Source organism: Aquimarina algiphila (assembly GCF_007489275.1).
GTDB classification, from domain to species: domain Bacteria; phylum Bacteroidota; class Bacteroidia; order Flavobacteriales; family Flavobacteriaceae; genus Aquimarina; species Aquimarina algiphila.
The window spans coordinates 1-57,671 of sequence record NZ_VLNR01000043.1 but is presented as its reverse complement, the minus strand read 5'-3'; the positions used below and the strand labels follow the sequence as shown (position 1 = coordinate 57,671).

At 32.5% G+C, this 57,671-nt stretch carries 52 protein-coding genes and 1 pseudogene (1 of these 53 running past the window's edge); 26 read left to right on the top strand and 27 right to left on the bottom strand.

Going from position 1 to position 57,671, the window contains the following annotated elements; translation table 11 throughout:
- The 6 genes from paaZ to FOF46_RS18785 form a co-directional block, all read left to right on the top strand.
- A protein-coding gene (gene paaZ / locus FOF46_RS18810) for a phenylacetic acid degradation bifunctional protein PaaZ (RefSeq protein ID WP_143917531.1) crosses the window boundary here: on the top strand, positions 1-1,068 show its 3' portion. 1,431 nt of this gene lie to the left of the window's left edge; the window shows 1,068 of its 2,499 coding nt (coding positions 1,432-2,499); the start codon falls outside the window, past its left edge; its stop codon occupies positions 1,066-1,068.
- A gap of 145 nt (positions 1,069-1,213) precedes the next feature.
- A complete protein-coding gene (locus FOF46_RS18805; RefSeq protein WP_143917530.1) occupies positions 1,214-1,966 on the top strand; it encodes an enoyl-CoA hydratase/isomerase family protein in 753 nt (250 codons plus the stop codon).
- A gap of 209 nt (positions 1,967-2,175) precedes the next feature.
- Entirely contained in the window at positions 2,176-2,772 is a 597-nt protein-coding gene (locus FOF46_RS18800; RefSeq protein WP_109433865.1) for an acyltransferase, read from the top strand.
- A 178-nt stretch (positions 2,773-2,950) separates the two neighbouring features.
- On the top strand, positions 2,951-4,225 hold the full coding sequence (locus FOF46_RS18795; RefSeq protein WP_244299665.1) for a dihydrolipoamide acetyltransferase family protein: 1,275 nt from the start codon (positions 2,951-2,953) through the stop codon (positions 4,223-4,225).
- An 84-nt stretch (positions 4,226-4,309) separates the two neighbouring features.
- On the top strand, positions 4,310-5,383 hold the full coding sequence (locus FOF46_RS18790) for a branched-chain amino acid aminotransferase (RefSeq protein ID WP_143917528.1): 1,074 nt from the start codon (positions 4,310-4,312) through the stop codon (positions 5,381-5,383).
- Between the two features lie 49 nt (positions 5,384-5,432).
- Entirely contained in the window at positions 5,433-7,520 is a 2,088-nt protein-coding gene (locus FOF46_RS18785; RefSeq protein ID WP_143917527.1) for an alpha-ketoacid dehydrogenase subunit alpha/beta, read from the top strand.
- A 4-nt stretch (positions 7,521-7,524) separates the two neighbouring features.
- On the opposite strand, the gene FOF46_RS18780 is transcribed toward FOF46_RS18785, so the two are convergent.
- The 6 genes from FOF46_RS18780 to FOF46_RS18755 form a co-directional block, all read right to left on the bottom strand.
- Positions 7,525-8,130 carry a methyltransferase domain-containing protein gene (locus FOF46_RS18780; RefSeq protein ID WP_143917526.1) on the bottom strand — a complete coding sequence of 202 codons (606 nt, stop codon included), beginning with the start codon at positions 8,128-8,130 and terminating at the stop codon, positions 7,525-7,527.
- A 32-nt stretch (positions 8,131-8,162) separates the two neighbouring features.
- Positions 8,163-8,657, bottom strand: a complete 495-nt coding sequence (locus tag FOF46_RS33095) for a GtrA family protein (RefSeq protein WP_143917525.1) — start codon at positions 8,655-8,657, stop codon at positions 8,163-8,165.
- A gap of 293 nt (positions 8,658-8,950) precedes the next feature.
- A complete protein-coding gene (gene lacZ, locus FOF46_RS18770; RefSeq protein WP_143917524.1) occupies positions 8,951-12,034 on the bottom strand; it encodes a beta-galactosidase, LacZ type in 3,084 nt (1,027 codons plus the stop codon).
- A 1-nt stretch (position 12,035) separates the two neighbouring features.
- Positions 12,036-13,853, bottom strand: coding sequence for a glycoside hydrolase family 36 protein (locus FOF46_RS18765; protein ID WP_109433858.1), 1,818 nt, complete (start codon positions 13,851-13,853; stop codon positions 12,036-12,038).
- A 33-nt stretch (positions 13,854-13,886) separates the two neighbouring features.
- Positions 13,887-15,479 (bottom strand): solute:sodium symporter family transporter, encoded by a 1,593-nt coding sequence (locus tag FOF46_RS18760; protein WP_109433857.1) that lies wholly within the window; start codon positions 15,477-15,479, stop codon positions 13,887-13,889.
- Positions 15,480-15,647: 168 nt separating this feature from the next.
- Positions 15,648-16,382 (bottom strand): glycoside hydrolase family 25 protein, encoded by a 735-nt coding sequence (locus FOF46_RS18755; protein WP_143917523.1) that lies wholly within the window; start codon positions 16,380-16,382, stop codon positions 15,648-15,650.
- 237 nt (positions 16,383-16,619) lie between these two features.
- Here FOF46_RS18755 and FOF46_RS18750 point away from each other — a divergent pair, with 237 nt between their 5' ends.
- Positions 16,620-17,492, top strand: coding sequence for a bile acid:sodium symporter family protein (locus tag FOF46_RS18750; protein WP_143917522.1), 873 nt, complete (start codon positions 16,620-16,622; stop codon positions 17,490-17,492).
- A gap of 81 nt (positions 17,493-17,573) precedes the next feature.
- Here the strand turns inward: FOF46_RS18750 and FOF46_RS18745 are convergent, their stop codons facing one another.
- Complete coding sequence (locus FOF46_RS18745) at positions 17,574-20,996, bottom strand: amidohydrolase family protein (RefSeq protein WP_143917521.1); 3,423 nt, start codon at positions 20,994-20,996, stop codon at positions 17,574-17,576.
- A 207-nt stretch (positions 20,997-21,203) separates the two neighbouring features.
- On the opposite strand from FOF46_RS18745, the gene FOF46_RS18740 reads away from it, so the two are divergent.
- From FOF46_RS18740 to FOF46_RS18730, 3 genes are all read left to right on the top strand, one after another.
- Positions 21,204-21,695 carry a YybH family protein gene (locus FOF46_RS18740; protein ID WP_167571886.1) on the top strand — a complete coding sequence of 164 codons (492 nt, stop codon included), beginning with the start codon at positions 21,204-21,206 and terminating at the stop codon, positions 21,693-21,695.
- 71 nt (positions 21,696-21,766) lie between these two features.
- Positions 21,767-22,633 carry an RNA polymerase sigma factor gene (locus tag FOF46_RS18735; protein ID WP_143917519.1) on the top strand — a complete coding sequence of 289 codons (867 nt, stop codon included), beginning with the start codon at positions 21,767-21,769 and terminating at the stop codon, positions 22,631-22,633.
- Between the two features lie 71 nt (positions 22,634-22,704).
- A complete protein-coding gene (locus FOF46_RS18730; RefSeq protein ID WP_143917518.1) occupies positions 22,705-23,973 on the top strand; it encodes a S41 family peptidase in 1,269 nt (422 codons plus the stop codon).
- A 162-nt stretch (positions 23,974-24,135) separates the two neighbouring features.
- On the opposite strand, the gene FOF46_RS18725 is transcribed toward FOF46_RS18730, so the two are convergent.
- Positions 24,136-25,047: a hypothetical protein gene (locus FOF46_RS18725; RefSeq protein WP_143917517.1), complete on the bottom strand. Its 912-nt coding sequence runs from the start codon at positions 25,045-25,047 to the stop codon at positions 24,136-24,138.
- A gap of 425 nt (positions 25,048-25,472) precedes the next feature.
- On the opposite strand from FOF46_RS18725, the gene FOF46_RS18720 reads away from it, so the two are divergent.
- Complete coding sequence (locus tag FOF46_RS18720; protein ID WP_109433849.1) at positions 25,473-26,159, top strand: Crp/Fnr family transcriptional regulator; 687 nt, start codon at positions 25,473-25,475, stop codon at positions 26,157-26,159.
- Positions 26,160-26,326: 167 nt separating this feature from the next.
- On the opposite strand, the gene FOF46_RS32965 is transcribed toward FOF46_RS18720, so the two are convergent.
- From FOF46_RS32965 to FOF46_RS18685, 8 genes are all read right to left on the bottom strand, one after another.
- Entirely contained in the window at positions 26,327-26,578 is a 252-nt protein-coding gene (locus FOF46_RS32965; RefSeq protein ID WP_262713261.1) for a phospholipase D-like domain-containing protein, read from the bottom strand.
- A gap of 29 nt (positions 26,579-26,607) precedes the next feature.
- Positions 26,608-28,344: a polyphosphate kinase 1 gene (ppk1, locus tag FOF46_RS18715; RefSeq protein WP_262713260.1), complete on the bottom strand. Its 1,737-nt coding sequence runs from the start codon at positions 28,342-28,344 to the stop codon at positions 26,608-26,610.
- 147 nt (positions 28,345-28,491) lie between these two features.
- The gene (locus FOF46_RS18710; protein ID WP_143917516.1) at positions 28,492-29,733 is read right to left on the bottom strand and encodes a cation:proton antiporter; all 1,242 of its coding nucleotides are present in this window, start codon (positions 29,731-29,733) and stop codon (positions 28,492-28,494) included.
- Between the two features lie 184 nt (positions 29,734-29,917).
- On the bottom strand, positions 29,918-30,667 hold the full coding sequence (locus FOF46_RS18705; RefSeq protein WP_143917515.1) for a hypothetical protein: 750 nt from the start codon (positions 30,665-30,667) through the stop codon (positions 29,918-29,920).
- Positions 30,668-30,708: 41 nt separating this feature from the next.
- Positions 30,709-32,319: a glutamate synthase-related protein gene (locus tag FOF46_RS18700; protein WP_109433845.1), complete on the bottom strand. Its 1,611-nt coding sequence runs from the start codon at positions 32,317-32,319 to the stop codon at positions 30,709-30,711.
- 30 nt (positions 32,320-32,349) lie between these two features.
- Entirely contained in the window at positions 32,350-35,880 is a 3,531-nt protein-coding gene (locus tag FOF46_RS18695) for a bifunctional metallophosphoesterase/BamA family protein (RefSeq protein ID WP_143917514.1), read from the bottom strand.
- Positions 35,881-36,258: 378 nt separating this feature from the next.
- Positions 36,259-36,924 carry a Crp/Fnr family transcriptional regulator gene (locus FOF46_RS18690; protein ID WP_143917513.1) on the bottom strand — a complete coding sequence of 222 codons (666 nt, stop codon included), beginning with the start codon at positions 36,922-36,924 and terminating at the stop codon, positions 36,259-36,261.
- Positions 36,925-37,184: 260 nt separating this feature from the next.
- Positions 37,185-37,517 (bottom strand): single-stranded DNA-binding protein, encoded by a 333-nt coding sequence (locus FOF46_RS18685; RefSeq protein ID WP_109433842.1) that lies wholly within the window; start codon positions 37,515-37,517, stop codon positions 37,185-37,187.
- A gap of 1,214 nt (positions 37,518-38,731) precedes the next feature.
- Here FOF46_RS18685 and FOF46_RS31670 point away from each other — a divergent pair.
- The 8 genes from FOF46_RS31670 (at position 38,732) to FOF46_RS18645 (ending at position 43,651) form a co-directional block, all read left to right on the top strand.
- Positions 38,732-39,058, top strand: a complete 327-nt coding sequence (locus FOF46_RS31670; protein ID WP_167571885.1) for a helix-turn-helix domain-containing protein — start codon at positions 38,732-38,734, stop codon at positions 39,056-39,058.
- 159 nt (positions 39,059-39,217) lie between these two features.
- A complete protein-coding gene (locus FOF46_RS18675; RefSeq protein ID WP_167571884.1) occupies positions 39,218-39,655 on the top strand; it encodes a nuclear transport factor 2 family protein in 438 nt (145 codons plus the stop codon).
- Positions 39,656-40,251: 596 nt separating this feature from the next.
- Positions 40,252-40,713, top strand: a complete 462-nt coding sequence (locus tag FOF46_RS18670; protein WP_143917510.1) for an mRNA-capping enzyme subunit alpha — start codon at positions 40,252-40,254, stop codon at positions 40,711-40,713.
- 18 nt (positions 40,714-40,731) lie between these two features.
- Positions 40,732-41,370: a CPBP family intramembrane glutamic endopeptidase gene (locus FOF46_RS18665; RefSeq protein ID WP_143917509.1), complete on the top strand. Its 639-nt coding sequence runs from the start codon at positions 40,732-40,734 to the stop codon at positions 41,368-41,370.
- Between the two features lie 123 nt (positions 41,371-41,493).
- Complete coding sequence (locus FOF46_RS18660; RefSeq protein WP_109433837.1) at positions 41,494-41,928, top strand: VOC family protein; 435 nt, start codon at positions 41,494-41,496, stop codon at positions 41,926-41,928.
- Between the two features lie 27 nt (positions 41,929-41,955).
- Positions 41,956-42,474 (top strand): GNAT family N-acetyltransferase, encoded by a 519-nt coding sequence (locus FOF46_RS18655; protein WP_109433836.1) that lies wholly within the window; start codon positions 41,956-41,958, stop codon positions 42,472-42,474.
- Between the two features lie 77 nt (positions 42,475-42,551).
- On the top strand, positions 42,552-43,070 hold the full coding sequence (locus FOF46_RS18650; protein ID WP_143917508.1) for a GNAT family N-acetyltransferase: 519 nt from the start codon (positions 42,552-42,554) through the stop codon (positions 43,068-43,070).
- Positions 43,071-43,120: 50 nt separating this feature from the next.
- Complete coding sequence (locus FOF46_RS18645; protein WP_143917507.1) at positions 43,121-43,651, top strand: dihydrofolate reductase family protein; 531 nt, start codon at positions 43,121-43,123, stop codon at positions 43,649-43,651.
- A gap of 453 nt (positions 43,652-44,104) precedes the next feature.
- Here the strand turns inward: FOF46_RS18645 and FOF46_RS18640 are convergent, their stop codons facing one another.
- The 3 genes from FOF46_RS18640 to FOF46_RS31665 all read right to left on the bottom strand — a co-directional run bounded on the left by FOF46_RS18640 (position 44,105) and on the right by FOF46_RS31665 (position 45,601).
- Positions 44,105-44,719 (bottom strand): DUF4230 domain-containing protein, encoded by a 615-nt coding sequence (locus tag FOF46_RS18640; protein ID WP_143917506.1) that lies wholly within the window; start codon positions 44,717-44,719, stop codon positions 44,105-44,107.
- A 92-nt stretch (positions 44,720-44,811) separates the two neighbouring features.
- Positions 44,812-45,342 carry a DUF4136 domain-containing protein gene (locus FOF46_RS18635; RefSeq protein WP_109433832.1) on the bottom strand — a complete coding sequence of 177 codons (531 nt, stop codon included), beginning with the start codon at positions 45,340-45,342 and terminating at the stop codon, positions 44,812-44,814.
- 82 nt (positions 45,343-45,424) lie between these two features.
- Entirely contained in the window at positions 45,425-45,601 is a 177-nt protein-coding gene (locus FOF46_RS31665; RefSeq protein WP_160113992.1) for a C1orf53 family protein, read from the bottom strand.
- A 29-nt stretch (positions 45,602-45,630) separates the two neighbouring features.
- Between FOF46_RS31665 and FOF46_RS18630 the strand changes: the two genes are divergently transcribed.
- Genes FOF46_RS18630 through hemL form a run of 4 tightly spaced genes read left to right on the top strand, consistent with a single transcriptional unit; the run spans position 45,631 to position 49,092 of the window.
- Positions 45,631-45,957 (top strand): hypothetical protein, encoded by a 327-nt coding sequence (locus tag FOF46_RS18630; protein WP_109433831.1) that lies wholly within the window; start codon positions 45,631-45,633, stop codon positions 45,955-45,957.
- The gene (locus FOF46_RS18625; RefSeq protein WP_109433830.1) at positions 45,958-46,905 is read left to right on the top strand and encodes a 1-aminocyclopropane-1-carboxylate deaminase/D-cysteine desulfhydrase; all 948 of its coding nucleotides are present in this window, start codon (positions 45,958-45,960) and stop codon (positions 46,903-46,905) included.
- Position 46,906: 1 nt separating this feature from the next.
- Positions 46,907-47,803, top strand: coding sequence for a glucosaminidase domain-containing protein (locus FOF46_RS18620; protein WP_143917505.1), 897 nt, complete (start codon positions 46,907-46,909; stop codon positions 47,801-47,803).
- A gap of 2 nt (positions 47,804-47,805) precedes the next feature.
- A complete protein-coding gene (gene hemL, locus FOF46_RS18615; RefSeq protein ID WP_143917504.1) occupies positions 47,806-49,092 on the top strand; it encodes a glutamate-1-semialdehyde 2,1-aminomutase in 1,287 nt (428 codons plus the stop codon).
- Between the two features lie 60 nt (positions 49,093-49,152).
- Here hemL and FOF46_RS18610 read toward each other — a convergent pair whose 3' ends face one another.
- From FOF46_RS18610 to FOF46_RS18595, 4 genes are all read right to left on the bottom strand, one after another.
- Positions 49,153-50,481, bottom strand: a complete 1,329-nt coding sequence (locus tag FOF46_RS18610; protein ID WP_244299663.1) for a COG3014 family protein — start codon at positions 50,479-50,481, stop codon at positions 49,153-49,155.
- Positions 50,482-50,637: 156 nt separating this feature from the next.
- Positions 50,638-51,222 carry a penicillin-binding protein activator LpoB gene (locus FOF46_RS18605; RefSeq protein WP_143917502.1) on the bottom strand — a complete coding sequence of 195 codons (585 nt, stop codon included), beginning with the start codon at positions 51,220-51,222 and terminating at the stop codon, positions 50,638-50,640.
- Positions 51,223-51,270: 48 nt separating this feature from the next.
- On the bottom strand, positions 51,271-51,651 hold the full coding sequence (locus tag FOF46_RS18600; protein ID WP_143917501.1) for a hypothetical protein: 381 nt from the start codon (positions 51,649-51,651) through the stop codon (positions 51,271-51,273).
- Between the two features lie 307 nt (positions 51,652-51,958).
- Positions 51,959-52,516 carry a TIR domain-containing protein gene (locus FOF46_RS18595; protein WP_143917500.1) on the bottom strand — a complete coding sequence of 186 codons (558 nt, stop codon included), beginning with the start codon at positions 52,514-52,516 and terminating at the stop codon, positions 51,959-51,961.
- 213 nt (positions 52,517-52,729) lie between these two features.
- On the opposite strand from FOF46_RS18595, the gene FOF46_RS18590 reads away from it, so the two are divergent.
- Positions 52,730-53,134 (top strand): hypothetical protein, encoded by a 405-nt coding sequence (locus FOF46_RS18590; RefSeq protein ID WP_109433823.1) that lies wholly within the window; start codon positions 52,730-52,732, stop codon positions 53,132-53,134.
- Positions 53,135-53,151: 17 nt separating this feature from the next.
- Here the strand turns inward: FOF46_RS18590 and FOF46_RS18585 are convergent, their stop codons facing one another.
- From FOF46_RS18585 to FOF46_RS18575, 3 genes are all read right to left on the bottom strand, one after another.
- Entirely contained in the window at positions 53,152-53,991 is an 840-nt protein-coding gene (locus tag FOF46_RS18585) for a family 16 glycosylhydrolase (RefSeq protein WP_143917499.1), read from the bottom strand.
- Positions 53,992-54,063: 72 nt separating this feature from the next.
- A complete protein-coding gene (locus FOF46_RS18580; protein WP_143917498.1) occupies positions 54,064-54,624 on the bottom strand; it encodes a hypothetical protein in 561 nt (186 codons plus the stop codon).
- Positions 54,625-54,794: 170 nt separating this feature from the next.
- Positions 54,795-55,499 carry a sterol desaturase family protein gene (locus FOF46_RS18575; protein WP_167571882.1) on the bottom strand — a complete coding sequence of 235 codons (705 nt, stop codon included), beginning with the start codon at positions 55,497-55,499 and terminating at the stop codon, positions 54,795-54,797.
- Positions 55,500-55,806: 307 nt separating this feature from the next.
- On the opposite strand from FOF46_RS18575, the gene FOF46_RS18570 reads away from it, so the two are divergent.
- Together FOF46_RS18570 and FOF46_RS18565 are read left to right on the top strand one after the other, a co-directional pair.
- Positions 55,807-56,280: an NTF2 fold immunity protein gene (locus tag FOF46_RS18570; RefSeq protein WP_109433819.1), complete on the top strand. Its 474-nt coding sequence runs from the start codon at positions 55,807-55,809 to the stop codon at positions 56,278-56,280.
- Positions 56,281-56,384: 104 nt separating this feature from the next.
- Positions 56,385-57,566, top strand: a complete 1,182-nt coding sequence (locus FOF46_RS18565) for an SH3 domain-containing protein (protein ID WP_143917496.1) — start codon at positions 56,385-56,387, stop codon at positions 57,564-57,566.
- Here FOF46_RS18565 and FOF46_RS32595 read toward each other — a convergent pair.
- A pseudogene (locus FOF46_RS32595) lies at positions 57,559-57,671 on the bottom strand (IS982 family transposase); the annotation flags it as partial. The gene FOF46_RS18565 and the pseudogene FOF46_RS32595 sit on opposite strands and share 8 nt — an antisense overlap.

The following is a 57,671-nucleotide window of genomic DNA, read 5'->3' as shown; positions in this document are numbered from 1 at the left end:
GGTCCGGGAAGAGCCGGAGGAGGAGAAGAAATGGGAGGAATGCGTGGTATCAAGCATTTTATGCAACGATGTGCTATACAAGGTACACCAACAACACTAACAGAAGTAACAGGCATTTACCAGGCAAATTCTAAATATAAAGTGTCTGAAAAACATCCATTTTCATATCATTGGGAAGATATAGAGCCAGGAATGTCTATCAAAACTCATAAACGTACAGTAACCGATACTGATATTATTAATTTTGGAAACCTTACATGGGATCACTTCTATGCACATACCGATATTACATCCTTAGAAGGAAGTATCTTTGAAAAACGAACTGCTCATGGATATTTTATCCTTGCCGCTGCAGCTGGTTTATTTGTGTATCCTAATAAAGGCCCGGTAGCTGCGAACTATGGACTAGAAGAATGCAGGTTTCTAAGACCTATTTATCATAATGATACTGTTTACGTAAGATTAACATGTAAACAAAAGGTAGATCGGGATCATAGAGGCAAAGAACTCCCTAGCGGAATTGTAAAATGGTTTGTAGAAGTATTTGATCAGGAAGATGAATTAGCAGCAATAGCTACTATTCTAACGATGGTACAAAAGAAATCTCCATTTATACAAGTTGACAGATCAAATATCGAAGGATATTTAGCAAAATTAGCAGAAGATACTAAACCTAAGTGGGGCATATTATCACCACAGCACATGGTTGAACATATCGAGAAGACGATTAGAATTGGATCTGGCGAAATTCAGGATTTTGAGATTGCTACGCCAGAGAAATATCTCGAGAAAGTACAGGAGATGGTATATAATCATAAACCAATGCCAAAAGGACATCAACATCCTTTGATGAAAGAAGGTGAATTGGAAGAGTTAATGCATCCAGATTTGACCGCTGCAAAGTTAAAGCTGATAGAGGCTCTTAATGAGTTTGAAGTGTATTTTAAAGAAAACCCAAATGCTATAACCAAAAATGCAGTATTTGGAGAGATGAATAAATTTGAATGGGACTTATTAAACGTAAAACATTTGAATCATCACTTTGAACAATTTGGACTTTTTGATTAAATAAAAATAAATGTCATCCTGAGTCTGTCGAAGGAAATGTGATATATAAAGAATGTAAAACCGAAAAATGTAAAATGTTAAATAAAAAAGTAACATATCATTACTTAAGACTTTACACTTTTACATTTAAAATTTGATATTTAAATTGACACAACCATACGTAAATATAAATATAGAAAATCAAGTTGGGATTATAGAATTTTTTCATCCTGCTCATAATTCGTTACCCGGAGATATTCTGGCAAAACTAGCACAAACTATTACAGAAGCTGGAACTAATGATGAGATCAAAGTAATAGTATTAAAAAGTGGCAGAGATAGAACCTTTTGTGCCGGAGCGAGTTTTAAAGAATTGATCAATATTAATGATGCCGAAACTGGAAAAGTATTTTTCTCTGGTTTTGCTAATGTGATTAACGCTATGCGAAAATGCCCAAAATTCATTATTGGACGGGTACAGGGTAAAACTGTAGGTGGGGGAGTAGGACTTGCTTCAGCAACCGATTACTGTATGGCGACAAAATATGCATCAATAAAGCTAAGCGAACTTAATGTTGGGATAGGACCATTTGTTGTAGGGCCAGCTGTAGAACGTAAAATAGGGTTATCTGCAATGACACAGATTGCAATTGATGCAAATTCATTTTATGATGCAGAATGGGCCAAAGATAAAGGATTGTTCACCAAGGTTTTTGAAGATATAGAAACTTTGGATGCAGAAGTGAAAGTTTTTGCAGAACATTTATGTACGTATAACCCAGAAGCAATGGCAGATATGAAAAAAGCATTCTGGACAGGAACAGAAGATTGGGATACACTATTGGCTGATAGAGCTGTAATTAGTGGACGATTAGTACTAAGCGATTTTACCAAAGAAACTTTAAAAAGGTTTAAATAGGGTTGAAAGTGTAAATTATAAAATGGGATGAATCAAAAATATGATTTACAAGAAAGGCTTATGAAATTTTCGGCAAGTATTATTCTTAATGTAAGAGATTTTAAAATATAAAACCGAAAAATGTAAAATACTAAATGCAAAAGTTATTAAATATGATTACTGCTTACTTTAGATTTTTAGATTTCACATTTATAATTTGATGTTTAACAATGATTTATAGCTTCAAAGGATATATACCTGTAGTACACGAAAGTAGTTTTGTACATCCATTAGCTGCAGTAACTGGAAATGTAATTATAGGAAAAAATTGCTATATCGGTCCTGGAGCTGCAATACGTGGTGATTGGGGTGAAATTATCCTTGAAGATGGAGTTAATGTACAAGAAAACTGTACTGTACATATGTTTCCGGGGAAATCAATTGTACTCAAAGAAAGTGCACATATTGGACACGGAGCAGTGATTCACGGTGCAAATTTAGGCAGAAATTGTTTGATAGGAATGAATACGGTAATTATGGACGATGCAGAGATAGGAGATGAATGTATCGTGGGAGCAATGTCTTTTGTAAAAGCAAATACAATATTTCCAAAACGAAGTTTAATTATAGGAAATCCAGCCAAAGTGATCAAGGAGGTAAGTGATGATATGATCGCTTGGAAAACAAAAGGAACACGATTGTATCAGGAGTTACCTGGAGATTGTTTTGAATCATTACAGGAGGTCGAACCTTTGCGGGAAGTGCCAAAGGATCGACCAATGCAAGATGCGTTTTATAAAACATTAGAAGAATTTAAGAATAAATAGACCATAAAATTTGTCATCCCAGACTTGATCTGGGATCTATAATAACAGAAAATGAAGTGATGGATTCCAGCCTATGCTGGAATGACAAAAAAGTTAATGATAAATAACATAGTATAAATATTAAACTAACAAACATTAGTTAACCAAAATGGCAATAATTGAATTAAAAATGCCCAAAATGGGCGAAAGTATATCAGAAGCTACCATTCTTAATTGGTTAAAGAATGTAGGCGATACAGTAGAAGAAGATGAAACCATTTTAGAAGTAGCTACAGATAAGGTAGATTCTGAAGTTCCTTCTCCTTGTGCAGGAGTAATTACAGAAATATTGTTTCAATCTAACGAAGTAGTCGAAATAGGAAAAGTGATTGCTATTATTAATGAAGATACTATTCAAGGAACTAAGAAGACAATAACCAAAGAAAATGTTTCTGTTACTAAAGAGACTCTTTCGATAAAAAATAAAGAAATATCTGCCTCAAACCCAAAAAGAGAATATACAACTCAAAAACTGGTGTCTAATCCAGATGCATTTTTATCTCCATTAGTACTTAGTATAGCCCAAAAAGAAAACTTAACATTAGAAGAAGTACAAAGCATTCAGGGAACAGGAACAGAGGGTCGAATTCGCAAAAGCGATGTGATGCACTATATAAAAAACAGAAAGTATCCTTTGCCAAGCAGACCGCAGTTAGAAGCTCCCAAATCGAGCTATAATGCTCCACCTGTTGCATTTGTAGAGGGTAAAGACCGTATTGTAGAAATGGATCGTATGCGTAAAATGATCGCAGATCATATGGTGTACTCTAAACATACATCTCCTCATGTGACGAGTTATATCGAAGTTGATGTAACCAATATTGTGAATTGGAGAAATAAAGTGAAAATAGCATTTCAGGAAAAACATGGAGAGAAACTAACGTTTACACCAATTTTTGTAGAAGCAGTTGCAAAAGCAATTCAAGAGTATCCAATGATTAATGTTTCTGTGGATGATAAAAATATTGTAGTCCATAGTGATATTAACATTGGTATGGCAACAGCATTACCCAATGGAAACCTCATTGTTCCTGTAGTGAAAAACGCAGACGAGAAGAATCTCCTTGGATTAGCTAAGAGAGTGAATCATCTGGCAAATAATGCAAGGAATAATGATTTAAAACCAGATGAGGTTAAAGGAAGTACGTTTACAATTTCTAATGTAGGAACATTTGGTAGCCTAATGGGAACACCAATTATAAACCAACCAGAAGTGGCAATTCTAGCTTTAGGAATCATAAAGAAAAGGCCTGAAGTAATTACCACAGAAAAAGGAGATGAAATTGCAATACGAAGTATGATGTATTTATCCTTATCCTTTGACCATAGAGTAGTAGATGGATTTCTAGGAGGGTCATTTCTACGTAAAGTTGGTGATGAATTAGAAGCTTTTGATAGTAATAGAGAGATTTAAAAAATTAGAGTTAACAAAATTCCCTTTTAGGAAGGGATAGAGGATTGTTGGTATATACCCGAAGTCATTAAAAATATAAAAAAAATGGAAGAACAAATCAAAATTAGAAGGACCTCAAATTCGAAATTAAAGGATATTGATTTTGATAATATTCCTTTGGGAAGAACTTTTACTGATCATATGTTTGTATGTGAATATGAAGACGGAGCTTGGAAAAACCCTCGAATAGAGCCTCTGGAATTGATTCCAACACACCCGGCTGCGATGGCTTTACACTATGGTCAAGCAATTTTTGAAGGCATGAAAGCTACCGTTGGTAACAACAATACACCATTGTTGTTTAGGCCTGAAGAGAACGCAAAACGATTTAATCACAGTGCTGCCAGAATGGGAATGCCTGCTGTTCCTGAAACCCTTTTTGTAGAAGCTGTGAAACAAATTGTCGGTGTTGAGCAAAATTGGATTCCACCACAAGAAGGTAGTGCATTGTATTTACGTCCGTTTATGTATGCAGATGAACCTTTTATAGGAATGCGTGCAGCGACAAGCTATAAATTCATTGTAATCTGTTCTCCTGCGGGACCATTTTTTACAAAAAAAATAAGACTATATGCAGAAACAGAATATATAAGAGCAGCTGATGGGGGAACAGGAGAAGCAAAAGCTGCAGGAAACTATGCTGCAGCCATCTTACCAACCGAAAAAGCAAAAGCAAAAGGATACGATCAAGTGTTATGGTTAGATGCCAATGAGCATAAATATATTCAGGAAGTGGGAACAATGAATATCTTTTTTAAAGTCGATGGTCGATTTATTACTCCAAGTACAAATGGATCCATTCTAAAAGGAATTACCAGAGATAGTGTAATTACTTTGTTAAATGATAAAGGTTTCGAAGTAGAGGAACGCCCGATTACTATAGATGAAGTGATTGCATTTTCAAAAGAAGGAAAACTAGAGGAAGCTTTTGGTACTGGTACAGCAGTTGCTATAGCAATGGTAGAAGCAATAGGATATATTGATGAAGTAATTACATTGCCAGAAAATAACCCAGTAAGTCAGGATATGAAAAATACTCTTGATGAAATAAAGATGCAGAAGAGAGAAGATAAACATGGCTGGATTATACCAGTAAATGCAGAAGAAAAAGTAGGATAAATGTTTAGATGCTTGAAAAAGCAATCTGTATTTCAAAAATTTGAAAATTATGTTAGCCCAAAAAACAATAGCAAAAGAAGTATTACAAAAAGCATTTTCTACGTTATGCACCGCAAAAAGTATGACCGAGCTCTATGAAGAGAATTTTAAAACGGTTTCTAAATATGTACATGCTACGTCCAGAGGACATGAAGCTATTCAGATTGCTACTGCGATGCAACTATTGCCTCAGGATTATGCGTTTCCATATTATAGAGATGATTCGATGTTGTTAGGTATCGGAATGCGCCCATACGACCTGATGCTACAATTATTGGCTAAAAAAGATGATCCTTTTTCTGGAGGAAGAACTTATTATTCACACCCAAGTTTAAGGGATGATGATAAACCTAAAATACCACATCAATCCTCGGCGACAGGGATGCAGGCAATTCCAGCAACGGGAGTGGCTATGGGGATGCAGTATAAAGAATTAGTAGGTATTGATCATAGTACAGAAAACGAGTCAGGTACGAGTGAGATATCCAAGAGACCTCTGGTCGTGTGTTCTTTGGGAGATGCTTCGGTCACTGAAGGAGAAATTGCAGAAGCATTTCAGATGGCTGCCCTAAAGCAATTACCGATTTTATATTTAGTGCAGGATAATGGGTGGGATATTTCGGCTAATGAAGCCGAAACCCGAGCGCAAAACGCTTTTGAATATGCAGCAGGATTTAATGGCCTTGAAGCCATTTCTATTGATGGAGCAAATTTTACAGAAAGCTATCTGGCGATACAAGAGGCGATTAAAACAATACGGGAAGAACGTAGACCAATACTTGTACATGCAAAAGTACCATTATTAAACCACCATACATCTGGAGTAAGAATGGAGTGGTATCGAGATGACTTAGAGGAGGCTCGTTCTCGTGATCCATATCCCGTATTGAGGAATCAATTGCTTGAGAATGGATTTACAGAAAAAGAAGTAGATACAATCGAAGCTGATGCAAAAGTTACTGTATCTAAGGATTTACAGGAAGCTATGAAAGCTGAAGATCCCAAACCAGAGGATCTGTTTACTCACGATTTTGCGCCAACACCTATTACAGAAGAAAAGGGAGAACGATCTCCTTCAGATAAGGAAGAAGTGGTGATGGTAGACTGTGCTTTATTTGCGGTTGAAGAATTAATGAAGGAACACAAAGAATGTTTATTGTATGGACAAGATGTAGGGGGACGATTAGGAGGAGTTTTTAGAGAAGCAGCAACATTAGCTCAAAAATTTGGAGACGAACGTGTATTTAACACACCAATCCAGGAGGCCTTTATCGTTGGATCAACAGTGGGGATGTCTGCCGCAGGTTTAAAACCGATTGTAGAGGTACAATTTGCAGATTATATATGGCCAGGATTAAATCAGTTGTTTACAGAGGTGAGTAGATCTTGTTACTTATCTAACGGAAAATGGCCTGTATCTATGATTTTAAGAGTGCCTATTGGAGCATATGGTAGTGGAGGACCCTATCATTCTTCTTCTGTAGAATCAGTGGTTACTAATATTCGTGGAATCAAGATTGCATATCCAAGTAATGGTGCTGATCTAAAAGGACTTATGAAAGCTGCATATTATGACCCTAATCCAGTAGTGATTTTAGAGCATAAAGGATTGTATTGGTCTAAAGTTAAAGGAACGGAAGCAGCAAGAACTATAGAACCGTCAGAAGAGTATGTGTTGCCCTTTGGGAAAGCTAATATTGTACAACGTATTTGGCCACAGGATGAAAAAGAAACATTGACTGTGGTTACTTATGGTATGGGAGTTCATTGGGCATTGAATGCTACAAAAAGTATAAAAGACACTGTTGAAATTATTGATTTACGAACACTGTTTCCGTTGGACGAAGAAACGATTATAGAATCGGTTAAAAAGACTAAAAAATGTCTTGTGGTTACTGAAGAGCCAAGTAATAATTCGTTTGCCAGAGCTTTGGCAGGAAAAATTCAGGAAGAATGTTTTAAATCCTTAGATGCACCGGTTATGACTATAGGGTCAGAAAATATGCCTGCTATTCCATTGAATAGTACATTAGAACAAACAATGATTCCTTCTACAGCGAAAGTAAAAGCTAAAATTGATGAATTGTTGAAATATTAAGGCTTTATTTTTTCCTAAAAATACCAAAAAGCTCATTTCCTTGTCGTTCGGGAATAGAGTTATAGCATTTTTCGAAAATAATGGTTTCAAAATGTGTTTCCAGGTATGATAAATACTCTTTTTTATCTCCACCAAAAGGGCGCTTTTCCATATCGTCTGTAAGCGGAATATCAAACCATAGGCCTACTAATTTCCCGTCGGGATTAAGAAGGTTTGACATTTGTAGAACATATGTTGATCGGTTTTCTGGAGTGGGAATAAAGGAGCAAAAAAAGGTTTGTTCAATAATGAGATCATAACTCCCTTTTAAAGTAAAAAAATCACCTAATATCAACTGCGATTTGGGGAAATCAGGAACCCGTTGGGCAAATGTATCAAGAGGAGTTTGAGAAATATCTAAGACATACACATTATGAAACCCATTTTGAAATAAATACTCTGCTTCATAGGCGTTCCCGGCTCCAGGAATAAGGATGTTAATAGTTTTATCGGTTAATTGATCAATATAATTTTTTAGAGGAGTCGCAACATATCCAATATCCCAACCTGTACGATTTTCGGTATATCGTTGTGTCCAATATGCATTTTCTTGGGATTGATTTTGATTCATAGTAAAGTGCTATTTTCAGAATTAAAGATAGTCTATTTTAAAAATAAGTTATCGTTTTTTTCAACTCTAAAACTAAACTTATTTTGTAGAATATAACTATAAACAACAGTTAAGATTATGGTTATAAATCTGGAAGGAGTTGGATAGAATTTCAAGAAATCAATTAAAAACTTCATAGCACAATAACTAATTAAAATAGCGCCTATTCCAACAATAAGATATCTAAAAAATTGAACTCTACATGGTAAATTTGAATTTTGAAAAGTAATATATCTACTGAGCATGAAACCTGTTAAAAATGTAATGGGGAAAACAAAGAATAAAGATGCTATATGGGGGCTAAAAACAAAAACAACCATGTCTACATTTTGTTTTGAGAAAACAAAGTTGTAAAAAACAAAATATAAAATAGTGTCAAAAACTAAATTACTTCCTCCACAAAAGGCATATCTATATGTTTTCAAAGGGATTAATCTCTGAAATAAAAAATAGAAAGTGTCAATAAATCTAATTATAACTTTTCTCATAGTTAAAAGATGAAGTTACAAAAGAGAAGTAGATACGTTCTCTATGCAATACTTAATAATATGAATTTCTACATTACAATAATAGGGATTTGCAGAGTTACAATACACATCTATAGTACAACAATGAGTGTCTACAATATTGCAGTAGGTATCTACATTATAAAAATGAACATCACAGTACTGCAATATGTGTCTGCATTATAAAAATGAGTATCTACAGTACAATGAGTCATATCTGCAGTACAGTAATATAAACCTGCATTGCAACAATACGTATCTACAATACAACAATTTTAATTATATAGCCCTCTTAAACGAAACGTAAAACTATAATCATCAGTCTGGTAACGATATTTGTCCAAAGGATATGCTCTCCATGAATTAATACCACCAACACCCATTTGTAAATGATCCAGACAAATAGAAATGTCATCTTCTTTTTTTAGATCATATTGATGCATACTTCCTCGTTGTTTCTGTGTTAGTGCTTCAGGACTATAAGGTAAAACACTAAAGCTAAAAGAAGATTCTCCCAAGATTTGTAGCTGAACTTTGTTGATATTTTGTAATATTAATCTCTTTGTATCTTCTCTATTTCCAGTTTCTTGCGGACTGATATATTGATGTGCCATATCTGTTATTTTTTTCTCATATAGCCCGATATGAGCAGCATATTTACGATCTACATAATTTTCAAAAGGACCTCGACCATACCACTGTACATGATCAAAAGCCTGTGGTGCTTTAAAATACAACCCAAGTCGTGGCAATTCTGGTAATTTGAGATCCCTTGTTTTAAAATCACAATGTATTTGAATAGTACCTTCAGAATCTATAGTATATGTCATTTCAAAATTACATTGTACATCTTGTAGGTAGAGCTCAGTTTTAATACATATTTGTGTTGATGATTGATGCAGGATTTCAAGGTGTTTTAATATTGTGTGTATTCCTGCATATCTCCATATTTTAGTTCGTTCTGGCATCTGATTCCCAAAATCATTATCATTAGGAGCTCTCCAGAAATTAGGTCGTATTGCTTCAGTAATACATTCGGTTCCCTTGTAGTTATAAGAGTTTATGAGCCCCGTAAGAGTGTGTATAGAGGTCTTGAAATTATCTCCTGTGATTACATATTCTTGTTTGTTTTTTAGAACAGAAAGACCACCATAATTTGGTTTTTCCGGATGTTCTATTTTAGGATCATCAAATAATAAAAATTGCTCTTTTGCAATTTCGTGCCCTATGGAGATAGAGCTGTCATTACCATAGTACAATGCTGCTAAGTTTAGAAAACAGGTTGAATTTGTAGAGGCATTAATTGTATTGTACTCTACATGAAATTGTTTTGACTTTCCGGGGGGTATATCTAACTTTTCAAAAACACCAGATTTTAATATTTTGTCCTGAGTCCAAACCTCCCATCGAATTTTAATATCAGAAAGTGAAATAAAATCAAAATCATTACTGATTTGGATATTACCTTTTTCAAGATCAATAGCTTTAAAATTAATGGGTTGGTAACATTTTTTTACTTCCCAAATAGCAGGATGAGGTTGACGATCAGGAAATAGTAACCCATTAATACAAAAATTACCGTCACTCGGTGTATTAGAAGGCCCAAAATCACCGCCAAATTTCCAATATTTTTGGCCATCATCAGTATACCCTTCAATTCCTTGATCTACCCAATCCCAGATGAAACCACCTTGTAGGGCTTTATATTTATTGATTAAATCCCAATACTCCTTTAGGTTGCCTACGCTATTTCCCATAGCATGAGCATATTCGCACATGATATATGGTCTTTTTGGTTTTTTTTGAGCATATGTTTCGACCTGCTTAATAGATGGATACATCGGACAAACAATATCAGTATTTTCTTCTTCACCAGCCTGTTCGAATTGTGTTGGTCTGGAATCATCCTTTGATTTAAGCCATTGATATGCTGCTTTAAAATTTGAACCATTTCCAGCTTCATTACCCAAAGACCATATAATAATCGAGGGATGGTTTTTGGTACGTTCAAACATTCGACGTACTCTATCCATGTGTGCTGCTTTCCATTCTGGTAAATTGCAAGGATGTATGGATTCGTCATAAGGGGTAGAATAATTAGAACCCATACCATGAGTTTCTATATTAGCTTCATCTACAACATATAGTCCATATTCATCACATAATTCATACCATCGAGCATCATTGGGATAATGACTATTACGCACAGCATTGATGTTATATTGTTTCATTAGTTTGATATCCTGTATCATACTTTCTTCAGAAACGATACGACCAGTTACTTCATCATGTTCATGGCGATTAACTCCTCGTACTGTAATTGCTTTTCCGTTAATGAGTAGTTGTGCATTTTTAATTTCTATTTTTCGAAATCCTACTTTGCATCCTACAATCTCCAGTATTTCATTATCTTGATCTAGCAGGGTCAATGACAATTGATATAGATTAGGAGTTTCTGCAGTCCATTTTTTTGGACAATGAAGAAATTCCTGAATGGTAAAAGATGCGTTTTCTGATACCGAAGTACATGAAATATTTTTGGAAAGTACGATTTCTCTATTTTCAGAATATAACTCACATTGTATGGTTCCATTCCAAAGGTGTTGTGTCAAATTCTGAAGTGAAATCTTAAGATCCAAAACTCCATCATTATAATCTGAAGTAAGGTTTCCGATGGCAAAAAAATCCTGGATATAAACCTGATCTCTTGAAAACAGATATACGTCTCGCTGAATACCACTTAAACGCCAAAAGTCCTGACACTCCAGATATGAGCCATCACACCAACGATATACTTCTACAGCAATGTTATTTTCTCCTGTTTTAAGGTGCTTGGTGATATTAAATTCAATCGGAGTCATAGAATCCTGATTATATCCTAACCATTCTCCATTAATCCAAAAGTGAGCTGCTGATTTTACAGACCCAAAATGAATAAATACTTGTCTATCTTTCCATTCATCAGGTATTATAAACGTCTTTTTATAAGAACCTACAGGATTATTATTATGAGGAATATGAGGAGGGTTTTTAGGAAATGGATAGCGATCGTTAACATAAATAGGAACCCCATATCCTTCTAATTCCCAATTTGCAGGCACTTTAATCTCTGCCCATGCAGAGGTGTCATATGTTTCTTCATAAAAACCTATTGGACGATTATCGGGAGTATCCACATATTTAAATTTCCACGCTCCATTGAGAGATAAATAGCATAAGGATTGTTCTTTTATATTTTGAAATAAAAATTTTGGATCATGATAAGGTATAAAGTTGGTATGAGGTGTTTCCTGACCAATATTAAAAACTTCAGGGTTTTCCCAGAAATGGCTACTATCAAAATTAATTCCTATTTTCATTTTATATTGCAGATAAGGTTATCATTCCAGAAATGGGAACTTTTATTGATGCCATACCTTTTTTAAAAGTATTTGTAGCATTTCCAATAAGGTTTCCTAGACAATCAAAAATTTTAGCATCATATGTGATGTGATCATGAATATGTTGTAGTATAATATCTTCTGAGGTTTTCGCATTAATAATGTCAATCATATTATGTTCACCTGATATTTCTATGATCAAATTGGCATGTACAGTAATAATTTGTTTTTCTTTTGAAGAAGCTTTAATCAATGGATAATTCTCTGAAGGCCCATTTGCTGTGAGATAACTGTCCAGCAATGTATCTCTATTTTTGATCCAATACTCGGTGTAAAAGTTGACCATTTGTTGATGAGTTGCTGAAATTTCATTTAATCTAACAGATATTTGCGGAACTGAAAATAATATATTCAGAAATTGTAAGGCAGCCAGTTCTACAGATTCTTCATAGTTCCACATAAACATATCTGAATGTACGGCTGTATTACCTGATAATAATCGTAAATCAATGACTCGTCGTCTGTTGGTTACGGCATCATTAGGGCAATCATGTGCTCTAAACATGTTACCACATTTTCGTAATACCGGACCAATATAATGTTGTCTGTACTCTATTAAAATATCGGGTTTTATAGCTGTTAAGGCTTTCATTACATCTGTCATCAATCGGTCAACAGCTGGACCAATAGCTGCATAATCTCTTCCGTTTTCGGTAGTTAAAACAGTATCTTTATAGGGAATAAAATGGTCAATAAAGTCTAATTTAAAGCCGTCCAAATCCCAATTTTTAAGTGCTTGTGCATAAGTATTCACCAGATAGTCTCTAATTTCGGGATACCTGGGGTCAAGAATAGCAGCTTGAAATTCTTCAGAGAAATGAAGAAATTTACCTTTAAACTGCTGAAAAGCTGTGGAATGTTTACCGAAAAAAGGTACCGAATACCAAAGCATTATTTTCATATTCAAATCATGAACTTCCTTCACAAAATTGGACATATCGGGAAAACGTTCTGGTAACCAGTCCCCCGTAAATGCGTAACCACGATTACTATCATTAGTTTGCCATCCATCATCTACAATAATTGTTTTATATCCTAATAAAGATGCTGTCCTGCACTCTTCTAATAAACTTTTGGTTGTAATATCCTGATGATAAGAATACCAAGTAGAGTACATAGGTAATTTGGCAATATCTGGCACAAACATGGGGGTGTACTCGGTCATGGAAGCCCACCACGAGCTGACTTTTCTTAGTGAATTTTCATAACGTTGTTTTCTATAATCAAGTAAAATACTTAGTTCGTATATGTTGAAATCAGGAACGGGATCTTTGAATAGAATCACATTACAATATATCCAACCATCTTCTTCTCGAAGTCCAGCACCTAACGATAATGTATGTATAGCATCTGAACAGGCAAACGTGTGTAGGTTTTCGTCATTATGCCCAAAAAGAGAAATAACGGGAGCCTCATATGCTGTGCGAGAAACGAGCATACGCTCGGCATCAAATTCAGCATATATACGTCTGTCACTTTCATAATTAGATAGCCATGTTCCTTTTAAATTAATGGCAGGAATTTTCCAGACTAGTTTTACTGGTTTTGTATTTTTAAGAGTTGAAGCTTGTAATTTTATTGTGACTTTAAATAACCCCTTTTCTAATTTCTGAACTTGATTTGATAATTCAAAAACAAAGGGTGTTGTTTTGGTGTATATAGATATACCATTATATGGAAGTTGATCTTTACCAATGTCCTGGAGAAAATCCCATCCTTTTGTTGTTAAGTTAGCCATATAGGATTGTTATTATAAGTTTATGTATTGAGATTAAGAAGCAACACCTAAAGGGGAAAAGAAAATATACGCTGCGATTACAATCAATACCAAAATAAAAGAAACAATATGTCTGTATTTCCAAGGTCTGATGTCTACTAATTTTTTGTCAATAGGTTGGTATGGTACTTTCATAGGATAGAATTTCCCAAAGAGCAACATAATTATAGTGCTGGTTACAAAGAGAATTGCCATGATATGCAAGAAATGTAAACCAGTATCAAATATTAATTGAGTAAGGGCATAACAGGTAATAAAAAATATCAAAGCTACTTTTGCTCCGATAGGAGGTACTTTTTTAGTTATAAATCCTACAAAAAGAATAGTGAAAATAGGTACACTAAAAAAACCTGCAACTTTCTGGATATAATCGAAAAAACCACCATCAACAAAAGCAATAAAAGGAGCGATAAACATAGCTGTCATTGCTAAAAATACTTGTAAATATTTACTTTTTTTTATTAAACTGACATCGGCAATCTCTTTGTTTTTATGCTTTAAATAAGGTTTGTATATATTAAGCATAAATAATGTACTTGAACTATTAAGTCCAGAATTAAAAGTGGTTAATGCTGCCCCAAAAATAATAGCTGCCATAAATCCGGTTAAATATTCTGGCATAACATCGCCAATTAATCTGGGATATATTTCTGCGGTATTTTCTATGTTAAAATAGATATGTAGAGCGATTAATCCAGGGATATTAAGCAAAATAGGGGAGATTACTTTTAGTACACTGGCTAAGGCAATACCTTTTTGACCTGCAGCGAGGTTTTTTGCTCCCAAGACACGTTGCATGATATATTGTTCGGTACCCCAATAATTAAGGTTTACTAATAGCATTCCTGTAAATAATGTGCTAAAAGGAACAGGAGAATCTGGTTTTCCTATGGCATTAAGATGTTCTGTGTTTTGTGTTAAAATCATATCAAGCCCTACAGAAAAACTACCATCTCCAATATATAGTAAACCAAAAAAAGGTACGAGTAACCCCCCAATTACTAATCCTATTCCATTAATGGCATCTGAGACTGCAATTGCCTTCAATCCCCCAAAAATTGCATAAATACTTCCTACAATCCCAATAGACCATACCAAAATCCATATGGTAGCCCAATTGCTTAAACCAAAAACCCCGGATAGATCAAACATACCATTAAAAGCAACTGCTCCTGCATATAATACAGGAGGCATCATATTTATAACATATCCTACAAGAAATATAATGGATATCCATTTTTTTATACTTGGGTCAAATCGATCTTCTAAAAAATCTGGAGTGGTTACAGACCCATTACGAAGATAAATAGGTAAAATGAATTCAGAAACAATAATAAGTGATAGGATAGAAGTCATTCCCCATGCCATTACTGCTACACTATCAATATATACCTGCTCATTTTCACCAATAAAATTATTGGCACTCATGTTAGTTAGAAAAAGAGACCCCCCAATTACAAACCATCCTAGACTCCTCCCTCCCAGAAAGTATCCATCTGAGGTATTGAGTGCTTCACCTTTTGTTTTTCGATAAGAAACATAAGCAACGAGTAGTGTAAAAAGTATAAAGGTAGTAACAGCGAGCATGAAGATGAACTTATAAATTAGTTAGAATGATCAAAAAGATAATATCTACTTAAAACAAAAATAGAGTAGAATAGCATAGACTATCAAATTTAACTAAAAAAACTATTAATGTGAAATATACATGTGGTGATTTTTATATGTATTTGACTTTTAGAGAATTGCTTTGGTCTATTTTTTTAACAATTTTCTGAACTCATCGGCCTTTCCTTGAAAAATATCGTAATCTACACTGCCTTTAATACCTTCTATTTTTTCACTATCCGTTCTTTGCCAAAAAGTCCATCCTTTATTTTTCCATGTTTCAGGAACCTTCGGGGATTTTTTAGTGTATTCTGCTACCCACAATTTATATTTGGCAAAATCAGGATGATTAAGATATGCATCTCCAAAAGAAGGGTCACAATATATAATAGGAATAACGCCTAATTTCTCTTCTACAATTGTTAACCATTTTAACGTGTTTTTTTGATACGTTTCTTTGGTTACCAAAGTTTTAATACCACCTTGCTCAAGATCTAAGACAGGAGGTAAGTCACCAGAAACTAGTTTATCGACAGCTGCTATGAAATTTTGAGCTTGCTGCTCTGGGTTAGTGCCAGTTTCATAAAAATGATATGCACCTCGATAGATACAGTTGTTAATTGCAGCAGCGTGATTTTTCTTAAATTTTGGATCTTTAAAGTGTGCGCCTTCAGAAGCTTTAATATACACAAAATTAACTCCATCTTCTTTAATGTCATCCCAATCTATATCATTTTGAAAATGAGAAATATCCATACCCAAAATAGATGGATCTTTTTCAAGCCTTTCATTTTCAGAGTTACAAGGGGTATTTTTATTGGTAGTCGTATAGGAAAAAAAGAATAGTATTAAGATACTGTTTATGATAGAGAGAGTTTTCATATGTGTTAGGTTAAGAGTGGTTTGTATTAAAAGCTATAAGGCAGAGCATCTTTGGTTAAAGTCCATGGTAAGGCTTTAGTAAAGTTGTTATTTTTTTGTGATTTTAAATTTATAAATTTTTTAAAAGAATGCCTATAAGTATCTCCACGTAATTGATACGCACTATAAAGTAATATCAACTCATCTTAATATCAGTATAAATTTTTATATTGGTTACTCAATAAGAACCGATACATTATGGATAGTATATCAACAATTGTTTTAGCATCATCACTGATTATTATAATGCTTGGAATGGGTTTATCTCTAGTGGTTGATGATTTTAAAAGAATTTTTACCTATCCTAAAGCTATTGCAGTAGGGCTAACGAATCAAATTATTCTTCTTCCTATCTTGGGGTTTGCTTTGGCATCTTTATTTCCTTTACAGCCAGAGGTTGCTATAGGAATTATGATTTTGGCAGCTTGTCCTGGCGGTCCTACATCAAATTTAATATCTCACTTAGCCAAAGGAGATATTGCATTATCAGTTACATTAACGGCAATAAGTAGTTTTGTTACTATTTTAACGATACCTTTTATTATAAATTTTGCATTACTACATTTTCTGGATGAAGGACAAATGATTAAACTGGATATTATTAATACTATCATTCAGATTTTGGTCATAACCATTATTCCGGTTAGTATTGGTATGATTATTAGAAAATACAATGAAGGGTTTGCTTTAAGGATGGCAAAACCTGTACGGATTGCTTCTGGCGTTGTATTAGCATTGGTTATTGTTGGAATTACTATTAAAGAAAAAGATAATTTCGTTTCTTATTTTGATCAAGCAGGTACTGTGGCATTATGTTTAAATGTTTTAACCATGGTAGTTGGGTATTATTCTGCCAGGCTATTTAAGATTAAAAATAAAAGTGCCATTTCAATTTCAATTGAATCGGGAATTCAAAACGGAACTCTGGCAATTACTATAGCCATAGTTTTATTAGAGAATACTTCATTTGCCATTGCCCCTGCAGTATATAGTTTGTTAATGTTCTTCACAGGAGGTATTGCTGTTTATTTTGGAATTAAAAAAAGTAAAAGACAAGATGTTAATGAGTGAGATTCCTGAAAAAAGTATAAAAAAAGCGTTCAAGAAATTGAACGCTTTTTTTAAATCTATATCTTATTGAATTGGAATTATTTACTTTTTGATACCTGGTATTCCTTTAGGTTTTTTGGTTTGCCAATGAAAAATTTCTGCTTTTTGTTCTTTTGGCCAAACTTCATCCAGAGTGTCAGCATTGTATACCCTACCATTTTTAATTACATGAGTAAGCGTATTCGTATTGCGTATGTTTTCTAATGGATTCTTTGAAAGAATCAGGATGTCAGCTAGTTTTCCTTTTTCCAGACTTCCTAAATCGGTATCTAATCCTAAAGCTTCGGCACCGAGTGCCGTGGCTACCTTAAGAGCATCATGATTTTTCATTCCTCCGCTCTGGACAGACCACAACTCCCAATGAAAACCTAGACCTTGGAGTTGTCCATGACTCCCTACACCAGCCAATCCACCAGCTTCGACCAGATCTTTCATGAATTCTGCATGTTTTTTAAAAATATGTTCTTCGTCCATGAACCAACCGGGTCTTCTTCTAGACTTTTGTGCTAATTCTTCGTATGGAGTAAAATATTGTATTTTTTGATCTCCCCAAACATTTTCACGAGAGTAATAATAATTTTCTGCCCAAGGTCCACCATAGGATACTAATAATGTTGGTGTGACTGCCATTTTTGAATCTGCAATTGTTTTTACTACATCTTTATAAATCGGATAAATGGGTAATGAGTGTTCATGGCCAGGATATCCATCTAATAATTGAGTCATATTTAACTTAAAGTCTAAACCTCCTTCGGTAGTTGGCATTAACTTTAATTCTTTGGCAGCCATCATAATCCATTGTCTTTGTTTGCGATTACCTACCAGGTACATTTTAATACTTTTGGTATTATAGTATTCACTATATTGTTTTAGTACCTCCTTGGCATGGTCCAAACTTTCTATTTTATATTTCCAATACCCAACACCAGGACCAGTGCTATATACTCGAGGGCCGTGAATCATCCCTGATTCTACCATGTCCGAATACGTGAGTACATCTGTTGTACCTGTCTGAGGGTCCCTTGTTGTAGTTACACCATAGGCTAGATTAGCAGAGTACATCCAGACTTGATTTTTATGTACACCCCAATATGGCCACATATGTGCATGGGTATCTATAAAACCTGGTATTAGTGTTTTGCCAGAAACATCAATGATTTTGGTATCCCCTGATACGGTTAAACTTCCAGACGTGCCAATAGCTTTAATTCTGTTGTTTTCTATAAGAATATCTCCGTTATCAATGACTTCATTTCCGTTCATAGTTATGATACGCCCTCCTTTTAAAAGTAAGGTGCCTTTTGGAATATCCTTCTCATAGTTTACTTTTATTTTAAATTCTTTTGCTTCAAATTTTGGATCCTTCTTTTTGTCTTTATCTTCTTTGCTATCATTTTTATCAGTTTTTGTAGAATCTGATTTTTTTTCGGCTTTTTTAAGTTCTTCTTCCTTTTTTTTGGCAGCCACCAAGCTATCATTGAACTTTTTTCCTGCTTCAACATCATATCTAAAATGACTAGCTCCTAAAGACCAGTGTACTTTTTTACTGTCTGAGGACCAAACAGGAAATTCTCCTCCTATTATTGTTAGTTTCATCGCAGGGAATGCAGCACCATCTGCTTTTGCTAATGAAATTGAAGGTGTTTTCCCATATCGAGGAATAAGCACAGTATAGATGTCGTTATTAATTAGTGCCAGTGCAGTTTTTCCGTCAGGCGAAATTTGTATTTCTGATGGTTTAGAAGCTTTACTTTTATCACGCCATCCTTCTTCTGATGAAGGTAATGCATTTGCACTCATAGCATCGTGATGATCTTTCCCAAAAATATCCTGAGAGCCATATGTGGTGATTCCGGTTAATTTTAAATGTTCTTTTTCATCAGATCCGTCCCAACGAATAGAGATTAACCCTTTTTCATTATGATTTAAATATATGCGGTTATCTATTTTGGTAAAATGAGGATCTTGCCTTCCTTTGGTTTTATCAATAAAATTAATGACACCTCCATTACTATCTATCCATACTAAATCTTCCTGAGCCCGACTTGAAAATGGATTAAATGCATCATCATAAGTTTGTGCTGATCCCCTGTGAAATGCAATTCGGTTTGCAGAATATGACCAGGAGGGGTTGGTATAAATACCAGGCTCTCTTGTCAATTGAGTAGGTTTCGCACGACCATCAACATTAATTTTGAATAAATGACCTCCTCCTTTTTTCCAAGTGGTGAAAACAATGTGTTTCCCGTCTGGAGACCATGTAGGCTGTGCCTCTGTATAATTATTTGTGGTCAAACGTCTGGGAGTACCATTGGGTAAATTCATTACATACAATCTATTTAAAGCAGTAAATGCAAGTCTGGAACCATCTGGAGAAGGCTTAGCGTCACGTATTTGAGTAACTAAGGCACTTTTGTTATCTTTAATAGGATATTTGAAGGCTAACTGAGGCCCTAAGTCAAGTTTGACATCAACTTGAAAAGGAATTTCTTTGGCTGTATTATTAGCCAAAGAGATAGAGTATATTTTTCCGCCATATGAAGTAACGAGATTTTTATTGTCAGGAGTAAAAGACATTGCAGGTAACACTCCTAATGGAGCTATGGATTCTTGTTCATCACGTTGAACGGGGTATGCTAACCAGCGTTCTTCTCCTGTTTTTAAATTGCGTAATACCAATCCAGTTTCCTGCTCGAAACGTGTGCCATATACTAACCAATTTCCATCATTAGATAAAGTGGGAGTAAAAGCAGAACCATATCTGGAGGTTACCACCGCCATATCACCATCTTCCATGTCGTAAGTTCCAATTTGATATTGTGGTAACTGGGCATTATAGTTCCAGGAACCTTTACGTCTAGAAAAATAAAGCAATTTTCCATCTGCGCTAAAGGCAGGATCAATAGCTTTTATATCTTTTGGTTTTTCAAACAATTGACTTCCGGAGCCACCTTCTTTATGGTAAATATGAAGTTTAATATTTCTTCGCCCTTTACCGCCTACAATATACTCTCCATCTGGAGTCCATTCTGCAGAAAAGAAATTATGCTTTTCTTCTTTAGTGATCTGTTTATCTTCTTTGGACGTAAGATCTAAAGTCCAAATATTATCAGAACCACTTTTGTCAGAGATGAAAACTAATGATTTACCATCAGGACTATATCTGGGATGCACGTCATAGGACATCCCACTAGTAACTTGGTTTGCTTTACCACCGGTAATAGGAATGGTGTAAATATCACCCATAAGATCAAATACGATAGTTTTTCCATCGGGACTCACATCTAAAGAAATCCATGTTCCCTTGTCTGTGGTAAATGATATGGTACGGGTAGGCTCCAAAGGAAGTTCTTTAGTAGCCTTTTTTATAGTATCCTTTTCTTTTTTTTTGTTTTGAGAAATGCCGATAAAAGTGCTTAAAAATAGAAATAGAGAAGTAACTCTAAGAAAGATGTGCGATTTCATTGATTGAGAATGTTGAATTTATTTGAATAAGTAAATATAGATAATAAACTAATGCGCTGTATTTCTGCTTTAACGTTGACTATCATAAAGTTTTGTTATATATAATATCATGCTTTGTGTTTTTCTTTGAGCTAAAATTTTAAAAATATCTAATTTACTGTAACAGTCATTTATGAGATGTGTCTAAACCAAAAAAACAAAGACACTATGTGTAAAACAAGATTAATTCTAACAATGGTCATAGCAATTTCTATGACTATAATTACTAAAGCTCAAAACAAAAATGACATGGAACAAACAAATTTTACTGTAGAACAAAAAAATGTATTAAATGCAATCAAAAACATGACAGCTGCATTTCATAATAAAGATATAGAAGGTGTGATGTCTAGTTATGAATCAGAAGCTCTAATTGTTTTTGAGCCAGAACAGCCTGTTTCGGATCCCTCGGTTATTAGACAGATGTTTCAGGGGGCATTTACATTGAATCCCAAATTTGAATATGATGGACATGAAGTATTTATTAATGGAGATATTGCGATTCATTTTTCTCCCTGGGAGATGAAGGGAAGAACACCTGACGGGAAAGAAGTTGTACAAACTGGTTTATCTGTAGCGGTATTAAGAAAACAACCTAATGGAGATTGGTTAATGGTTTTTGATAATCCTCATGGACAGTTTCTAATGAATAAAAAATAAAGTTTTAATGATTATATTATAGCCTAAGTGATTCATCTTAGGCTATATCCCTTTATTGAAAAACAAATATTATGAATGATAACAAAAAGCATGATCAAGATTACTTCCTTATTGAAAAATCTATCAATGGAGATAAAGTGGCTTTAGAAAAACTCATCAAGAAGCATCAGGATTGGATTTACAATGTTGCTTTGACTTTTATTGGAGATAGAGAAGAAGCTTTAGATATAATGCAGGAAGTTTTGATAAAAGTAATTACAAATCTTTCATCTTTTCAGAGAAAAAGTGCGTTTAGAACTTGGCTTTTTAGAATAACTAAGAATCATTTTCTTAATATGAAAAGAGGAAAACATGAGAGAAATACATTGACTTTTGAACAATTCGGACAAGGTATTGACAATTTACCTGATGAATCATTAAATAATTACTCTTATGCTACAGAAAATAAACTACTAATAAAAGAAGCAAAAATAAGCTGTATGAAAGGCATGCTTCTCTGTCTGGACCGTGAACAACGAATGATTTTTATTATAGGAGAGTTGTTTGAATTTTCAGATAGAGTTGGAAGTGAAATTATGGAAATATCTAAAGTAAATTTTAGAGTGAAGTTACATCGCGCAAAAGAACAATTATATAATTTTATGAATAATAAATGCGGATTGATCAATAAAAATAACCCTTGCCGATGTGCGAGAAAAACAGCAGGGTTTATAAAAATGGGATTTGTTGATCCGGTTAACCTGCATTTTCAGAAAAATACAATTAACAGTATCAACAAAATAGTCGAAAAAAAAGTCGAACGTTATAAAGATGAAGTTGTCTCTGAATATCAAAAAATATATCAAGAACACCCTTTTTTGAAAACACCAACAGATGTACTAAGTGTAAAAAAACTATTATCAACTAAAGCGGTTAGGCAAACTTTTAATTTTGAATAAATGTTAAATAAGTGTAACACCTTGATGAATTTATCATCTTTACATCTGTAGATGTAATAAAAAATATTTCTATGAGGTTATTAACAACGATTATTCTAAGTTTTGGTTTTGTATTTATTTCCTATTCACAAAAAGCTAATGTTAAAGAATGGATAGAAGATATTGATTTCTATCAAAAAACATTGCAGGAAAAACATATTGATATATATCATACAATAAGCAAAAAAGATTTTGATATCGAAATACAAAAAATCAAAGATCAAATTTCTGATTTGACACATTTTCAAGTAATTGTTGAACTTATGAAATTGACTCGAAGAATTGGAAATGGTCAAAGTGATGGGCATACGGCTATGCCACTTTGGGATACTAAACGACATAAATACCCTCTAGAATTATTTGACTTTGGAAATGAATTAAGAGTGCTAAAGACAAGCAAAAAATATCAACATTTATTGGGAAAGAAACTCATACGCATAAATAAAACTGATATAGAAGAGGTTGTAAAGAAAACTTCTGCAATAGCTCCATTTGTAGAAAACAAACAATCCTTAATGCAGAGAACCTGTAGTTATATTATGGTTTCAGAAATTCTTCATGCATTTAACGTCACAAAAGATCTTAAAAAAGCATCATTTGTGTTTGCTGATGATATTGATAAACTTGAAACAATAGATATAGAAGTTATTCCTAGTGAAAAGATGACAGAAGCACTTACAGAGGTAATATCTTTTAAGAATCCTAAGGTGAATCGACCTACTTCTGCCAAAATGGAAAATCTTTGGTTTACTCTTTTGGAAGATAAAAAAACAGTGTATATAAAATTCAGAAGATATCCACCTTATGATGAAATGCAGGCATTTTCAGAAAATATATTGGACTTTATAAATAGTAGTTCTGCTGAAAATTTAATTATTGATGTAAGAGAGAATTATGGCGGAAATACTTTTCTTGGATTAAAACTTGCAGAGTATTTAATCATAGCAGAATCTATTAATTGGACATCTGGTGTTTATACTTTGACTGATCGATTTACATATTCTGCAGCAATGGCCAATGCAGTGCAGTTTAGACAAATTCTGAATGCCAAAATTGTAGGAGAACCTACTGGTGGTAACCCATATAGTTATCAGGATTTGGGTCAATTTAAGCTTCCTAATTCTAATTTGATAGTTACATATTCAAAGCATCTATTTCGTTTTCAGGAAAAAAATACTGCTGGAGTACAACCAGATGTGTTATTCACTCCTAAATGGAACAACTATAAAAATGGAGTAGATGAGGTTATGGATTGGGTACTTAAGAATATAAATAAGAGAAACACAACCAACAAAAAGTAACAATTAGGAATTTATAATATTTTAAAATAAAGAATACTATGGAATTTGTAAAAAAATAGTCTTGTTGTTTTAGTATGTGAAAAAGCAGCCTAAAAATAATTTCAGACCGTTTTTATATAAGCCATTTGCTTTATTCTTTAAATGAAGATATTAAAGCAGATTTTATACAGCAGTTTGAGGTTTTTTTCTATAATGTATCATCTTTAGGTATTTAAAGAAACGTGAATTAGGATGATCTGCTACGATTACAAACAATGGAATTAATGCATGAGGTAGCCTGATAATCACTTCCCATGTCCATTGACTAAAAGTATTCCCTAGAAAATCAACATGAAAATGTCCGGTCAAACGAGCTATAGCGGTTAACCCTCCCCATATAAAAGCATACAACAATGAAGGATAGGATAATCTTGGGATGAAAATTGTAATAGCAATTAGAAAGTCAATAATACCAGCAATTTTAAGCATTACATGAGCACTGGGTTCACTAATAGGTAATGTATTAATTGTCATATCAACAAAACTCCCTGGTCTGGGGTAATATCCTATGGCATACAATCCATGACAACTAAATGTAAGTGCTATTGCGATAAGTGCGATCATACGTATTTTTTTAACCTCTATAGAAGTAAACACTGCCATATAAAGTAATACCGGACTCAAAAATTGAATTGTATATTCAAACAATTGGCCAACATGAAAAAATTTCTCTTTACAATACAATACAGCCAAAATAAAAAGACCTATACTACCTCCTAATAAAAAAAGTTTACCAACTTTTTTCATGCCTGGTTTTATTAGTAGGGTAACGACAGCACATAGGAGGTAAAAGACTCCTATGATCTTTATGGATAAAGAAATAGAACTTGCCACCGAAAGACTGGTAACATACTCATTCCATGATACTCCAAAAACACTTTCGACAAAGCCTTTTAAGATGGCTTCATCCCACAAAAATGTTCGATAAGGAGGATCCCATACCATATGTTGATATGCTCTTCCTAAGAAAATTAAGAAAGTAGATGCTTTTAAAATCGTAATTATTTTTTGTTGTAGGTTAGATGATTGCGTCATTGGTTTGTGTGCTGGTTAATAAAATTAAATATAAAAAAAATCTGAATATTTTTGCTGGATTTGATATTAACTAATCTTAATTTTAGAAGTGTGTCATAGTCAACTTCAAACAAGATTTTTTTAGTTCTTAAATACTATGTTTTAATGTTTAGGAGTTGTAGAAGTGTGTCAATGCGAAGAGGCTATAATTTAGGATGGTTAGTTTGCTCAAAGATATTTACTTATTATGATCTGATATCCTAAATTAATCAATAGACTAGTTGATAAATATCAATTGTTAAATTGATTGTTTTAAAGGGTAATATCAAAGAAAAGTTAATTGTTTAAGTTAATTTATCATAATAATTACTTAATTTTAAGAGAACATTAAAATTTATTTAAATATAGTACGTTAACGTACAGACATGTTTTAATTGCTTTACCCCATGATCAATATCCTTTTCCCCCATAAGCGATATTCTTTTGTTAATGAATCTTTTTTACAAAATTTTCCAGACGAAGTGATGGCTAAGTTTGAAGAAAGTAAAACTGTTCTTAATCTTAAAAAGGGTCAGGTTTTATTCCACGAGGCCTCAATTCCTACAGGAGTATATATTCTAAAAACAGGTAAAGTAAAAAAATATGCTACAGGATTAAATGGAAAAGAACATATTTTTCATTTGGTTAAAGAAAATGGAATTTTAGGTCATCATAATTTGTTATGTGAAGAGATGTATTCTCATTCTGCAGGTTGTTTGACAGATTGTTCCTTCTTTTTGATTCCTAAAAACATTTTTCTTTCTATCATAAAGGATAATCGTCATATGATGGATTGTTTATTAAAAAATATTAGCCATGAGTTTGGAGTATTTGTAAATAATTCTAAAATTATGGCTCAGTATAATGTTAGAGAAAGAACAGCATTGTCCATTATAAAGTTGGAAGAATTCTTTGATGATAATAATAGTTTTAAATTATCTAGAAGAGATCATAGTAATATTGTAGGAACATCGATCGAATCTTTAGTTAGAGTTTTACATGACTTAAAAGAAGAAGAAGCGATTGAAATTAAGGAAAGTACAATAACGGTTAAAGACATGAAAAAATTAATTGCAATAATTAATGTTATATAAACACAATAAGAGTGTAATAAAAGTTACTCAAAATATTCTTCAAAAAAAGGAAGCGATTTGGATAATTTTCTTTCAAACCCTTTGATTCGTCTTTATCAATGTTTAGCTCCTGACCAAGATTTTTGTTTTTTTATCCTTTCTTCTTTTTTGACTCATTTTTGTATGACTTAAATTCCTGATATTGTTTCCAATTGTGCTCTGTGATTTGTAGATGAAGTTACATAATTGTTCTTCTGATCTTGATCTATAATTCTAGCTTTTATTGTATCATCCAATTGAAACTGAATCATTTTTCTTATTCTTGAATATACATCTTTATCGAGTATTGGTGTTATGACTTCGATTCTGTGATCCAAATTGCGAGTCATCCAATCGGCAGAACCCATATACATTTTCTCATTCCCGTCATTTGCAAATATGTATACTCTTCCATGTTCCAGAAAACGATCTACAATACTGGTAATATATATATATGTTCACTTTGCCCTTCAATCCCAGGAACCAGACAGCAAATTCCTCGTACAATAAGTCTTATCCTAACTCCAGCGTTATTAGCTTCATACAATAAGTCTATCATTTTATGATCTTGAAGACTGTTTAGCTTTAATATGATATAAGCTTCTTTCCCTTCCTTTGCATTTTTTATTTCGGTTTCTATTAATTTTTCAAATGTACTTCTTGTTGTAAAAGGAGAAACTAGTAGTTTTTTTGTCTTAGGAATGATGACTTTCCCTTCCAATAATTGAAATACCTGATTTAATTCTAAGGTTAAACTTGGATTTGCAGTCATTAACCCAAAATCGGTATATATTTTGGCAGTTTTTTCATTAAAATTACCTGTGCTAATATAGCCATAAGTTTTTTGAACCTCATTTTCTAAGCGTTCTATCAATAGTATTTTTGAATGGACTTTAATTCCCGGATAGCTATACATTACTTTTGCTCCGTGATCTTCTAAAACTTGTCCCCAACGTATGTTATTTTCTTCATCAAACCGCGCTTTTGTTTCTATAAAAACAAAAACATCTTTTCCATTTTTTGCTGCAGTAAGTAAAGCATCAGCGAGTCCGGATTGTTTGGCAATTCTGTATAAAGTCACCTTGATTTTAGTAACATTTTCATCGATCGAAGCTTGTTGTGCTAAACGTAGAACATCATCAAAAGATTCATAAGGATAATAAAATATCCTATCTTTTTTTGTGATAGCATCAAATATATTTGGAATTTTTTGAAGCTCATGATTCTGTACCGGAATTAATTCATTTTCTGAAAGATTTTTTTGAGTAGGGTTAGGAAAACCAAAAAAATCTTTGAAATTATGATATCTTCCTCCATATAGAATATCAGTTTCATTAACATCCAAAACATCCTTGATGAGATTTAATAGTTCTATAGGCATGGTATCATCTATTAAAAGTCTAGTGACTTGCCCCGTATCTCTGTTGCCAAGGGAATCTTTAATTTTAGTTAATAAATTTCCAGAGTATTCGTTGTCAATATATAACTCTGCGTCGCGAGAGATTTTTATTAAATGAAAAGCAGAAATTTCTTTTTGGATATAAAATTTGGCAAGACTATACTTTAAAATATCATCCACAAAAGCGATGTAATGAGTATTATTCTGATTTGGAAACGTAACAAATCTTGAAGTGTCTGAAGGAATTTTGACAATGATTAGTTCTTTATTCTCTAATAACGCAGTTAAATACAGTTGTTCGTTTTCAATAAAAACCTTTTTATCTTCTCGTTCTGTATTGATATTCAGAGTAAGTTTATTCTTAAGATTCTCTTGATAATAGTGCTCAGCAAATTCTTTCTGGGATGATGTGAAATCTTCGTAGCGTATTAATTCAATTCCTTCTTTTTTGAGTTCAGGAAGAATATGATTGGTAAATAGGTTTCCAAATTCTTCTTGCTGAATGTGAACCTGTTTTTTGATTTGCTTTAAAAGTTTATTGGGTTTTGTAATTAGTTTTTTACGTAATGATTTATCGAGTTTTTTTATTTTTCTAATATCTGAAACTCGTACTTTAAAGAATTCATCCAGGTTTGAAGAAAAAATAGCAAGGAATTTAATACGTTCATATAAAGGATTATTCTTGTCTTCTGCTTCTTGTAATACCCTATGATTAAAACGCAACCAGGAAAGATCCCTATTGTAGTATTTCTTTGATATTAATGACATTTTTTATATTTAAAATTTTAAACCGACCCTACACTTGAAAAAATAAGTAATTGAATTCTATTTTCGAAACAATGTAACATCATACTTTCATAAATGATGAAACCCAAAATTAGATTTAAGTTATTTTTAGGTAAAGAAATATGTTTTTTAAGTATAAATTTTCTTAACCAATTTTCCTATACTAAGTCCTTGTATAATTATAGAAAACAAAACAACAACATAGGTAATATACAGAATTACTTCTGAAGATGCATTATCTGTTAGACTTAATGCTAATGCTATAGAAATTCCTCCTCGTAATCCTCCCCAAGTTAATATTGTAACTGTCTTTAATGGGCTACTCTCAACATGCTTTAATAAAGAATAAGGGACAAAAACAGATATAAATCTCGAAATTAGTACAATTAAGATTGCCAGAACACCAAGAATCAAATGATTAGCATCAAATTTTAAAAGATGTATGGCTAGCCCTATTAGTACAAACAAAATACCATTAAAAACATCATCGAGCACCTCCCAAATTTCATTAATCATTTTTCTTGTAGCACCTTTGTTGGTAGCAATATTTAATTTGTTTCCGATGATCATACCGGCAATGACCATTGCCAAAGGTCCAGAAACATGAATTAGGGATGCAAATGCATATCCTCCTAACACAATCGCTAAACTTATCATTACGGCTAGCTGGGGATTTTCTTTTACTGATTTGATGGAATGATATCCAATAAAACCGAGTAATCCTCCATAAAGAATTCCACCTATAGCTTCTTCAAGAAACAATTTCCCAATTTCAAGACCAACCGAACCTTCTTCATGATGTCCTTCCATTCCTGTTAGAATTAAAATCCCTGAGAAAACAACAACTCCGATTCCATCATTAAATAATGATTCTCCTTCAATTTTAATACTTAGGCTTTTGGCAATATTTGCTTTTTTAAGAATCGCCATTACTGCAATTGGATCGGTTGGGGAAATCAATGCTCCAAAAAGTAAAGCATGTAAAAAAGGTAGATCTACGCTAATTAGTTGTGCAATGCCGTATGTTAAGCCTCCAACAATAAAAGTAGATATTAATACTCCAAGTGTAGCAAATAAAAGAATAGGCCATTTTTCTTTAGTTAGTTCATCAATATTAACATGTAGTGCTCCTGCAAAAAGAAGGAAACTCAAAATTCCATCAAGGAGTAATGACCTAAAATCAGAGTTTGTTACAATATCACAAAAGAACATATAAAATCCTGGAACAATACTTTTACTCAACGTTATAATTACAACTGTTGCCAGACTCATCAACATTAAACCAATTGTAGTTGGTAGTTTAAGCCATTTATAATTCACAAAATTAAAGAAAGTGGCTATGGCAAAAATAATGCTAAAGGATTGTAACATGTTTTCTAAGGTTTTACATTAGTATATTTTTGAAGGGATATTTAGATCTTTGATGTTTTTAGTATCAATTCGTAATTGATACCAATCTTCTAATTTGACAATCGTTCTTTTTTTAATAGAATATTTTTTAATGGGTTTTGCTTAGATATAGTTAATTATATTATGGTTATCGGGATATACCAATTTACTTTTTGAATGCGTTAATAGCTTCATCAAAAAATGTAGAAACTGTTATTTCATCAACACCAGTTATGGGTAAGATAGCTCCTTTAAAACAATCATTTCTCCACTCGCCATGGGTTAATGTTTTTAAGCCTAAAGTATTCACTCCATCATGACCTTTGTATGCACTGATATAGAAATAATAGTCATCAATCATTGTGTCAGGAATTGCTAAGCCTATACCTATGGCAAATCCTGTTTTATCTTTTAATGAAGCAAAGGCGCCAATATCAAAATGATGAGGCCAAATCCTAATGTCTGATTGCAATTGCTGATTTTCTAAGAATGTTTCTAAAGTAAGTTGTGCTAATACTCGAAAGCCTGTCAATTCTCTTAGCTTACTTACATTGGTTAATTTGAAAGTAAAATCATTGGTAATAGTGGGGTAGGGTAATTCATAATGGAGATCATACTTAAATGGTTGTTTAATGTTCGCTTCTACAGCTTTTTGTGTAATCCATTGTACAATTTCGTCATGAGTAGTGCCATCTAATTTTAATGAAGTTTTTGAAATATTAGAATTCCAATCCAAACTAAAATTTTGATAACTAAGAGATAAAGAGTCGCCTTCTGAGTTTAAAGGATGTGTAAACATACTCCCTTCTTCTGCAGAAAACCCTAGATTTGTATGGCTATCATCATCTTTCTTTTCTAAAAAACTTATTCCGGCGGCGGCTAAATATTGAGCAGCCAAATGCATTTGAGTAGTCATATCTTGTTTTTTTTAAGTCAGTATTTTGTTTTTGGATTGATTTAAAGAACACCTGCATAATTAATCCCTGTTAACCTGTACATATCGTAATCAAAAGTAGAAAGGTCATCAGGATTAAATTTTGAAATATCATCATATCCGCAAGCTCTAGCAATTACCTTTATAAGGTCATTGGTCGCATCAAAATAATTATGTAATTGTTTAGCAGATGACTCTATGATCAATCTACTTCTCAAAGATTCTTTTTGCGTAGCAATACCTACCGGACAATTATTACTACCACAGGCTCTCATTCCTAAACAACCGATAGCTTGTAAAGCAGAATTAGATACTGCAATTGCATCTGCACCTAACATCATTGCTTTTGCAAAATCTTCTGCAATTCGTAAACCACCTGTTATGATTAGGGTAATATTTGTAGCTCCTACTTTATCTAGGTATTTTCTTGCTCTTGCTAAGGCAGGAATGGTGGGAACATTTATATTGTCCCTTAGAATGGTAGGGGCAGAACCTGTTCCACCACCACGACCATCCAGAATAATGTAATCGACACCAACATCTAAAGCAAATTGAATGTCTTTTTCGATATGGCTGGCAGCAATCTTAAAACCAATAGGGATACCACCAGTCCGTTCGCGTACTTCATCTGCAAAAGCTTTAAAATCTTTTACTCCATGAAAATTGGGAAAGGTAGCAGGAGAAATTGCGGTTTCTCCTTGCTGTAATCCTCTAACTTCTGCAATTTCTTTACTTACTTTGTTTCCTGGTAAATGTCCACCTGTTCCGGTTTTTGCTCCTTGTCCCCCTTTAAAATGAAATGCTTGTACTTTATCGAGTTTATCCCATGAAAAACCAAATTGGGCAGAGGCGAGTTCATAGAAGTATTTAGTGTTGTTTTCTTGTTCCTGGGGTAACATTCCACCTTCTCCAGAACAAATGCCTGTACCTGCCATTTCAGCACCTCTGGATAGTGCAATTTTTGCTTCTCGAGAAAGTGCTCCAAAGCTCATATCACTTACAAACAAGGGTATGTCAATAGAAAGTGGTTTTTTAGCATTAGGACCAATCACTACTTTTGTATCAACATCTTCATGGTCTAATAAAGGTCTGCTCGCTAATTGTGCTGGTAAAAATTGAATATCATTCCATTTGGGTAACGTATTTCGGTCTACTCCCATAGATGCCGAAAAACCATGATGTCCTAAGTTTTTTAGACCATTTTTGGCTAATTCTTTAATATAACCTGTATATGGTTCTGTTTCTTCTGGGTGAGTATCAGCATAAGCACCAAGGTATTCATCTCTATTAAAAGGTTGTGGCGCATCTTTAAGATAAGCGTCAATTTCTACTTCATCTACATAAAGTGTATCACCTTCTATTTTAGTATTGAATTTATATAAAACTTCATTATTATTATACTCAGAAACACCAGTATCGTAACGATAATCCCAGCCGTGAACTCCACAGATAAGGTTATGTCCATCCACATGTCCATCTGCCATTAATGCGCCACGGTGTAAGCACCTCCCGTATAATACAGAAATTTCTTTGTCAAATTTCACAATAACTAGATCTAATCCATTTACCAGGGCATGAGCTGGTTTTTTGTTTTCTAAATTGCTTAGTTGTGCAATTGCGACAGGTTTTTTCATAAGTATATTTTTATTGTTTTATGATCATGTTTAAAAAGCGAATCCAAGTGTAAAAACTAACCTGCCTCCATCGGTACTGCCAAAATAACCTAGGTTTGCAGTAAAAGTATCTAGGCCACTTATCCATAAAGTACCACCAACACTATTGTGCCATTTATCTGAGTCATCATCTTCTATCCATACTCTTCCATAATCAAACCCTCCGGAAAGACCATATTTAAGAGGGATAAAACTAGTTTTGAATTTTCCCATTTGTAAACGTAAATCTGTATTGTGATATGCAGCGTATTTACCAATAAAACGTTCATTTCTAAATCCTCTTAAACTGCGATTTCCACCTAATTGTGCAGCATGATAAAATTCGAAATCATCTCCCAAAATAGCCTCTCCGCCAATCTTTGTTGCGAGAACTAGTTTTCCACTTTTAATTAGTTTATGATCTATAGCAATATGTGGCTCTACATAAGCAAAGTTGTTATCACCTCCATCGATATTAGTTTTATATCCGGCAGTTATTCCTATTCTCATACCCAGAGTAGGAAAGCCAAGGTCATTCATGTTTTTAAATTGATAAGTAACTTCTGCACCTGCATATGTTTGTTTATCAAAAACAGTGCTATTTGGATCAAAGAATGTATTTACAAAACGATCTTCTGTATTTTCTACTTCAAAAGATTCGATAAGAGGTTTAAACTGAAAATATCCTCCATCCCTTCCTCTCCAAATTAAGGAAACTGCGGTATTCCATTTTCTAATTCTTGTTCTATTAAAATCTAAATCTACTTCATCTTTGTCATATTCAGTTTCATTTCCAGCACCAAAGAAGTTAATAGCAAAATTAGGACTAGTATATAATCCTTCTACACCAAAATTCCAGTTGTGGAAGATATTAGAAAACTCTCCTTTGTATGATATGTCAAAGCCAGAAGATCCAGTATAATAAGATGCGCTTATTGAATGTTTTTGGGTAAAAGGATTACGCTGTAAACCATAGTGAGTAAAATGCTCAAGAACACCTATACGTAATCCGTCGTCGGGATTAAAAGCGATTAAAGGTAGTAATTGATTGAAATTGTATTTACGTTTCTTATGATCATAATTATTTATTTTATAGTTATCAACCAACCATTTTTTTGACCGTTTATTTATAATTGTATTGTTTTTGCCTTTATAATCATAAAGTTTAACTTTCTGGGTATTTTGAAAATCGTAAGTGTCATTTTTCTTACCTCCCATGATTTTGATACTAATGGGATTGTCACCGTTACCGTATATCTTAAAAGTGTCATTTCCATCAAGGCCATAGATCCAAATTTCTTTAGTTTCCTGTTTAGTATAGATCCTATTAAAAATATCCAGATCTTTTCGTTGGATACTTATTTTTGTTTTTCCGTTAGGTAATCTTGTAATTTCGAAAAGATCGTCTTTTTGAGTACCGGCAAGTACTACGAATTTATTTAGGAATTTATAATATTTGCGAGCGATATCTACTATGTTCTTTCTCCTTCCTTTGAGTTTTGTTTTTATTTCATCAATAGATCTTCCTTTGATTTCATTAGGAATTTTATCAAATGCTTGATCGATAACGAGATCGGTTAATTTTTCTTGAATATATTTTGCTTGTTTATCCCATTCATTCCAATCGGATTGATTGAGAAAAGTCAAATCCATAGAATATGGGGAAAGGGCAAACCATTTAGGACTTTTCAATTCCTCATCAAAAGATTGCATTTTCCGTAAACTAGGTATGGCCCAAGTTAAAAATGAAACAATACTACCATCAAATACAGAAAATGCCTGATCACGATCCCTGGGGATGGGTTTACAAACTTCGGAGCCATCTTCATTTTGAAATACGGCCCATCTCCATTGATCTTCATGTCGGTCCCAATCACCAATTAGCATATCAAACAATCGGGCCCTTATATAAGAAGGTTCGTCTACAATAGATTTTCCTGTTTTATGAATTTCTTTTAATACATCATTGGTACTTAGAATATCTTTAGGTTTTCCAAAACTGGATAGATCTGTATGACTAGAATTTACGGCTTCCTCAACGAGATATAATTCATCACCATATTCATCATTATATTGCCCTAATGCTCTTTGTTTAGGAATATAATACAGTATAGGATTACTATGAAAAATATCTACAGCATCTGATAACTTGTCAATTGCAAAAGGGGTATAAGGGTGTGCAGTGGTATAAAAATCTAATAAAAACCTATCTGCATAACTGTTTTCTAGATCGTCTTCTACATATTTATCCTGAAATGCTGTTGATTGAATAAATTTAACTGCACTTTTCCTTAGAGCTCTCATTACATATTGTTTCCCATTTTTGTCTTCAAGACGTAGGGATAAAGATTGGTGACCTCCACCACGTCTTATGGGAGTTAACCCTCCCTTCAATGTATCAAGAAAAGCGACTGGAGCATCGACAGGTTTGCTGTAAAATTCTCTATAGTGATTTCCCCATAAGCCTTTGTATATTTTACTTTTTCTGGTTTCTTCTTTAGAATATACTGAAGCACTTTGAGTCGCATTAAAACTACTTTCTGGTTTAAAAGTGTAGTTTATTCCTTTTCTTTCTCCACTAAAAACTGAGGTTGAAAAAATGGAAGTATTGATTTGATTTGCAGTATAAAAATCTATGTTTACTTTTCCATTTTTATAAATATCAAGTTTAGCATATCCTTTTTGTGTGGAAGCAAAATTTTCTTCAGTACTATTTCTCAGATTTTTAGTTTTTCCAACGGCGCCACTAATGATTTGTGGGATTCCATATTTATTAATGTACTGAAGGTTTTTATCATGACCAGATACAAAAATTATATTTTCTGATCGTCTTGCGGTCGTTAATAATCGATTTCTTAAACTTCTATATTGTCTGTTTTCAAAATCATGTAGAGATGTCCCCGCAGTATTTGCAAGTAGACCGTGAGCAGAATTAGAATGTATGGGATGGTGAATAGCCACAATCTTTATCTTATCCTGAGATTTTTTAAGCATGCTTTCGAACTCAAGAAAAAATAAAGTTCTGTTCTTGATATCACAGTCTTCATTTAAATAAATATGATTATTCCAGTTTTCTAGATACCACTGTGAGTCTATAGTAATTAGAACTACATTTTCACTTAAATCTTTTTTCTTTATTGGGCATCCTTCATCCGGATAGAACTTTGCTTTACTATTTTTTTGTATAAATTTCTCTAATTTGCGAACCCCTCTATGTCCGTTAGAAACCCATTCATAATATCCCGGAGTAAATATCACATCTCCTTTAAAAGAAGAAAGAATATCAAGTTGGGCATTTATGTTATTCTCTACATTTGAGCCATCAAACCCATTTTTTCCTGTTGTATTACCAAGGATTAAAAGTGCTGTTGCATCATGCTGTTGAGCATGTTTTGTTATCTGGCTTAACATACTTTCTTTTTTCGCGTCTCCGAGGTTTGCAGTGATAAAAATAGACTTCTCTATTGCTTGAGTATATCCTTGAATGGCAAGAAAGAGTAAACAAAGAAAATATAGATATTTTGTGTGACTAAATATTTTCATTTAAAATGGTTTAATTATTTTCTGTCAATTTTTAGTTGATAAATCTTTAACACTGTTAAGCTAAAAAAACTCTAAGACTAAGCTTTCTAATGGGGGCAAATTTGATAAACTCATCGTTCTAAGTATGACCTGAAATTTCAGTAAAATAATATAAAAAGTATTCACCTAAACCAACCAAGAAGAAAGCGATAAGACTAAAATAATCTAAGATTTTGATTGTTTTTATGGTTGCACTCATTAGTTAGTTGCTATGGTGATTGATTTGACGAAAAATTTGCGCAAAGCTTTCAATACGGTATGTAGTGATATAGTAACAGGGGGTATTAGTGGTTATTCTCTGTTTAACAACAAGCTTTCTATATATGTTCTTAAAAAAAATCATTGTATTTCTTTAGGTAATGAAATAAATTGAGCATCATAATCAATAATTTCTTGCTTTCTGAACATGCTCATTGTGTTACTTACGGTTTGTCTGGATGTATTAGTAAGATGAGATATGTCTTTATGAGACAAGAGGTTTTTTGCTATAACTCTATCGTTCTCAAGTTCACCAAATTCTTTAATATAGTCGATTATAAATTCTTTAATTCTAGCAGCACTATCTTTATAAAGTAAATCTCTTAATCTACGTTCTAACTTCTTTATTCGTAAGCCGTATACTTTAAGAACTCCGTTTTTTAAGGATGTATGCTGCTCCATAATTTTTTCCATTCTATCTGCTTCTATATAACATATAATACAATCTTCTAGTGCTATAGCTTTTTCTTCGTTTGCAGCTTGACGATCAAATAGAGAGAGTTCACCAAAAATATTTCCTTTCTTTACAATATACTTTACCGTATCACTAGAAGTATCAACAATTTTGATAGTTCCTCTTTTTAGAAAAAAAACACTTTTTTCTTCACTATTAAGTAATTGAATTGTAGTGGCTTTGTCGATATTTTCCATTTCAAGAATTTCGCACATACGCATCATTGTAATTCTACCAAGTTTATTAAAAAGATTAAATCCTTCTAGAAACCAATATTTGGTATATGTATTCAAGAGGGTGAGGTTTATGAATTGGTATTGTTAAAAGTACAGAATTTTGACTATATCAATGCAGAATTAATTTTGGAAAGTTACTTTGGACGACAATCTTGTGATTTTGTTGGTTTTCAGTGTTTTAAATTTAGGGCTGTAAGAGGGCTTGAAAATGAATGTTTTGAAATCGTCTTTTGTTTTTTTGAAACAACTACACTTCTTTTTCAAAATTAAAAAAAGCCCTCATTTGAGGACTTTTTTGTGTAAATATGAAAATGAATTTATTTTCCTAGCATCAATAATTCATTACAAACAATCTCTGTGATATAACGTTTTTGACCTTCATTATCATCATAACTTCTGGAAGTAAGTTTACCTTCAATAGCAATTTCCTGCCCTTTATTTACATACTTTTCTATGATATCGGCAATTTTACCCCATGCTATTACATTATGCCATTGGGTATCGGTAACTTTGTCCCCTTGTTTATTGTAGTAATAGTCATTTGTTGCAATAGAAAATTTTGCTAGTTTTCTATCAGAATCGAGGTTTACGATTTCTGGTTCTTGTCCTAAGTTTCCAATCAACTGTACTTTGTTTTTTAGCGTGTTCATAAATTTAAATTTTTCGTGTTAAACAGTTAATACTATATCCTGAATTGATTTTCAGGAAATTTTAATTCGTATCGAAAATGAGACATACATTGTTTTGTAATAATTCAATTCGACAATGCAAACCTAAATCAGATGGCAAATAGGATTCGGTTAGGAAGTGTTTAGTTTCGTTTGTAATCGTTTGTAGTCGTTTGAAATTGATTAAAAACGCTGATATGTAGTGGTTTATGTTCTTTTTTTGGATTTTGTTTTTTCTATTAAAAATAAAATTTTAAATCTAAAGATAGCTAATAACGTATATAGGCGAATGTTTTATAAGTATATTAGGGTAGCAAAAACAAGTGTAGAATTATTGGATTGATTAAGATAAATTTGCTTTACCCAAATATATATAGTGCTTTATTTGATTTAGAAAAGTAACAACATTGATTCAAAGAAACATGTTCTTTAAAGTACTTTATGGGTATAATATTGAATTTTGAGTGGAATAAATTGCATCGCTCCATTATCATAATTTGAGAAAGTTTTAAATTTACTAAATGTTGACAACAGGTCTCATTCTTATTCTTGCATCTCTTGGTTTGGCTCAAGGGTTATTTTTAAGTTTCTATTTATTAAGGCTTAAAAATGGCAACAATAAATCTAATATTTTTTTAGCGCTTTTTATACTAGGGCTAACCATAAGGGTCGGTAAATCTGTGCTAAACTATTATATGTCTTTAGAGAATTGGTAGAACAATATTGGTATTTCAGGAATTTTGTTTGCAGCCCCCTCTTTATGGTTTTATGGAATTACACTTTTTGAGAAGAGTAAATCATTCTCAATAAAAGAGTATCTCCATTTTGTTCCCTTTATTTCGTTTCTTTTTTTAATTCCTCTTGTGCCTAGAAATGGAAATTTCGAATCTTTTTGGAACTACGGAATTGTAGTTTTTTATTTACTTTTATATTTAATATTATCCTGGTCTAATCTATATAGAAATCGTTTAAAAATCCCCAAAAATGTAGTGCACTGGTATCGAAATATCTTAATTGGAGCCACACTCATTTGGCTTCATTATGTTGTAAACCTTTTTGATTTTACGATGTACTACATTCGAGGAACTATATTTTATTCTTTTTTGATTTATGTTTTTAGCTACTTATTCCTTAGTCATCATAAGTTTAACCTACAGAAGTATAACAGTTCTAACTTAAATAAAAAGCTTTCAAAGATGCTGTTTCTAGAAGTTAAAGAACTCTTTGAAACCGAACATATTTTTTTGGATAATAATCTTACGTTAAATATGATCTCTAAAAAATTAAAAATCAAAGCTCGAGAAGTCTCACAGGTTATTAATGAAAACGCACAACAAAATTTTTATGATTTTGTAAATCAATATCGTATTGAAAAAGCCGAGGTTTTATTAAAGGATTCAAAATATGCAAATGAGAAAATTGCTACAATTGCTTATGATTCTGGTTTTGGTAACGTCACTTCTTTTAATACTGCCTTTAAGAAAAAAAATGGCGTAACACCTTCTGCTTATAAAAAAGGATAAAAACACATGTTTTTTGTCAAAGGAAACATGTTTTCTAAAGTGTTTTAATCCTTTATTACTGAATATTGTCTCATATCATTATTACATACTTCTATATATACAATAGAAGAACAAGCAGTAATATGAACAAAAAACTCAAAGAATTAAAACACCAAAATGATGAGAAAAATAACACTTATATGTTTAATGCTATTTGCAATAGCGTGCACAGAACAACATGAGATGATCAAAAATAAGGTTTCAGGATTATCAAAACAAACCTCCGATTTAACGCCTCTAGAAGTAGTGAATAAAAGAATGAATTTCTTCAATCAACACGATTACGATAATTTTATAAAACTATATCATGAAGATTTAAAAGTGTATACATATCCAAATAAGTTACTGGGAAAAGGGTCAGATAGGTTGGCTCCCATTTTTAAATCTGATTTCGAAAATAAATTGGTAACCGTTAAGATTGTTAATCAAATGAATAATGGTCCCTATGTCATCAATCATGAATTGGTCACTAATGATGGTAAAGAGACTACATATGTTTCTATTTATAAAGTTGAAAATGGACTAATTACTAATGTTCGTTTTGTGAGAGATTTTTAAACTTGAAAAAAGTGTAACGAAGATGAGATACGAAATACTTATTGGATTAATTTTTGGAAACTTTAGATCCACATATTCAAATTAAAATCACATTAGGTTTTACTTTTTCAAATCAGGGAAACAAAAAAATACCTGATAATTTTTTTATATAAAAAACTCTTGTCAACAATGATTATCGGTCAGTTGTGATGTGAATCGCTAACAGGATGCTACTAGTGATACAATCTTAGATATATAATCAGAATCACAATTGTGTGACATTTTACAAAAACCATAGCTGAGACGTTATCATTAACTGAACCTTTTTTTTAAATCTCCCAATTAAAATATATTTCCACAATCATTTAGGGTGTCCTTTTTGCTATTCTTCAAGTTTTTATTTTAAGATTCATTGCTACTAAGGTAAAACGGTTTCAATATTAAAAAAGAGGGTAAGAAAAGAGAAAAAGGATGTTGGTTTGTGCGCGTATCTTTGATCGATTTTATTTAAAATTTAGTACATTGTATACCCTAAAAAGTAGCAAATTTATGAGCTATTCGTATTGCCTTAGTAGGGTAATCAACAGCTTTCTTATTCAAAAAAAACAAAATAATAGATGAAACGAACAAAAGAAATTGCGAATCGATTTAGAGAAGTTATTTTGAATGGGGTATGGGTTGCTAACACAAATTATAAAGATCAATTATCAGATGTAACCTGGGAGCAAGCTTCAAAAAAAATAGGGTCTTTAAATACAATATTCATGCTTACGTTTCATATCAATTATTATATAGCTGGAGTATTAAACGTATTAGAAGGGGGAGCACTCGAAATAAGAGATAAGTATAGTTTTGATTGCTCTGGTATCGAATCACAAAAGGATTGGGAAGAATTATTAAATACGATGTGGAGTAATGCAGAAAAATTTGCGAATGCGATCGAATTAATGCCAGATCAAAAACTGGATGAGGTATTTGTAGATAAAAAATATGGAACTTATCAGAGAAATATAGATGGAATGATAGAGCATAGTTATTATCATTTGGGTCAGATTACTTTGATAAAGAAAATGTTATAAGAATTAGTTAACCACCTAATGAGTTCAACAAAAAGAAATATTGTATTAGTCTCACCATTTTTGATCATTGCCATCAATTTTGCGGTTGCATATTCATTTGGACAGCTTATCGGTAAATGGGCATTTATTCCAATAATATTGATCGAATGGTGTCTTTTTCTCTATGTAATATTCAGATATGCCGAGAAAGAGTCGATAAAAAAATGGATGATAAAATCAAGAGGAGCTATTGGGTGGAATATCTTAGCTTTATTTATAGGATTGCTTCCTCTTCCATTATTTGTTTTGCATTATGATACGTTATCTTCTTGGCAAGTATGGATTCCCTGGATTTTACTTGCATTAATCAATCCCTGGATAGAAGAGTTTTATTGGCGTGGACTCCTTTTGGATTATACCAAAAGATGGCCGAATGCTCTGGCTATACTTTTTACAAGTTTTGTGTTTGCTATAAACCATGCAGTTTTTGGAGTAAATTCTGAACTTAATAGCGGATTGACAATTGTGATTTCAACTTTTATCATGGGTTTAATTTGGGGAATAGTCTATAAGAAAACAGGAAGTTTGAGATGGGTTATATTAGCGCATTTTTTAGTTGATTTTTTCAGCCTATCGGCTGCATCATTTTTAGATTTATATGAAAAAGGAAGATGGTAAAACGAATGTGACCAGATTTTATTATCAAAAATTCAAAGACATTAATTACCTTTAGTAGTATTAGAAAGTGACATCATATTTCCTGTAATTGATCATATCAAATCAAAGTAGCTTATCAAAAGTATGGATAAGAAAAAAGAACATGCTCTGGATCGAATTTTATTAAGTTTGAAAACGGTCATAAGAACTAAGAATTTTGAAGATTCAAAATTATTTTATACTCAAATTCTTAACCTAAAAATAACTGAAGAATACAATGATGGTGATGGTTCAAAAGGAGTAATACTACAATTTGGTCATGAGGATAGTAATGCATTTTTAGAGATTTCAGAAATAGCAAGCAACCATTATTACCATCAGAACTCATTCGATAAATCCATCGAAAATGATAAAATTGATATACAAATAAAAACTAACAATATAGAATATTGGGCAACTCGCTTAAGAGATAAATGGAAGGTGAAAGGTCCCGTACTTCGACCTTGGGGATCATATTATCTCTATTTAAGAGATCCAGACGGATTACAAATTATTATTTATCAGGAAAAAATTAAATAAATTGTTAATATTAGATCTACATCACATATGCAATTACAAAAGGCCACAGTAAAAGATATTTCGACATTACAAACAGTTTGTTTTGATTCTTATACTCAGGTTTTTGCCAGTCATTGGAACGAAAATGGCTTGGAGTTATATCTCGAGGAACAATTTGGGAATGCTAGGTTAACAATTGAGCTGCAAGATACATCTGTTGAGTATTATTTTGTTACATACAATAATGAAAATATTGGGTTCCTTAAAATCAATTATAACTCATCATCTAAACTATCAAAATTAGATAATTGTGAGTTAGAGAAAATTTATATTCTTCCAAAGTTTAGCGGAATGGGAATTGGGAAAAAGGCGATGAGCGAAGTGATAAAAAAAGCAGTAGAAAAAGATAAAAAATTATTATTCTTGTGTGTGATTGATACGAATGTAGATGCCATAGCTTTTTATAAAAAACTAGGATTTCAATTTCATAGCAAAACACGATTAGAAATTACCCACTTTAAAGAAGAGTTGAAAGGTATGGAAAGAATGTGTTTTCCCCTTTCTTAAATACATTAATCAAATAAAAAAGTATTAAAATATTATGTTTGGATTCGTTAAAAACATAGAGAAATAGAGTTAGTAATATGAAACTATTTGAAACCAAAAGATTGTCTATTCGATATCTTAAAAAAGAAGATTTAATTCCTTTTTTTGATATGCAAAGTAATCTTAATGTGATGCGTTATATCAAAAAACATATGAGTTTTGAAGAAAGTAAACAGGAGCTAGAACGTTTTATGAAGTATTATCAAGATGATGAGATATTCTTTAATATATGGGCGGTAGTAGATAATAATAGTAATGAGTTTGTGGGTTTATGTGGTGTGTATAAAAATGAAACGTTTGAATATGAAATTGCATATAGATTAAGAGAATGTTTCTGGGGTAAAGGGTTTGGAAGAGAAATCGCAAAAGGATTGATAGCGTATTGTTTTAATAAAATGAAACTAGAACAATTAACAGCGTATGTTAGTAAAGATAATATAGGTTCAGTACATATTTTAGAAAAAGAAATGAAGTATGTAAAAGAATTCTATTCAGAAGAGAATGGTGTTGAACTGAAATATATACTTAATCAAGAAAATAGTATCCTTAATCAATAAATTGTTTTTTAGTGTAAAACAATGTTCAATTCTAAAAAATCGATATTGAAATGAGAAAAATTAAATTATATATAGCTATGAGTATAAATGGAAAAATAGCTAAAGCAGATGGTAATGTAGATTGGTTAGATTCTATCCCCAACCCTGATCAACTAGATTATGGTTATTATGATTTTTATGAAACTATTGATACAACAATTCAAGGCAATAAGACATATAAACAGATCATAGATTGGGGTATTGATTTTCCATATTCAGAGAAAAAAAATTATGTATTAACCAGAAAAAAGGGAGCAGAATCTACTAAAGATGTAGAGTTTATATCTGAGAACCATATCGAATATATTAAAGAATTAAAAAAGCAAAAAGGAAAAGATATATGGCTTGTTGGTGGAGGTCAGATAAATACAATGTTGCTTAATGAAAAATTGATTGATGAAATTCTGGTTTTTATAATGCCTATTGTTCTTTCTGACGGGATAGAACTTTTTGAATCGATTCCTAATGAAACGTTTTTGACTTTGATAGAAACAAAAAAGCATGCTACAGGTGTTGTAGAGTTAAGGTATACAATTACTTAAATAAACTCTTCTTTTAGGTGTATTTAAAAGCTTCCGCACTTCTATATTGATTTGTGACTATTACAAATTAAAATTATGAATTGTATTTTTTTTAAAAAAAAGGTAGGGTATTTATATTCTATTTTGTTTTAGGTATATAAATAGGTTAATCAATGCTTCATAATAGAGTTTGGGGGCAGGCATTTTTTATGGACATAGATTTAACAATAAAATGGGGAGAGTTTTTCTTCCCATTTTTTTACACATGAACAGATATTTTATAAACTAAAAAAATAAATAAATAGGGGGTGGGGTAATGTTTATGTAAAACGTTTTATATACGTAAACAATTTATAAATCTGTATAACACTAGAGTTTAAGGGACAAAACGAATTCTGTGATCAAGATTTTTTAAATTCAAAGATGGGAAGAGATATGATCTCTTTCCATTTTTTTTTCAAAATTAGCATAAAACTATAGTGCAATTAATTCTTCAAAACTAATTTGACTATCAATAGCAGTATCTTTATATTTTAATGTCCAACCAAGTGAATTAGTGAGGATGTATATTTTTTGTAATTCGCTAATAAGGCGATTTTGAGAATTAGTAACCAGTGAAGATTTTTGCACTCTTCTGTTTAATTTTTCAACCACTATTTTTCGTATAACATTATGATCTTCTGCTTCGAATTTGTTGATAAGTCCTTCATTGATATCGTGGTATTTTATTTCGGGATTAATATTAATCTCGGCTTTAGGAATATTGGTAATAGTAAGGGTCTTTGTTTCCTGATCTATAGTATGCTCAATTTTTCTTAAATCGTATGATACCTGAACATTTGCATTTACCATAACAATTATTTTTTTCTTTGAAGAAAGTACTTTAAAGTAAGTTTTGTCATCCTTGTAAGTAATTATATCAGAAAAATGCCCTTCTGTAACAACAAGTTTACCTACATTTTTAATTTGATCCAAAATAAGACCAGAAGATTCTATTTCTATTTTTTGTGTATTAGATTGATCAATAAAATGTTTGATTGCAAAGGCTATTAATGCTACTAAAAGTGCACCAAGTAGAAAGTTACGCATACATTTATAGGTTCAAGTTTGGTATAAATGTACATAAAAAATAGCCTTTCTATGTAGAAAGGCTATATCGATATAAGCTTAATATACAGTTCTTAATTATTCTGGGGAGGGTATTTTTCTAAAATCGCCGCAACGATTTCATTCATTTTACCTTGTTTTTTATCCACATCCTTAGTTAATGCAGATGATCCCATTCCTTGCCAAACTAATTCTTTTTTAGAAGCGTCTATTAGATCTATATATAACGTGCCTTCTGTAGTTGTGGTAACGGTATTATAACCATTCCCCCAGAACCAAGGATTCCATCCCCAGCCATAACCCCATCCAAAGTTATTTTGATAGATATTTACATTTTCTTTGGTCTTCGTAAAAATACTAACCAGCATATCAGGATTGTTAGATTTCAAAAATCCTTTTGAAGTCATATCAGCTTCGATAGCACGTAATATTCGTTTCTTGTCAAGGTCACTAATTTCTGCCTTATCAATTCCTGGCTTGTAAAAAGCAAAACTTCTATAAGATTCAAAGTTTGCCTCCTTATCATAATCCGAAGCAACACGTACCGTAGAGCAAGAACTTAGAGTTATGATAAGGATTAATGATAAAAGTGAAAAATATTTCATAATCCCTGTGTTTTAAAGATTTAACAATAGCTTTTTATATTTGTTTAGCCACAACAATCGTACCATGAAACAGGTAGCTTAGTTATTTTTTAAAATAACTATTTGTTTTTTTATCGTAGCCATAGGGGCAATGTCTGCAACCACTCTCACAACAATATCCTCTCCTTAGATGATATTGTTCTGTAAAACATCGATACCCTTCCGGGGTGATATAATAATCTCCTTCTTTTGGAGTTAATACCTTTTTAGGATTGTTCATAATTTACAAAAATAGTATCTTGCATTGATATGCCCATTGTTGTTAACAAATATTTGATAGGTCGTCATTTTGTAGGCATCGCCCTTTGGCCTTTTATTGTGGTAAATAATTCTTTCCTTAAAGAGGATGAGGTTTTTATTAATCACGAGAAGATTCATCTTAGACAACAGGCAGAACTTTTGGTTTTACCTTTTTATATTTTTTATTTTACAGAATATCTTATTCGACTACTACAGTATCGAAATTCGCAACAGGCATATCGAAATATTTCTTTTGAACGAGAAGCGTATAGAAATGAAGATGATCTCCAGTATCTAAAAAAGAGAAAACCTTGGAGTTTTATTAAATATTGGTAAATGCATATTTTTTCTTCAGAAACAGTACATTCAGAAAATCAATCGATAATACATCCCATTTTAGATGAAGCAGAAGTTTTTCTAGATATAAAAAGGGAAGATGAAATTCATAAAGAAGTATCTGGAAATAAATTCAGAAAATTAAAGTATAACCTTATTGAAGCCCAAAGAAACGGTTTTACAACGGTCCTTACTTTTGGAGGAGCTTATAGTAATCATATAGCAGCTACTGCAGCTGCAGGAAAAATAGTAGGATTACAAACTATCGGAATTATTAGAGGGGAAGAATTGATGAAGGATTTAGAAAAAACCTTATTCGAAAATGATACCCTGCGTTTAGCTTCTGATTCAGGAATGCATCTTAAATTCGTTAGCAGAGGGGTATATAGAGATAAAACGAATCCTGCGTTTTTACAGGAGTTAAAAAATGAGTTCGGTTCTTGTTATGTTATACCTGAAGGAGGCACCAACTCATTGGCGATTAAAGGATGTGAAGAAATTCTCACCCCAGAAGATGCAATGTATGATATCATTTCTTGTGCTGTGGGAACAGGAGGAACGATCTCAGGTATCATTAATAGTTCAGAGAGTCACCAAAAGATATTAGGTTTCCCTGCTTTGAAAGGAGGTTTTCTTTCAGATGAAATCAAAAAATATACCTCAAAAACCAATTGGGAGCTAATTCATAATTATCATTTTGGGGGGTATGGAAAAATAAATCAAGAAGGGGTTGAGTTTATAAATACATTTAGGGAACAGCAACATATTCTCTTAGATCCAGTCTATACAATGAAGATGATTTTTGGGATTTTTGACATGGCAGAAAGAAGTGTTTTTAAGAAAAATACTCGTATTTTAGCGATTCATACAGGAGGGCTACAAGGTATTGCTGGGATGAATAAAAAATTGAATAAAAAGAAACTACCCCTTATTACAATTGGATCTTAAAATGAGGAAATTAATTGCGTTGTTATGTATTACAGGATTCTTAATCTCCTGTGGAGGAAGTAAAAAAGTGACTTCTACAAGAACAGAAAGAACTGTTCCTAGACGTACTACTGTTACTAAGATTGAGCGAACTACAAAAGAGACCACTCTCAAAGAACCTTCTAGAGAAGTAAGAAAACCACTTCCAGCGGCATCATATAATGATAAAGTAAAGCGATATATCTTCGAATTTTCTGATATCGCAAAAAATGAAATGAAAACCTATGGAGTCCCGGCCAGTATTACTTTAGCACAAGGGATTTTAGAATCTGGAGCAGGACATGGTGAATTGACTCAAAAAGCAAAAAACCATTTCGGAATTAAGTGTCACGATTGGGAAGGAGATCGAGTATATCACGATGATGATCGTTCTCAGGAATGTTTTAGAAAATATGATCAGGCAAGTGATTCTTTTAGAGATCATTCTCTGTTTCTAAAAGACAGAAAACGATACTCAAAATTATTTACATTTAATCAAAAAGACTATAAATCCTGGGCAAGAGGTTTAAGAGAAGCAGGATATGCTACAGATAAAAAATATCCACAAAAACTTATCTCTATTATAGAACGTTATCATTTATATGAATATGATAATGATGTATTGGGTAGAACAAACCGTCGAAGAGAAAACAAAGCAGAAGCTGTTGTGGTAATGACACCTGCGCCAGTATCAACTCCAACCCCGAATCCAAGTGGAGGACATATTGTACGAAAAGGAGATACATTATACTCAATTTCTCGCAGATACAAGATTTCTGTGCAGGAACTTAAGTCATATAATAATCTAGCAAGTAATAATATCAAAATCGGACAGATTCTTAAAATAACTGCCGAAGAAGAGGAAGAAGATTTCAACTAAACATGATATATAAAAGAAGCAGCGCATTATTTGCAGAAGCGCAAAAAGTGATTCCGGGAGGAGTAAATTCACCTGTACGAGCTTTTAAAGCTGTAGGGGGTGATCCAATATTTGTTAAAGAGGCTAAAGGTGCATATTTATATGATGAAGATGGTAATCGTTTAATAGACTATATAAATTCTTGGGGACCCATGATTTTAGGGCATGCGCATCCTCGGGTTGTAGAAGCCGTTATTGATAAAGCAAAAAAAGGAACTAGTTTTGGAATGCCAACAGAGATCGAAACTCAGATAGCAGAGTTAGCGGTTGCAATGGTTCCTAATGTAGATAAGATACGATTTGTAAACTCTGGTACAGAGGCTTGTATGAGCGCAGTGCGACTAGCGCGTGGGTATACTGGTAAAGACAAAATCATCAAATTTGCAGGATGTTATCATGGACATAGCGATTCCTTCCTGATTCAGGCAGGAAGTGGAGCTGTTACTTTTGGAAGTCCAAATAGCCCGGGTGTCACCAAAGGTACAGCACAAGATACATTATTAGCGAGATATAATGATCTCGATCATGTAGAGCATATTATTACTTCAAATAAAGGAGAGATTGCCTGTATTATTATTGAGCCTGTTGCAGGGAATATGGGATGTATTCCTCCTGTAAAAGGGTTTTTAGAAGGCCTTAGGGCACTTTGCAGTGCCAATGATATCCTTTTGATCTTTGATGAAGTTATGACTGGCTTTAGACTAGCAAAAGGAGGAGCACAAGAACTTCTTGGGATAGATGCAGATATTATCACTTTTGGGAAAGTAATAGGGGGAGGACTCCCTGTTGGAGCTTTCGCAGCTCGAGAAGAAATTATGAATTACCTCGCTCCGCTTGGACCCGTATATCAAGCAGGAACATTAAGTGGTAATCCACTAGCTATGGCAGCTGGTTTAGCTATGCTTACTGAATTAAATTCTAATTCTGAAATTTTTAAGAGCCTGGCGGATAAAACAGAATACCTTCATAAAGGTATTGCCAAGGAACTTAAAGCACATAAGATAATACATACCATTAATAGATTGGGATCAATGATTTCGGTGCATTTTACAGAAGATGCCATCCTAGATTTTGAATCTGCAGCCCAAGGTAATAATGAAACATTTAAAAAATTCTTTCATGGGATGTTGGACAACGGAATCTATATCGCTCCAAGTGCTTTTGAAACATGGTTTATTACCGATGCACTTACCTATAAGGATTTGGATGAAACAATAGAAGCAGTTGGTAAGGTAGCAAAAACATTATAAAGAAATTAGTACAGGTATAAAACCTCTATACTAATCTTTGGTGTGATGTGTTTAGAGTACTTAACGAAGTAGAGCAGAAATAACCTCTGGAGTAGCAATACTTTGAAATTGAATTCCTCCTGTTCCCTTAATTTTAATTTTTCTAAAATTAAGGTTTTCGTGATTTGAGTTTAGTTGAATACTCAAAATGTTTTCTCCCTTTTTTAAAGGGACCCGTGTGTAAAATACCTTGTTTGGTAAACTTTGCCAATTACGCGTATCGGCACTTTCTGTAAAGGCATTAAATATACCTAATAACGCACCTAAATCTTTGTTTTGATTTTTTACAATATATTCAGAAACTTTCTTTGTTCCTAGTCGTAAAGCGGTTTTTCCTATCTCCCGTAATGTTCGGTCTCGTAATGTTTTAAAAGCAATTTCTTCATAATTCTGAGCTAGTTGAAATTGATAAGAAGTACTGTCAATATAAACTTCTGCACTGTGGTATAAAGAGGGTTGACTTACATACTTAGGGTAGGCAATATTAAATATGTCTAAATCAGAAAAATCAGCATGATTGTCTCCTCCAGTAGGTATGGGTAGAGGTAGGTTTAAAGAAAGATCTTTATTTATAATGGTTAAAAAACCAATATCATTACCTGGTAAAATTGTAAATGTATAGTAGGTTTCTTCTTTATAAGGTGAAAGCCCATTTTCCCAAAATAGTATTGCTTCTCCTCCTTCAGGAATTTTTTGAGGAACAAATGTAATACCTAATAATTGCTCATAATGTTTTACCTGATCCATAAACCCCATGGCATTTGCTGTTCTTAGTAAATCTTTGCCAAGTTGATCAGGAATATGCACTCCAATATAGATCCCTTCATTTTCCAGATATAAATCAACAGCGTTACGATACGCGATAAATGCATTATTTATATCTCCAGACGCTTCATATAGTAAACCTTGTACTATATGAGAAAAAGCATCGTCTTTGTAACGATTTTTCTTTCCAGAAGGATATTTGTCATTTAATTTTTGTAGTTGTAGTCTAACCCGTTTGGCTTCTACGAGAGCATCATCATACTTGCCCAAAAAAGTATAGTTTAATGCTTTGTAATAGTGAATAGCTACTTTTTCTGAGTCTTCTCCTGTATAGGTTTCTTTTTCAGGATTTAGAACCACCCCTAATAATTGGTTGCCAATAGCTTTTTTATTAGATTCTATAATTAGATCAGCTTTATTAAATAATTCATTGCTTAGTTCATAGTCACCAGCCAAATAAGCTAATTTTCCTTTTTCGAATAGATATAAGAGTTGATTCCTGGGCTTTGCCAAAAATTTATTATTATCAATAATAGATAGTGCACCTTGCATATCTCCCTGTTGCACTTTTGCTTGAAAAAGCATACTCTTGGCATGATAGCTTCCACAATTGCAAAATGCTATTAGAAGAGCACATAGAATTGTTATACGTAAGGTCTTTTTTATATTGATCATGGCAATTGTCAAACAAGCTTTCCTGGGAAAGCTTGTTACTTTTTTTGATTCAGAGATGAGAAATTATCAGTTTTTAACGAATTTTTTTATTTTTTTATCTCCTATCCATACTTTCTCGTTAGTTTCAAGATTTGTGAGTTCAAGATCAATCTGATAATACACAACTTTTTGATTTTTATGTGCGTCTACTATAGAATTGATATTACCCTGTAGCATATAATCTGCTCCCATCTCTAATCCAAATTTTTTGACTGTAGATAAAGATGAATTGTTTTGTTGTTCAGCACGTTCTGCTCTCAATTCTTCACGCATTTTACCACCTTGTACAATGCTAACTTTTTGTTGCTTAATGAATGCTTTTTCCATATCCTTAATAAAAGTTTCACTTTCTATATGTTCGTGGGATTTGTTGCGCACCAAACCAACGATGACTACAGGCTTTTTACCTTTTTTCTGAATATGATCTGTTATCCAATTTGATGTAATTGCCTCGTCGGTTAGTTCTTCTGCCGCATAACGAGAATCTGTATCATTCCATCTACCACTAATATCAATTTGTGTGTCAGGAGCTACTCGCGTAATCTTTCTTGCACATGAAAAGGTTAAAAATATTGACATTATTGCAACTATTGCTATTGTTGTTTTTTTCATTTTATGATGTTATTATATGTATTCTAAATTTTATTTTTTGTTATAAGATTACCACACAGTACATGCTCCCCAAAGTCCTAATGATAACCAAGTATTTCTGTAGTAAGATCTATCATAATACCCATAATCATAATATTGAGTGTTCTCAATACGTTTTAACTTTCTTTGGTGTCTCCAATATGCTCGTTGTGATCGATGTTGCTTTTTTCTCGAACGTAATTCTCTTTTTTCCTCCAAGGGGTCAATGGCTTTATATGTTTGTTGTACAGTCGTTCCCTGCTGTAATGTGTATTTATGATTATTGTTTATCACTTTATTCATAGCTATTTTGTAATTAGGATTTTGACCTGTTACAAGTGGTGCTATTGCTTGTGCATGACTCATAAAGCCTAACATGATTAAAACGAGTATTAAATATTCCTTTTTCATATGTGTAAAAATTAATTTTTTAAGTTTTGTCTCATTGATCACATCAAAAAATATCGAATCAATGTTAGTATCTAATTCTAATGTATTGTAGAAATAAATGACAAATTAAAAACCAAAAGGTTGCTTCACATTAGAAAATATTTCCAAATGATTCTATGTATAAAAACAAATGAGAAATAGAATACCCTACTTTTTTATTGAATCTTTTTTGGATGAAGAGTAAAAACTATATATAAGGATAAATTTGTCTAATAAGGTTGATAGGACAAATAAAATTGGTTAAAGTATTTTATATGAGGTTTTGAAATTATGATGCCAGCCATATTCCTAAGGGAATAGCATCTCCGTTTGGGTATTTTACATCATATCCATCTGGATCGGTATCACTTTTTTGAATATATGGATATTTCTGTAGATATTCTTCACCGCCATAGTCAGTAAAATCCTCTCTTATAGGTAAGATAGCAATCTGATCTAGTTTTTTTTGAGTATTAGCATACCGTAATTCCCATTTACAACGTTTTGAGTTGATTGCATTTTCGGTTGCCAGAAAAATAAATTTTGTATTCTGTTTTATTTTTTCTTCTGTTTCTTGTTGTATACGCTTGGCATGGATATCGTCGTTATCTTCTTCATTTTCTTCCTCGGTAATATGATCGGCATAAATGAGTACTCCAAATCCTTTTAAAAAATTAATTGCACTATCTAGTTCTTCTAGTTCATCATGCTTGTGAGAAAAAAATAGAGAGACTTTTAAAAACTTTGTTTCTTCTTTAAAAAGTTTCAGGCTTTCAATGATAGGTTTACTATATATCCTTGCAGCGTTTCTAAATTGTAACAACCCGTATTTAGGTAATATATTCATTAATTCTAGAGCATGATGTGTGTGAACATTTAACGTATTATATATAGATTTTGTTGTAAGTAGTTTTGTTAAAAATGTCTTATAGTAATTCTTTTAGCTTTATACAAATTGATTTGAAATCGAACCTAAATTGTTTTTTCGATGCTTAAGTTTGTGTGCCAATGCGCAACCTTTTATTTGTTTTTTCATCTTATTCAAAAATAAACTTCAATCATGAAATCAAAGGGAAAAGGCATACAGGTTTTAATAATATTGTTTTTAACAATTTTAGTCGGATGCGGTAATGATGATGATTCATCATTGTCTCAGGAGCAGGATAATACTAACTTAAAAACAATGCTTGAAGAAATTACTAAAATAGCAGAAAGTGTTGACTGTACAAATCCAGATGATTGGTCTTTTACCTCAATAGGAAGTAAAGCTTGTGGTGGCCCGTCTGGATTTATAGCCTACCCTCTTACTATAGATACTGATGATTTTTTAAAGAAGGTTGAAACACATAAGACGGCAATGAAAGCATTTAATAAAAAATGGGGGATAGTGTCTGATTGTTTTGTTCCAGCAACCCCAATAGATGTTGAATGTGTTGATGGAAAAGCTGTACTTGTATTTCAATAATAGAGTTTTTCAAGGAGCTATTTTTTAGGGATATATACTCGTACCCAATCTACATACATTGTATTTTGTGAAGGGTTTTTTAATTCCTCATCTGTAGCTATAATACCTTTGTCAGAGCGCCATTGGTGATCTTCGGTATCTAAAATCATAAGCAGGGATTGATTAAAACCAACACTTGGTGTACGAGGATCCTTGATGTTCATTTCACGAACTAATTTACCGTCAAGATAAAAATAAAAGGTAAATGGGTCTTTCCAGTAACAACCAAAACGATGGTAATCATCTTTTAACATAGGTCCTCCTTCTGCTTCAAAATGTTTTGGCTCTTTAGAAAGATCTTTAAAAGGTTCTCGTTGAAAAATATGATAATTTGTCCCCATGGTTTTACCTCCTTTAGGTTCGGCGCCATAAGTTTCATTAATATCAATTTCATTTACCTGATCTTTACTAATGTACCAAAAGTTAGAAGAAAGTTTAAGGCCGCTAATCTTCATACGAACTTCTGTGAAAATAGGATAAATTATTGGAGTTTTAGCACTTATAACTCCGCAATACACGTTGCCAGGGTCTTTTCTTTCAGCCATTATTTCTAGATTTCCATTCTTGATTACACTATGATCAGAAGAAAAATAAGTCAAGCCAGGGCCTTTCCAATCATTAACATAACTGTCTTTCCAGATTTTGTAAAATTGAGCATTCTTTCCTTCATAATTAAAATCATCAGAATGTTGAGTGTCTAATATCCACAGATGAGCATTCTTCACATCTTCGGGAATTGGAGTTGTTTTCCAGTCTTGCGCTCTGCTATTGGTTAAAAAAAAGAGTACAGTCACGAGGCAAGTTATTATTTTTTTCATCTAGATGTATAAATAGTAATGTAATTTTTACGAATTGATAGCAAGCAATTATTCAGTTTTTATCGGTGAGCTTTAAAAGCACGGTGAAGTTCGATAATCATCATTTTGTATGGATAGCTCATGATTAATAGTGAAATTAAATTTTTTACCGTCTTTATTTCGGGTGTATTCAGCGTAGTCCCATAAACCTGCATGGGTTAATTTATAAACACCATTTTCTTTTCCATTATATAATTCGGTATAATATGTTCTTGTAGTGGGATAAGCTCCGCCTTTATCAAAATCTTCTTTTATATAGGACAAAGTCATAGATTCTTTTTGCCCTTTATATTGTACTTGTAATGCATTAGCATTTTCATCAAAGCTAATAGAAATGGCAAGGTCTGGATTATCGTCACTAGTATAGCATATAAAATGATGCATTATGCCGTTGCCTGTTTCATCTTTTGTTGATGCTGTGTTGGTATCCTCATTTTCTTGTAATACTGCATTATTATCTTGTTCTGTTAGAGAAGGAGGTTTCTTTGTTACATTCTCAGTATTCGAATCAACTTGGTTTTTATCATTAGACTTGCAGGAAATCAAAAAAATGGAAATAATAATTGACGATATGATGTAGGTTTTGTAGATCATTATGTGAATTTATTTTATAGCCTATAATTGTGGTTATGGTAACAAGATACTTTTATTCTAGAAATAGTCTTAAAAAATTGAATTAATGTTTGTGAAAAAAAATGCAAGAATTAGGTTTGAACATAATTTATACAGTTTGTCTTTAGATAGTTGTTTTTAAGTATTGAATTCTAGTTTTTGTTCATAGTTTTTGTTGTTTCTGTATTATAGTAAGTTCTGAAAATTTTATCCCAAATAGTAGTGTAAAAACCAAAATTATACTTCGGATATTGATGATGGTTTTTATGAAAGATATTATTTCCAAATAATGATATTCTTTGATCAGAAGAGGTGTTTAAGTGTGATATCACACCTGCTATCCAGTTAAAAAATAGAAAAAATATGAAACTATATAAGTTAAGTGTAATAAACAGAGGAATTATGGTTAATATAAAACCAAAAAGAAGTGCTTCTGCAGGATGCATTACATATAAACTGATCTCATTAAAATTGTAATGTTCATGATGCTCTTTATGTATAAGAGAAAATGGTCGAACATAATGAGAAATGTAGTGAAATACATACATCATAAAGTCAACAATAAAGAATAGTAATAGGAAATCTCTTATAAAATTGATATCACTAAAAACAATCTTCGAATAGGTAAAAAGAATATATCCAGGTACAGCTACAATTGTGTTGATTATCATAATAAATACTGATAACCTAATGTCCTTTTTTGTTAGCGGTAATTTTTCATGACGATAGAACGAGGACCAACAATAACTTATCAAGACTGTACCCAAAAACATAATTACGTTAGAACCCAATAACAGTCCCCAAAAAAGAAAAGGATCTTGTAAAGCAATAATGATATCTGAAACAGATATAAGCATGATAAAAGTTTTACTACAATATAAAAAGTATGTGTTTGCTAAAGTAATTTTATTTTGAATAAATAACATTTTTTTTGATGTTGATGGAATATAGCTATTGCCATTTCACTGAAAACAGTGTGTTGTGAATAGTACTTTGGGTCTAAATTTGTTTTGGGATATAATTATACTTGTCATCTGATCTTTATCAAAAAGAGGTGTGTATTTCTTTATTTAAGAAATGATATAGATCATTTGTGAGATAATAAGAAAAAAAGGAAAAAGAAATAAAATACTCTTATGCAGGTATTGCTGCATATACTTATTTATGAAGAGAGCTATTGTAATACTATTGACTTTGGTATTTTACAGTTGTATGGATACTAAGGCGAAGGAAAACTCAGGAATGAACGTAAAATCACCTACTCAATTGACAGAAGAATTTATTGTAGATTATAAAGAATGGAATGATCTTGCGTATATATTAAGTAATAGTGATGATGAAAGTGCTGATGAAAAGATTGAGAAGGCGTATCACGATTTAATTTTAAAATATTGTAGTCCTGATAAAAAATATCAAGGTATTGTTTATGGTAGCGAGGCGGATCATTGTGGTGAACAAGAAAAAATTACGGAAGAAATAATTGATGATGAAGTAGCCATTGTCAAAACTACATTTAAAGACAGGGAGTTTGATTTTATGGAATATAATTATGAATATAGATATATAAAAACTGATTCGAAATGGATTTTGGACGAAGTGTATTTGGTGGATGAAGACGGAAAATATGAGGGATTGTAAAACCATGCCTAATATCTAATTCTCAATATCTTTTCAAAAAAATAGTCCCATGTCTACAGATGAAGTCTAAGAATAATCTTATTTAAAAATTGTAGCTTTATGTTATGATTGAAAATAATTCTTTTATTATAGAAAAAAAAGGTAAAAAAGTAACAATAGTTTTCTTTGCACTTTTTCTATTTGGCTACTTAGGGTTTGGACAAAAACAATGGATCGTATCTCCTACAGAACTTTACACGGCATATGATACCAATAAAAAAGCAATTGGAGTATTGCTCAGAGGAGCAGTAGTAGAAGTATTGTCTACAGAACAAAGCTTATGGACCAAAGTAAAGGTTGATAATGGTATGATTGGTTTTGTAGATAGCGCATTCATAAGAAAAGCATTAAATGCAAGTGACCATTATTTATTATCTCCCTCACCAATTATTGAAAATGATGGACATTATGGTTCACCACATTTGTTTGTACAAGTAGCATCATTAAGGATTCGAGAACTCCCTTCTCCTGATGCTAAAATAGTATCATATTTTACAATGGGTGAAGTAGCAGCTGTAGATTTTTATCCATACGATCCTAATGCATGGGTGAATGTTGATAAAGGATTTATACAACAAAAATACTTGGGGGCAAGGCCAAAATTAGAAAATTTGTATCATCAATTTGATACCATATCTCTTGCAAATAGAAATGGCAGAAAAAAAATAGCAGAGCGGTTGGTCGAATTCGCTTGGAACTCATCAGGATCTAAGGTTCCTGCATTAGAACGATTCTTAAGTGTAGCAGAAGAACTCGGTGATAAAAAGAAAATAGGGTATGCCAAATTACAAATACAAATTGCAAAAGGTTTAACCCAGACACTGGATTATAAAGAACTAGAAGCTATAGGTAAATCAGAAGAGACGTATATAAAAATTAATGGGATACAGTTTCCAAATTACACAGAGGTTACATATTCTGAAATGCTTGAGGTATTGGGTGAGCCTATAAAAATTATAGAAGGAGAAGATGATTGCTGCTATAGTGGAAATCAAAGTTATTGTTATGATCATGCAGAATTTGTTGTTGATAAACAAAAGAATCTGGCAGAAATAGTTTGGATAGGTTTTAAGGGGAAAGGAAATGTTTTTGTTATTAATGGAACACCGATTGATAAGAACACTACAGAAGAAGAATTTGTAAACCTCGCTTCGCGATGGGTATATTATAATGGTAAATATCCTAATAAATATGATTTGCCGTTTTTCGATTATTACAATATCATAACCCGTTGTGCATTTAGTTAATATTAATTTTTAGGTTGTTTATATTTCTGTTGAATTCAAACCTATTGATATATTGAATAATGGTCATTGCTGTGATCTTTGATAAGATTCTATTTTTAAATCCCT

Bases quoted from the DNA above. Each gene is read 5' to 3' on its own strand.
- FOF46_RS18785 (WP_143917527.1), top strand. From the start codon at position 5,433: ATGTTAGCCCAAAAAACAATAGCAAAAGAAGTATTACAAAAAGCATTT.
- FOF46_RS18605 (WP_143917502.1), bottom strand. From the start codon at position 51,222: ATGAAAAAAACAACAATAGCAATAGTTGCAATAATGTCAATATTTTTA.
- FOF46_RS18640 (WP_143917506.1), bottom strand. From the start codon at position 44,719: ATGCGTAACTTTCTACTTGGTGCACTTTTAGTAGCATTAATAGCCTTT.
- FOF46_RS18590 (WP_109433823.1), top strand. From the start codon at position 52,730: ATGAAATCAAAGGGAAAAGGCATACAGGTTTTAATAATATTGTTTTTA.
- FOF46_RS18765 (WP_109433858.1), bottom strand. From the start codon at position 13,853: ATGGCTAACTTAACAACAAAAGGATGGGATTTTCTCCAGGACATTGGT.
- FOF46_RS31665 (WP_160113992.1), bottom strand. From the start codon at position 45,601: ATGAACAATCCTAAAAAGGTATTAACTCCAAAAGAAGGAGATTATTAT.
- FOF46_RS18800 (WP_109433865.1), top strand. From the start codon at position 2,176: ATGATTTATAGCTTCAAAGGATATATACCTGTAGTACACGAAAGTAGT.
- FOF46_RS18660 (WP_109433837.1), top strand. From the start codon at position 41,494: ATGGATAAGAAAAAAGAACATGCTCTGGATCGAATTTTATTAAGTTTG.
- FOF46_RS18730 (WP_143917518.1), top strand. From the start codon at position 22,705: ATGAGGTTATTAACAACGATTATTCTAAGTTTTGGTTTTGTATTTATT.
- FOF46_RS31670 (WP_167571885.1), top strand. From the start codon at position 38,732: ATGCTGTTTCTAGAAGTTAAAGAACTCTTTGAAACCGAACATATTTTT.
- FOF46_RS18740 (WP_167571886.1), top strand. From the start codon at position 21,204: ATGTGTAAAACAAGATTAATTCTAACAATGGTCATAGCAATTTCTATG.
- FOF46_RS18585 (WP_143917499.1), bottom strand. From the start codon at position 53,991: ATGAAAAAAATAATAACTTGCCTCGTGACTGTACTCTTTTTTTTAACC.
- FOF46_RS18670 (WP_143917510.1), top strand. From the start codon at position 40,252: ATGAAACGAACAAAAGAAATTGCGAATCGATTTAGAGAAGTTATTTTG.
- FOF46_RS33095 (WP_143917525.1), bottom strand. From the start codon at position 8,657: ATGAGAAAAGTTATAATTAGATTTATTGACACTTTCTATTTTTTATTT.
- FOF46_RS18610 (WP_244299663.1), bottom strand. From the start codon at position 50,481: ATGCTTTTTCAAGCAAAAGTGCAACAGGGAGATATGCAAGGTGCACTA.
- FOF46_RS18570 (WP_109433819.1), top strand. From the start codon at position 55,807: ATGAAGAGAGCTATTGTAATACTATTGACTTTGGTATTTTACAGTTGT.
- FOF46_RS18665 (WP_143917509.1), top strand. From the start codon at position 40,732: ATGAGTTCAACAAAAAGAAATATTGTATTAGTCTCACCATTTTTGATC.
- FOF46_RS18745 (WP_143917521.1), bottom strand. From the start codon at position 20,996: ATGAAATCGCACATCTTTCTTAGAGTTACTTCTCTATTTCTATTTTTA.
- FOF46_RS18750 (WP_143917522.1), top strand. From the start codon at position 16,620: ATGGATAGTATATCAACAATTGTTTTAGCATCATCACTGATTATTATA.
- FOF46_RS18580 (WP_143917498.1), bottom strand. From the start codon at position 54,624: ATGATCTACAAAACCTACATCATATCGTCAATTATTATTTCCATTTTT.
- FOF46_RS18575 (WP_167571882.1), bottom strand. From the start codon at position 55,499: ATGCTTATATCTGTTTCAGATATCATTATTGCTTTACAAGATCCTTTT.
- FOF46_RS18780 (WP_143917526.1), bottom strand. From the start codon at position 8,130: ATGAATCAAAATCAATCCCAAGAAAATGCATATTGGACACAACGATAT.
- FOF46_RS18705 (WP_143917515.1), bottom strand. From the start codon at position 30,667: ATGACTACTCAAATGCATTTGGCTGCTCAATATTTAGCCGCCGCCGGA.
- FOF46_RS18595 (WP_143917500.1), bottom strand. From the start codon at position 52,516: ATGAATATATTACCTAAATACGGGTTGTTACAATTTAGAAACGCTGCA.
- FOF46_RS18700 (WP_109433845.1), bottom strand. From the start codon at position 32,319: ATGAAAAAACCTGTCGCAATTGCACAACTAAGCAATTTAGAAAACAAA.
- FOF46_RS18755 (WP_143917523.1), bottom strand. From the start codon at position 16,382: ATGAAAACTCTCTCTATCATAAACAGTATCTTAATACTATTCTTTTTT.
- FOF46_RS18620 (WP_143917505.1), top strand. From the start codon at position 46,907: ATGAGGAAATTAATTGCGTTGTTATGTATTACAGGATTCTTAATCTCC.
- FOF46_RS18685 (WP_109433842.1), bottom strand. From the start codon at position 37,517: ATGAACACGCTAAAAAACAAAGTACAGTTGATTGGAAACTTAGGACAA.
- FOF46_RS18675 (WP_167571884.1), top strand. From the start codon at position 39,218: ATGAGAAAAATAACACTTATATGTTTAATGCTATTTGCAATAGCGTGC.
- FOF46_RS18565 (WP_143917496.1), top strand. From the start codon at position 56,385: ATGATTGAAAATAATTCTTTTATTATAGAAAAAAAAGGTAAAAAAGTA.
- FOF46_RS18710 (WP_143917516.1), bottom strand. From the start codon at position 29,733: ATGTTACAATCCTTTAGCATTATTTTTGCCATAGCCACTTTCTTTAAT.
- FOF46_RS18795 (WP_244299665.1), top strand. From the start codon at position 2,951: ATGGGCGAAAGTATATCAGAAGCTACCATTCTTAATTGGTTAAAGAAT.
- hemL (WP_143917504.1), top strand. From the start codon at position 47,806: ATGATATATAAAAGAAGCAGCGCATTATTTGCAGAAGCGCAAAAAGTG.
- lacZ (WP_143917524.1), bottom strand. From the start codon at position 12,034: ATGAAAATAGGAATTAATTTTGATAGTAGCCATTTCTGGGAAAACCCT.
- FOF46_RS18625 (WP_109433830.1), top strand. From the start codon at position 45,958: ATGCATATTTTTTCTTCAGAAACAGTACATTCAGAAAATCAATCGATA.
- FOF46_RS18695 (WP_143917514.1), bottom strand. From the start codon at position 35,880: ATGAAAATATTTAGTCACACAAAATATCTATATTTTCTTTGTTTACTC.
- FOF46_RS18735 (WP_143917519.1), top strand. From the start codon at position 21,767: ATGAATGATAACAAAAAGCATGATCAAGATTACTTCCTTATTGAAAAA.
- FOF46_RS18725 (WP_143917517.1), bottom strand. From the start codon at position 25,047: ATGACGCAATCATCTAACCTACAACAAAAAATAATTACGATTTTAAAA.
- FOF46_RS18655 (WP_109433836.1), top strand. From the start codon at position 41,956: ATGCAATTACAAAAGGCCACAGTAAAAGATATTTCGACATTACAAACA.
- FOF46_RS18630 (WP_109433831.1), top strand. From the start codon at position 45,631: ATGCCCATTGTTGTTAACAAATATTTGATAGGTCGTCATTTTGTAGGC.
- ppk1 (WP_262713260.1), bottom strand. From the start codon at position 28,344: ATGTCATTAATATCAAAGAAATACTACAATAGGGATCTTTCCTGGTTG.
- FOF46_RS18645 (WP_143917507.1), top strand. From the start codon at position 43,121: ATGAGAAAAATTAAATTATATATAGCTATGAGTATAAATGGAAAAATA.
- FOF46_RS18635 (WP_109433832.1), bottom strand. From the start codon at position 45,342: ATGAAATATTTTTCACTTTTATCATTAATCCTTATCATAACTCTAAGT.
- FOF46_RS18650 (WP_143917508.1), top strand. From the start codon at position 42,552: ATGAAACTATTTGAAACCAAAAGATTGTCTATTCGATATCTTAAAAAA.
- FOF46_RS18760 (WP_109433857.1), bottom strand. From the start codon at position 15,479: ATGCTCGCTGTTACTACCTTTATACTTTTTACACTACTCGTTGCTTAT.
- FOF46_RS18720 (WP_109433849.1), top strand. From the start codon at position 25,473: ATGATCAATATCCTTTTCCCCCATAAGCGATATTCTTTTGTTAATGAA.
- FOF46_RS18600 (WP_143917501.1), bottom strand. From the start codon at position 51,651: ATGAAAAAGGAATATTTAATACTCGTTTTAATCATGTTAGGCTTTATG.
- FOF46_RS18790 (WP_143917528.1), top strand. From the start codon at position 4,310: ATGGAAGAACAAATCAAAATTAGAAGGACCTCAAATTCGAAATTAAAG.